This is a genomic window from Flavobacterium sp. UBA6195 (genome assembly GCF_002422095.1).
Lineage (GTDB): Bacteria > Bacteroidota > Bacteroidia > Flavobacteriales > Flavobacteriaceae > Flavobacterium.
Genome location: NZ_DITB01000081.1, coordinates 1 through 44,970, shown reverse-complemented (window position 1 = coordinate 44,970; position 44,970 = coordinate 1). Strand labels below are relative to the sequence as shown.

Here is a 44,970-nt window from a genome sequence, read left to right as displayed (position 1 = left end):
ATGCACCAGATACTGTAAATTCAGTGGTAACCGTAGCACAAATGCAAACTATTTCTCCTACAATTACAGGATTGGTAGCAGCAAATGAGTCTGCTTACCAAGATTATATCGATGCTAACCCTAACTTGTTCTCATCTCCAGCTACGGTTGCAGAGGTTCAAGCAATGGTAAATGCGGTGAATGCATCTCAAAGTGTATTAGCACAAATCGGAAATGAAGGTGATGCACCAGATACTGTAAATTCAGTTGTTACAGTGGCACAATTGCAAACTATTTCTCCTACAATTACAGGATTAGTAGCAGGTAACCAAACAGCATATCAAGATTACATTGATGCCAACCCAGGATTGTTCTCATCTCCAGCTACGGTTGCAGAAGTTCAAGCTATGGTAAATGCAGTGAATGCTTCACAAAGTGTATTAGCACAAATCGGAAACGAAGGTGATGCACCAGATACTGTAAATTCAGTTGTTACAGTGGCACAATTGCAAACTATTTCTCCTGCAATTACAGGATTAGTAGCAGGTAATGAATCTGCTTACCAAGATTATATTGACGCTAACCCTAACTTGTTCTCATCGCCAGCAACAGCTGCAGAGGTTCAAGCAATGGTAAATGCGGTGAATGCTTCACAAAGTGTATTAGCACAAATCGGTAATGAAGGTGATGCACCAGATACAGTAAACTCTGTAGTAACGGTTGCACAAATGCAAACCATTTCACCAGCTATCACTGGCTTAGTAGCAGGTAATGAGTCAGCATACCAAGATTATATTGATGCTAATCCTAACTTGTTCTCATCGCCAGCAACANNTGCAGAGGTTCAAGCGATGGTAAATGCTGTAAATGGAGCTTCGAGTGTGTTAGTACAAATTGGAAACGAAGGAGATTCTCCAAACGTAGTTACTTCAGTAGTTACTGTTGCACAAATTAATACAATTGTTCCAGCTATTACAGGAGCTATTTTAGCAAATGAATCAGCATATCAAGCGTATATTGATGCTAACCCTAACTTGTTCTCATCACCAGCAACAGCTGCAGAGGTACAAGCGATGGTAAATGCGGTGAATGCTTCACAAAGTGTATTAGTACAAATCGGAAATGAAGGAGATGCACCAGATACTGTAAATTCAGTTGTTACAGTGGCACAAATGCAAACTATTTCACCAGCTATCACTGGATTAGTAGCAGGTAACCAAACTGCATACCAAGATTATATTGATGCGAATCCAAACTTGTTCTCATCACCAGCAACACAAGCGGAAGTACAAGCGATGGTAAATGCGGTAAATGCATCACAAAGTGTATTAGTACAAATCGGAAATGAAGGAGATGCACCAGATACAGTAAACTCTGTAGTAACGGTTGCACAAATGCAAACCATTTCACCAGCTATCACTGGCTTAGTAGCAGGTAATGAGTCAGCATACCAAGATTATATTGATGCGAATCCAAACTTGTTCTCATCACCAGCAACACAAGCGGAAGTACAAGCGATGGTAAATGCGGTAAATGCATCACAAAGTGTATTAGTACAAATCGGAAATGAAGGAGATGCACCAGATACTGTAAATTCAGTGGTAACCGTAGCACAAATGCAAACTATTTCTCCTGCAATCACAGGATTAGTAGCAGGTAACCAAACAGCATATCAAGATTACATTGATGCCAACCCAGGATTGTTCTCATCTCCAGCTACGGTTGCAGAAGTTCAAGCTATGGTAAATGCGGTAAATGCATCACAAAGTGTATTAGCACAAATCGGAAATGAAGGTGATGCACCAGATTCTGTAAATTCAGTTGTTACAGTAGCACAAATGCAAACCATTTCACCAGCTATCACTGGATTAGTAGCGGGTAACCAAACTGTATACCAAGATTATATCGATGCTAACCCTAACTTGTTCTCATCTCCAGCTACGGTTGCAGAGGTTCAAGCGATGGTAAATGCGGTGAATGCTTCACAAAGTGTATTAGCACAAATAGGAACGGAAGCAGATGTAGCGAATATTTTATCAATAGTAACAGTTGCACAAATGCAAACTATTTCTCCTGCAATTACAGGATTAGTAGCTGCAAATCAATCGGCTTACCAAGCGTATATTGACGCTAACCCTAACTTGTTCTCATCGCCAGCAACACAAGCGGAAGTACAAGCGATGGTAAATGCGGTGAATGCATCACAAAGTGTATTAGCACAAATCGGAAACGAGGGAGATGCACCAGATACTGTAAATTCAGTTGTCACAGTGGCACAAATGCAAACTATTTCTCCTGCAATCACAGGATTAGTAGCAGGTAACCAAACAGCATATCAAGATTACATTGATGCCAACCCAGGATTGTTCTCATCTCCAGCTACGGTTGCAGAGGTTCAAGCGATGGTAAATGCGGTGAATGCTTCACAAAGTGTATTAGCACAAATAGGAAATGAAGGAGATGCACCAGATACAGTAAACTCTGTAGTAACGGTAGCACAAATGCAAACCATTTCACCAGCTATCACAGGATTAGTAGCAGGTAACCAAACTGCATACCAAGATTATATTGATGCTAATCCTAACTTGTTCTCATCACCAGCAACAGTTGCAGAGGTTCAAGCGATGGTAAATGCGGTAAATGCTTCACAAAGTGTATTAGCACAAATAGGAACGGAAGCAGATGCAGCGAATATTTTATCAATAGTAACAGTTGCTCAAATCAATACGATTTCTCCAGCGATTACAGGAGCAATTTTAGCAAATCAATCAGCTTACCAAGCGTATATTGATGCCAATCCAAATTTGTTCTCATCGCCAGCAACACAAGCGGAAGTACAAGTGATGGTAAATGCGGTAAATGCATCACAAAGTGTATTAGCACAAATTGGAAACGAGGGAGATGCACCAGATACTGTAAATTCAGTTGTTACTGTAGCACAAATGCAAACTATCTCTCCTGCAATTACAGGATTAGTAGCTGCAAATGAATCAGCTTACCAAGATTATATAGATGCGAATCCAAACTTGTTCTCATCGCCAGCAACAGCTGCAGAGGTTCAAGCGATGGTAAATGCGGTGAATGCATCACAAAGTGTATTAGCACAAATTGGAAACGAGGGTGATGCACCAAACGTAGTTACTTCAGTAGTAACAGTTGCGCAAATCAACACGATTTCTCCAGCTATTACAGGAGCAATTGTAGCAAATCAATCGGCTTATCAAGCGTATATTGACGCTAACCCTAACTTGTTCTCATCACCAGCAACAGCTGCAGAGGTTCAAGCGATGGTAAATGCGGTGAATGCTTCACAAAGTGTTTTAGCACAAATAGGTATTGAGGCAGATGCATCTAATATTAGTTCTGTAGTAACAGTTGCACAGATTAATACAATTTCACCAGTTATTATTGGAGCTATAGTAACAAATGAATCAGCTTATCAAGCTTATATTGATGCCAATCCAAACTTGTTCTCATCACCAGCAACAGCTGCAGAGGTTCAAGCGATGATAAATATTGTTAATGCATTATCAAATGATAGTTTTGATTATGAAAATAATATTATGGTATATCCTAATCCTGCATCAAATTATTTTATTGTGAAGTTGAATTTTGATGTTGAAAATAGCGAAATAAATGTTTTTGATATTAATGGTAGAATAGTTCACAAACAAAGTATTGGTTCAGGAGAAACACAAATTTCAATTGATAATTTACAGGATGGAATTTATTTATTAAACATAATTATTGATAACAAAGTGTTTTATAAAAAGATAGTTAAAAAGTAGTTAAGTTGATTGAATTCAAGCTACTTAATTTATTTGAGTAGCTTGTTTTTTTATTTGAATTTAAATTTATCATATGTTTTTTTTTAAGTTATTTTTCAAAGAAAAAAGTTTTGTTATTAAAGATGATTTTCTTGAAATGAAAAATTTTTATGATAATCTAATTAAAATAAAAAAAAACAGACCTTATTTTAATATTGAACTTGTGATGATAAAAGTTTATGGAATTGAAAAATATAAGCAATTTAAAAGTCAAATAGAGTAGGGAGAACTCTTTTGTATTTCTTCAAATACAAAAAGAATAAAATTACTGGGGGGTAGTTTTATATAAATTAGATTTGGGCAATATTTATTTCTCCCCTCTATTTGATATTTTAAATATTAATTAATTGTCTGTAAAAAATAAGTCAAATAGAAGTAGGAGAATTTTAAATTGAGTTATAATATTATTATTGTAAAATCTGGGGAGTGTCTTACAAAAATATTATGCCAATTTTTATTCTCCTTACTATTTGATTATCAAAAGTAGTTGATTTAAAATGATTCTGCTAAAATTATAACTAAAGTTTAAATATTTTGTTTATGTTGTGTTTATTTATTAATAGTCAAAAAAAAATATTTTTAATATTTTTAAATTTATCTTTTTTTTATTTGAGTTCACAAATTTATGTTGAATCAAATTCATATATCTATTCTAATAATTCTTTTATTTATACAAAGCAGAATTTAAACTTGAATGGTAATATCTTTCTTAGAAATCAATCTCAATTGCTGCAAGGAACTACAGGTACCGGTTCAAATGTTGGTTTAGGGAGTGTTTCCATTTTTCAAGAAGGAACAGTAAATAATTACCAATACAATTATTGGTGTTCACCAGTTGGTATACCTTCGTTATCATCAGGTAATAAGAATTTTGGTATTTCAAGGTTGTTTCAACCTACAGGATTAATTTCGAGTTCTAATAGTATAATAACAAATAATTTAGATGGAATTTCAAATCCCCTGACAATTTCACAGTACTGGATTTATACTTTTACTACATCCAATACTTATTCCCAGTGGAATTATATAGGTTCAAATAATTTAATTTTACCTGGTTTTGGTTTTACAATGAAAGGTACTTCTGGGACAGATAGCTTAATTGTGGATATAAACGATGGTATTCAAAATAATTCAGGGAGTAATCAAAGATATGATTTTAGGGGCGTTCCTAATGATGGCACAATAACACTTCCTGTAACATCTGGTAATTTTACCTTAATTGGTAATCCTTATCCTAGTTCAATTGATTTGAATTCTTTTTTATTAGATCCATTAAATTCTAGTTTGATAAATGGTCAAGTATACTTTTGGGAACAAGTTCCAGTTAATTCTCACTATTTAAATGCGTATAGTGGAGGGTATGGTATTTATACTCCAGGAGCTGGATATACACCAGCAGCGTTTTGGAATTTTGATTCCTCAGGTAATTATGAAACAAATTTAAGTACTTCTGGAGCATTTTATGAAAGAAGATTTTCCCCTGTTGGTCAAGGCTTTATGGTGAAAGGAACTGCAAATGGTAATTTAACTATGAAAAATTCCTACAGAGTTTATAGAAGAGAAGGAGCTATTACTAATTCAGAATTTGCTCGCGAAAGTAATTCAGAATATTTTGAATCAATTCCCAATTTAGCAGGAATTGATTATACCCAAGTAAAAAAGGGATTTGTATCTCTTTCTTCAAGCCTATATTTTAAAAGTTTTTTCAAGTATTCAAATCTTGGGTCTCGATTTTTAACCTCAAAAAATCATTCGTTTTTCTGACAAATCTTATGGTACAAATATAGTAAAATATTTTATTTAAGTAGTTTAAAAAATAAATAAGTTGATGTTGTTAATCAATGATTGGTAAAACATGCTCGATATTTAAGCCAGTATGTAAACAAAACTCTTCTATACTTACAAGACTATTTTTAGGCTTTCTAAGCGACTTTCTTATTTCATTTAATATTCTTGTGCTTTGACGATAGCTTTTACCTGTAATGCGTTGTATGTCCTTTGGATAGATACAAACTCGTTTTGGTACTTGATTCATACTTTAACCTTGCTTTTGAGTTGGCTTTGAGATAGGTTAAAGGTATTTAATTAATCTTTTCATTTAACGTCGATTGATAGAGTTGATTTGAGGTGTTTTAGGACGTTTAAGGACAAATGTGTTGATTTAGGACATTTGGCATAGGCTTAAGTTATTTGATTGGTTTTGTGGAGGAAATTTGCCTTATAATTATTTCAAAAAGTGTTGCAACCGAGTTTTGAATGATTTGTGAAAGTGAAAAAATGTTGAACTAAAATTTTGAAGTTATGGCTAGACAGAAAGGCATAATTAAGTTAAAAGGTACTATCGGGGATATTACTTTTTACAAAACGCAGGATGGGCATTTGGCTCGTGAAAAAGGTGGTATTGAGGCAAGTAGAATTGCTAGTGACCCTGCGTTTCAAAGAACGCGTGAGAACGGTTCTGAATTTGGTAGAGCTGGAAAAGCAGGTAAGCTTTTGAGAACCGCTTTACGCCCATTGTTGTTGAACTCTGCGGATGGTAGAATGGTGAGTCGTTTGACGCAACAAATGGTTAAGGTAATCCAGATGGATGCAGTGAGTGACAGAGGATTACGTAATGTAATTGATGGAGAAATTGAATTGGTGCTTGGTTTTGAATTTAATATTCGTGGGAAATTAGGAACTTCTTTGTTTGCTCCTTTTACTACGGATATTGACCGTGTGGCTGGAACTTTGGATGTTAGTATTCCTGCTTTTATTCCTGCGAACATGATTGCTGCTCCTAGTGGAACTACTCACTTTAAAGTGATTTCTGGAGGTGCTGAAATTGACTTTACAGGTGAAAGTTATGTGGTGGCTACTTCTGAAACTGCGATTTTACCTTGGGATGCTACGGCTACGGCTGTGATTAACTTGAGTAATGCGGTGACTGCGAACTCTACTCACCCACTTGTTTTGGCTCTTGGTGTGGAGTTTTACCAACAAATTAACGGGCAAATGTATCCGTTGAAAAATGGCGCTTTTAACCCGTTATCGATTGTGGCGGTTGATGGAGGGGTTTAATAGTGGTCAGTGATCAGTTTTAAGTGGTCAGTATGATACTGTTTTTGACAAGAACTTATTTCCCTGAAGGAACAAATGGAAAATTGGAATGTGAAGGCAAATTGATTAGTCATACAATTGAATTGCCGTGGAAACGAAATGAACGTGGGATTTCCTGTATTCCGGAAGGGAAATATTTTATAAGAAAGCGATATAGTGCGAAATACAAATGGCATTTGGAATTGGTAGATGTACCGAACAGAACTTATATTTTGATACATCCTGCCAATAATGCACAAAAGGAATTGCGTGGCTGTATTGCTCCTGTTACGAAACTTTCTGGACCTGGATTAGGTTTGCTATCTAGAAAAGCTTTTACGAAGTTGAAAGACTTGGTTTATAAAGCTTTGGATAACAAAGAAAGTGTGGAATTGATTGTACAATAGATCCTTTACAGGATGACATAAAAAGAAAAATTATGAATGTAGTAGAACGTGCTAAGGCACCCACTCCGAAATTTTTTAAGGTGTTGCGCACCATTGGATTAGCCTTATTAGCAGTAAGTGGAAGCATTGTAGCTGCTCCAGTAGCTTTACCTGCTGTTGTTGTAACCGTTGCAGGTTATGCTGCCGTTGCAGGTGGTGTTTTATCAGCAGTAAGCCAAATTACTGTTGATACTTCGACAAGCTCAGCAACCGTAGAGGATAATACTATCCTGGGCAACAAAAAAGATGAGGCAAAGCCCGAAACTGACGTTGGAGGGAATGGATAATTCTTTAACTTTGAAGGCAGGAACTTTTGGAGGATTTGCACTGAGTGTTATACCTAATTTAACCTCAGCAGATGTATTGAAAACAATAGTTTTAGCCTTTATTGGAGCAGTAGTGAGTTTTGGTGTTACGGTGCTTTTAAAACGCCTAACCTCGAAAAAGAAATAAGCTCAGTTTTGATTGGTAACCTTTACTGAGTATGAGAAAGCCTGAATTTTGTTCAGGCTTTTTTTATTATTTATTGATTCTTTTCGGAGGCTCACATTTTATTAACTTATCGAATAAATTTGTTTTAGATATGTAGGTTACCCTATTGAATCCCAAACCTATGGTTTCGATATTTATTACTCCAAAATAATCAAAGAATCTATCAAAAGTTCTAATAGAATAGCAGTCACTTATAAATCTTTCAACCGTTTCGTATTCTGAAACTTTCAATTCTAGAAATTGTGGGAACGCATTAAAATACTTAGTTGCATAAAATGTAGCTAATTGCTTTTCGTTACCATATTTGGAAAGTAAAATCATTGAAAACCCAAAACCAAGCTGACCGATTTGATTTTCACCATAACCATCAAAATACGCCCAATTGAACTTTTTTGAAAAAGTTTCTAAAATCAGTAGCAATAATTTGTGATTATCCTCCTGGAACTCTTTAGCTTTTTGTGTTAAACTAAGTTTACCATTTCTTTTTTTTACTAAGCCTGAAATTTCTAAAAGGAATCTTGACAACCTAATTGTCATTGAATTAAGTTCTTTATTTAATTTTACAATACCTTTTTCAATATGATCCTCTTTCAAAAAACCCTGGTTGTAAATTTCAAAAACGAATTTTGTAGGCAAAAAACCTTTTTCCGTGAGTTTAATTTCTTTATTTTTTTCAATGAGTTGTAATAGAAACTTTACCAGATTAAGCAATGGTATTTTTTCATAATCTTCAGCATTCAATTTTTGAATTTTTAAAGGACTTTGAGCTTCAAATGTAAAATGCAATATTTGATGCATTTCGGTAGGAGAATATCCTTCAAATTCTGGAATTGACCTGCTATTTCTCTCTTGCATAAATTGCTCTGCATATTTTTGAATATCCATGAAGTCCATATAATATTTGATAGAAAGTTATTATTTGCTATCAAATGTACTATTATTTTGTACATTCAAGATAGATTTTTTTACATCAATAGATTATAAATTTAGTAATAGGGTTTAAAAAAAGCCTAGACTAATTAGTCTAGGCTTGTAATTACTTCCTTCTGTACCTCATCATAATTGCGTTTTTGAGTTCATTGATGAGGTGTAAGTTTTTGTTAAAATGGTTTTCTTGTTCCTGCAGCAGCTTTAGTGCTTGAATGTTTTTTTTGTGCAGCTCGTGTTCTCGCATTAAACGCGTTGCTCTTGGATTGAATTCTTTTTTGAATTCATAGAGGGATAAGAACGGAATAACCGAACCGCGAAGAAAAGGCATCCAGAATTTGGATTTCCAAAGGCTCATGGCTATCCAAAAAATGTCCTCTTTTTGAGCTTCGGTTTGAAATACAAGTACAAAGCTGTTTGTAAAAGGTTCATTGCTAGGTTTTCCGCTATTTAGTCCTTTTGATAATACGAAAAAATGCGGTTTGGCATAGTGCGCCCCAGGTTGGTGGGTTTTGATAAAAATTGTGTCCATAATACAAGGATTTAACAGGTTAACTTCCTTCGTCTTTCCTTCGTGATTGCCCGAAATGTGAATGGAAACCGAGATGCCCCACACACATTTTTGCAAAAGAAAAAAGGAAAAAAAAGAAAGCCGTCTTGCCTTGTGGAGGGTTTCAAAAAAGCAAGTTTTACGGGTAAAATACTACCCATATGCGTCTGTGGAAACGCTAAGTGGATGTGGTGGTATTGGAAATGTAAGGGTGGAGATTTTATCCGGAACCGAAGGCTTGAACTTGCTTTTTTGAATACCCGGAACAAACCTTTGGCTTCTTTTTTATCCTTTTTTTTGTAAAAATGTTTACCCCAAATGTTCTTATGAACTGGGGTTTTAGAGGTGTTCAATCGGGAGATGTAAACAAGGGTGTGGTTTTCTTTTTTTAGGTGGACGACCTCGACTGCGCTCGGTTTGACAATGTTTCTTTGTGAATATGAGAAAAAAGAAAAACACACTCTTGTGATAGTTTGATTTTTGAGGATGCTTGATGGTTCAGTTAGCAGTCGCAGTTTTCAGTTAGCAGTTTTGGTCTACTGAAAATGGGAAGCATCTTCAAAAAACAATGCAAATTACGTTAGCGGTAGCGTACCTATTCTTTTTCGGGTGGGTGCGGCTGGGAGCGGATATTTTACATAATAACCCTTATAACTTTCAGGGGGACTGCGAGGGGTGCTGGGAATGAATTATAAGGTTTATTATGTAATAATAGCTTGGGAGTGGTTTTTATGTGTTTTTAGCGTTTGTTTTTTGGATTGGGTGTAAGTGGATAAAAAAAGGCGGACTGTGCGCGAGGGGTTGGGAAAACAGGGAGCCTTTTTTTATTGACTTACTATGGGTAAAACAAGTGCTAAAAACACACAAAATACCACTAGTGCGGTGGGGAGCACTTCGGCAAGCTCAGGATAAACTAAGACTGGTTGGGAGCAAATAAATTAGCGAGGCGTTCCTATTTTTTATTAAATTTAATGATAGCTTCGGTTCGGTTTTGCACGTGTAATTTTTTGTAGATGTTTTGCACGTGTTTTTTCACTGTTTCTAAACTTACAGAAAGTTGATGTGCCACTTCTTTATATTGAAATCCTTGTGCTAAATTAGCAAGTATTTCATATTCTCTCTTGGTCAATTGATCTTTTAGTGAATCATATTGGTTACCTGTTTTCATATAGTTAATGACTTTTCTAGCAATAAATGGACTCATGGGCGAACCACCTTGAAAAAGTTCGTCAATAGAGTTCATCATCACTTCAAACGAACTATTTTTTAACAAATATCCATCTGCCCCTGATTTTATTGCTGTAAAAACCTTATCGTCGTCGTTATGCATCGAACAAATTAAGCACAATGAGTTAGGAAACATTTCCTTTAATTTGGCAATATAATTAATACTCAAGCCATCTGGAAGACTAATATCCAACCAAAACAAATCAGGAAATAAGTTTGGAACAGCCTGCATCAATTCTTGTATTTTTGAAAAAGCCCCAATACATTCAAAGGTTTCCACTTTGTTGATTTCCGACGTAATTAACTTTCTAAAAGTAGCATCGTCTTCTAGCACTACAATTTTTTTCGATTGCATTTTATTTATTTTTAGGGTAAGGGAATTTCTATTGTAATTCGGGTTCCATTAGAGTTGGAAACAAGGTCTAATTTTCCGTTTAAACCTGCCAATCGGTTTTTCATGTTCGTTAAACCCTCTCCGGTTGTTTGATTTAATTTTTCGTTAACATCAAAACCTTGACCATTATCAGCAATTTCAATTTTGATGGTGCCGTTTATTTTTACTTTTCCACTTACTTGCGTAGCATGAGCATGTTTTAGGATGTTATGAAAAGCCTCTTTAACCACAAAATACAACTGTTTTCTTTCGTAGCTCGATAGAAAAATATGGGGAAGTTCTAAAGGGATTAACATAGAAAAGTCAATCCCAGCCTCTTTAAATACTTGTTTTCCTTGTTTCTGAATGAAAAGTAAAAGATGCTCTAAGTTGTTGTGTTCTGTATTTAATTCCCAAATAACCTCAGTAAGTTTTTCATTTACCCTTTTAGTGTTTTCAATAATATTTTCTGCATCTGATTTAATCATTGTTATGTCTTCTTGCGATTTAATTCGACTACCAAGCAGACTAATCGTTGAAATACCCACACCTAAGTCATCATGTAAATCAGCAGAAATTCTACGACGTTCGGCCTCAGCTACTTCTATTGCAATCGCTTTATTTTCAATTTCTTTTTCTAATGCTTTTTTCTTTTTATAAAAATAAAACCACGCTAAAACCAATAGCAACAATAAAATCAAAATGCTAACGATTACAATAAAGATTAGTTTTTGTCTAGCTTTGTCAGCCTCTGTTTGTTTTTGAATAAGTGCTTTTTTTGTTTCATATTCGTATTCATAATGTTTTTCCAGTAATTCTATTTTTGCTTTTTCATTTATAATAGTGTCACGTGCCGCAATATATAGTCTGTAGCTTTTGAGTGCTTTTTCATGATCTTTTAAGTCTTCTTCATAAATGTAGTTCAACATATCAGAAGAACTTTCTAATACATGAAAAAAACCGTTTTTTTGAGCTAATTGATTGGCTTCATTTAAATATTTAATTGCCAAAGGAATATCATTCATCCAACGATAACAAATCCCAATAGCATTTAAACTTTCTGCAATTCCTCGGGTATCGTCTATTTCTTTTCTCATTTCTAAAGATTCCATCAAATAAGGCATCGCCTTTTGTGGATTACCCGCATCGTTATATTTTTGAGCAAGATTATACAAGCAATATGAAATCCCTTGTTTATCATTGATTTTTTTAAAGACATTCAGCGCTTTATATACATAAGCCGAAGATTCTTCTTTTTGATTTTGTTCATACAAGTTTACACTGTAATTGTTATAGACTTTACCAAGTGTTTGCCAATCTTTTATTGCTATACATAGCTCTGTAGCTTGATCGTAGTACTTTTTAGATTTTTTATAATCTTTCAGATTATTAAATGCCAAACCAATATTCATATAGGTTTTAGCAATCCCATTTTTATTTTCTACTATTTCGAAATACTTCAAGGCTTCAAAGAGATAGGGAATGGCTAATTTTACCTGACTTAATTCAATAAATTTTTTTCCTATTTCAGAGTTGGTATTAGCCAATTGAAGTTTCAACTTTTGTTGAACCGGAATAGGATATTTTTTAGCCAAAGCCTTATTAATAACTGATAGCGTATTTTTAAGAAGTTCTATTCCTTTATCCGTTTTTTTCTCTTGCGTTTTAGCTTTATTGATTAAATTAGAAATAGTGGTAGTATCATGAGATTTTTGATTCCACTCTTGGGTAGAATTACTCGCCCAGTTTTCACTTTTTGCTTGTAGAGCAAAGAGAAAAAAGGCAATAAATGGTATTAGTTTATTCATAATGCTATTTTGTGATTATTTCTTTTTCAATTTCTCAATCAGTTTTAATAAAGCCGCTCTGTTTTTGGCCACGTGGTAAATCTAGGATAGTTTTTAATTATATAAAAGAATTTATCTTTTTAATTCAACTGTTTGTATTTATGGAATTTTCCTCCTGCTTTTTTGACGATGTCTAACATTTTTAGGGCTAATTTTTCTGCGTTAGCTCCAGGGGAATTTTTCGTCCAAAACTCTTTTTCCTCATACACATAATCCATGGCGTTCATCCCATCGATTTCATCTACCACATCTAACGGATAACGATACACAGTAACCGCTCGCTCAAAAAAATCTAAATTTCCTGTTGCCACTGCTATTTTAAGTAATGAGATTTCTTTTTTAGCAGTTCGAATGGTATCACAAACCAAACAGCACGAACATCGGGTAACGTATAAATGGATTTTTTCTATAAAGAAAATATCACTGTCGTTTTCATAATCCGCTTGGGCTAAACGGGCTAACTCTTCTTCATATTCATAAGCGTAAGGCGATTCTTCATCATCTACTAATCTATTGCTTTCTAAAGCTCTACATAAAATAGCATATCCTGTTTTTTTTGTTTCGCACTTAAATTCCGAATATTCAGCTTTAGGGTTAGCTTTGGAAATCGGTGTTGCACTAGCCGTTGTTTTGGCGGTAGTTACCAAGCGAAAGCCAGCACAGTAAATCGCACGGTTAGTTGCTCTATAATTGCGTTGGATGTTGGTGCTGTTGGTTTCAAAACTCATGCTGCTGCCTCCTTTAAGTACATGGTGTGTACCTTCCGCAATTTTACCTGCAATTGTTGTGCCCACATACCAATCGCTGCACCATTCCCAGGCATTGCCCGTCATGTCAAAAAGCCCGAGTTCGTTGGGTTTCTTTTGTCCTACGGTTTGCATTTGGTAATTGGCATTTTTGTAATACCACGCCACTTGGTTGATGTCGTTGCCACCAGCATAGGTGTAGCCTTTGGATTGTGTGCCACCATTGGCCGCATATTCCCATTCGGCTTCGGTGGGCAAGCGGTAAGTAACGCCCAAAGCTTTACTCAACCATTGGCAATAGGCAACGGCATCATTGTAAGAAACATTTACTATGGGGTGTTGGTCGTTCCAACCCCAATAAGGTGCTTCGGGCATGGCTCTGTTGGTTGCGGTGCAAAAAGCTTTGTATTCGCCAACGGTTACTTCGTATCGGCTCATGCTAAAATCAGCTACTGTTTCGGCATGTGCCCATTTTTTATTTTCGGCACCATTGCCCATCATAAATGAACCTCCTTTTACAAAAACCATCGCAGGACTTTGTGGTGGTGTAGCGAATGCCATTTGCGCAAGGCAAGCTAGGATTAAAAATAGAAAGTGGTGTTTTTTCATTGTTGATTATTTACAAACATGTAGTTTACTTTTTAATTACTTTAAAGCTTTCCGTTTTTCCATCTGAAACCACACTGACAACATAAACACCTGACGGCAATTGTGCTACTTGTACCTCAATGCTATTATTATTTCCTTCGAGCGTTAGTAACTTTTGACCTAAAAGATTGGTCATTGTTATCGTTTTGATTTGATGTTGTGATTCGATATAAAATGTGTTTTCAATTGGATTTGGATAATACTTTAGGGTTGTCATTTTGGGATCATCAGTACTTAAAGGACTGGAATTTGCTGCTATTCTTGCTATTCGTTTTCTATCACTACCATTGTATGTAGTAAAATTACCTGATACAATAGCTTTTTCATCAGACGGAATGAGTATGGAAAATACAGGTGCGTTAGGTCCGCTACCCGGTGTAAAACTACTATCTAAACTACCGTTTTGATTAATTCTAGCTAATTGGGTTATGGGCATTCCGTTATAAACATAAAAACCTCCTCCAATTAGTATTTTATTATCCGATTGAATGGCAATACTTAAAACATAATTTGAAGTTCCTGTTCCTGTATTAAAAGAGCTATCGATACTTCCATCGGAGTTTATTCTAGTGAAATTGTTTACCGTAGCGCCATTATAATTTGAAAAATAGCCACCTACTAAAATTTTGCTATCTGGTTGTATAACTATTTTGTGTACATAGCCATTAAATCCTGTGCCTGAATTAAATGATAAATCTAAAGTACCATCACTATTAAGTTTAGCTATATTACCCGTACTAACTGAATTATAAGATGTAAAATTACCACCTATTAGGATTTTACCATCGGAAAGTGTTGCGATTGTAAATATATCGAAATTAGTTCCGATTCCTAAATTGAATGATGCGTCTAAGCTTCCGTCTGAATTTAATCGTTCAATCCTTCTGGATGTAATATTATACTGTGTAGCAATTAAAATCTTTCCATCGGATTGTAAGGCCATATCGTAAATGTAATTACTCACTATTGTGCCATTGTTAAAACTACTGTCTAAACTTCCATTAGTATTTAAACGTATTATTTTTGAAACAGGAATGTTATTATAAAATTCAAAAGCGCCACAGACTAATATTTTACCATCGGTTTGAATTATGATTGATGAAACAGAACTGTTTGCACCTATACCTCCAGCATTGAAACTTGTGTCAAGACTTCCATCCGAATTTAGTCGAGCAATTCTATTTTGGGTAATACCATTATAAGTAGAAAAAGCACCACCAATTAGTATTTTTCCATCAGATTGTATTGCTGTTGTTTCAATATAAGCATCTGTTCCTAATCCTACATCAAAAGTAGTATCAAGGCTTCCGTCTTGTGCTAAAGCAACTTCAAGTGTTATTAGTGTAAGACAACTAAAAAGTATTTTTTTTATCATAATCAAATAAGTTTATTATTTATTTTTTAATTTATCAATCAATTTTAAAAGTGGTTCTCGGTTTTTTGCCTCGTGGTAAAACTTGGGAAGTTTTTCCAAAAGCGTAAAATGAGAACGGTCTTTGTGTTCGCGTAGTTTGGCACCGATGTATTGTTCTAAATACAACAAATGGGCTTCGTTATAGGCAAAGAAAATATCGTTTTTAAAAGGGGCACAATACCAAGTTTCCACATCAAAATAAGTACTGGCATCAGCCTTGTAGTTAGCGGTATAGCCCAAATGGGTTAACAAAGTGTCTTTTACATCATGAAAACCACAGTGCGTGCAGGTTAACTTGGCTTTCTTTTCTTCATAGTTTACGGTTGTGAGTGCTTTTTTATTACATTTTGGGCAGGCCACAGCTACTTCCTCTTGGAAGTCTTTGAGACGGAAATTTTGGTCTTGGAAACGATCTTGCATTTAATGTATTTTTTTCAAGCGTTCTTCTTCGGCTAATTTACAATAATAGTAAATAGTATCAACGAGTTTTGGAATGCTGCTGTTTAAAAACTTCAAATCATCCAAATTATTAGGAAGTTGATTTGGCTTGGCTTTTAAATCGGAATTGTATAACGCAAGGGTTTGTAAAATAAGTGTGAATTGCCGTTTCATTTCTGTGTAGTGCCAACTGTCTTCATGGAGGACAGCATTGAGCCAAATGGGAAATTGCTTTTCATAAACCTTACCTTTTTCCATGAGTTGAGCTACTTTTACGAGTTGCTCATTTGTGTTCCCATCATTTTTGATTACAGTACTTCTAAGGTCTAACAAGTAGTTTTTTACTTGGTATAAGCTGTCGATGTGGCTTTTGTTTTGGGCAAACATGATACTCGTAAAAAGTAATACAAAAACAAAGCTAACTTTCATTTTCTTAATCATACCAATATCCTTTTTCTATTTTATAGCCTGCTTTTTTGAAGGCTTTTATTAATTCATCTGCCAAATATTCATTTTGTCGTAACGATACAAAGTGGGTGCGAAACAAATCCTTGGTTGTACTTGATTTCGTGTAATTACCATCGTCAAAATATTCTTTTCGGATGAGGGTCACTTTATCGGGTGACGTTTCAAAAAAGATTCCTATATCTTTGGTTACGGCTCTAATGTCTTGTAAAGCGACCATTTGTTGTTCTAAGTAATAGCCTTTTTCATAGAGCATTTTTTGCTTTGTGGTATAAAACAAGGTATCATTTTTAATAGTAAGTTCTGCTACTTCCAGACTGTCGATGTCTTGTTGAATGTAACCTATTTCATTACCTAAACTGTCCACTTCTGTATGAACCATTTGCCGGGCTTCATTTTCTTGTTTTAAGTTTTTTTGGAGCAGATGGATTATGGTGGTGGTTTGGGAGGAAGCATAATTGGTTTGAAGTATTATCAATAGTAACAAGGTGTATCCAGATTTTCTCATTGGCAAAGGTTCTTTAATTTCCAAACGGGTCATCGTCTTCCGCTTTCTTTTTTTCTTCTTTTATTAACTTTTCTAGGTGCATAAATGCCTTTTTCACCTTTTCGACATTTTCAGAAGACACAAGGAACTGCAAAGAACTTGTGTTCCATATTTTAATATTCATCAAATCTACACTCGACAAGTTTTCAGCTGAACTGGAATTAGATTGAAAGTTTAATTTTAATACCTTGGTAGCATCATTGGTGCCATTAAAGACTTCAAAGTTGATTAATTTTAGCAGATCAAAAGAAATCTTTAATTTAACACTATTGCTTATCGAACTACCTCTAACCAAATCATCTCTATGATTAAAATAAGGCATTTCTTCACAGTCTTGCCTATCGGCTCTGCCATATACTTCATAGGTGTTTGTACTCACCAAATCATGGCTTTCAATATAATAGTTTGAGGTACCGTTTTTTTTACTTCTATGACCATAACCATCATTGTAGGTTTCCAATATATAGCATTGGCATTCTCCCAACCCTAAACCTGTCATTATGTGTTTATTGATGTAGCTTAGTGTTTCTTCTTTGCTTAGCGTCTTTTTCTCTTCTATTACGGGTTGGCTGAAAAGATCGTTTTCTGGCTTTTCGCATACGGTTCTCAGATGCCGGAAAGCACGTGCCACTTTAAGTGCATCGTTTTGGGTGGCATATACAATTCCATAACCACTTGTAACATTCAAACCATTAAAGTGTACAAGAAAATCTTTAGCAATTACACCTTCTGGATATTCAGTACTAGCCACAAGGTCAAACACATTGAAAATAATAGTAAAATCATTGTAATCGTTTCTTTGCTCAGTAATAAATTTAATTCTTCCATTCTTTTCAATCACGATATCTTTCAATTTATAACCGTTCACTCTTGAATAAGCATCCAAAGGACCTGGATACATAACTCTTCCTTTTGTATTGGTTACAATATAATTTACGGTTTGTTCAAAAGTGGGAACAGTTTGTGCACTTAATTTATTGAAATCAATTATTGTAATTAATAATAATAAAAAGACTAAAAAATGGTTTTGTTTATTCATAATCATAAATTTAAAAAAATTATTGAGCACTCACACTTGAGGGTTTTCGGGTTGGGTTTTTAGGTGTTGGCATTTTGATCCATTTTAAGGTATATCTTTTTTTGAATGCCTCTATTTTGTTGTTTCTGCTTTCAACATCGGATGCGTACCATTTTTCGTTGTTGGTTTTCATCCAATTAAAAGAAATCACATACGAATCTGGCGAACGCTCTTGCCATCCCATTTGTTCTACAAACCCGCTGCGCCATGCATCTGGATTATTCAAATTATCAGGTACGGTAACTTGTTCCAATTCGGTGATGTAGACAATTTTATTGATGTTATCAATAGCATAAAACCAAGCTTCTCCTTTGGCTTGAGCGAGAGAGAAATGGGCAAAGAGGAAAGCTGATAATAAAAATAAGGTTCTCATTGGTGTTATTTATAAATGTTCCAACTCTAATTTGTGAATTTCCATATTTGGCTTTTTGCTAAGATTATTTAGCACTAAAAAACCTAAGAAATATTTATCTGGAAAGTAATTAATTTCGGTGCTCATTTCAACAGGTAAATCATTAAACGTACAGGTGAAAATAGTACCTTTTTTGGTAATGGTTAACTTTAAAATTCCTTCGAAATTAATTTCAGGTAGCTTTTTTTCACTCATGCCCAGGCTCATTCCATTTAGCCAATCTTTAGAAAGTGCAAATCTTTTTTGCTCATCCGCCTTTAAAACTTCACTTTTAATTTTTCCGTTATCGGGCTCAAGAATGCCGTATTTATCCGTTACTTTATATTGAATAGGAGTGCTTATGCTCATATATTTCTCTTGTCGACTTAAATAAACGGTATAACTTTTTCCAATTTGAATGGCAGCTTTTTGCATACTCCTTTTTTCAATTTTGAAATAAAGATTCATTTTAAAGTCTTTTGAAAAATCAAATTTCTCAGGGTTTTTATAAAACTTTGTCATTTCAAATTTGGTGTCTTTATCCCAATTAAAAACGGCTGCTTTGTAATTTTCAGCACTAATTTTTAATCCGCCATCCACAAATGCAGACGCATTACTAGTGTATCGAAATTGATTGTCTTCGACAACAGCAGGATTAGAATTGACTACCCAATTTTTCTCACTGTCCACTTCATCAACAATCTTCAATTTATTATATGCTTTAGGGTTGCTATTCAATTTTGTTAGGGTAGGCGTAATAGCTTCTAATTTTTTTGCTATGGCTTCTTTTTTCTGACGCTCTATTTTGGCATCTTTAGAACCTTGAATAATGTTAGCGGTGAGTTCTAGAGTATTGCTTCCAATTTTTCCCGAAGTAATTTCACTTAATGAATTGTTAATGAGCATTTGTGCCTCCATGTGCTGCATAAAAGCTTTTTGCTTTTCAGCCGGAATAAACGAAATTAAGCTGCTATTCAGTTGGGAAATCAGGTTGTCTGTCGATGCTTTACCAAATCCGCTTTGCTTCAGAGAACCAAATTGCTTTACAAAGTCGGACGTTTGCAAATACTTACTAACTTCTTCATCATATCCAAAAACCGTTTCTAAATAGGTTTTCGCATTGGTCTCATCTATTTTTCCATCTTTCAAAAAGGTTTCCAGTAATGTTCCAAATTGTTCGTTTAGTACTTTATCTAATGTGATTTTGTCTTGTGCCCAGCCTGTAAGAGATAATAAAATCGTGAAAATTAAAATTATATTTTTTCTCATCTTTATAAATGTTTAAGTTCTAATCTATGGATTTCGGTAGTGGCTTTATTGGTTTTGGATTCCGTTTTGAAACCTAAATAATATTTGTCGGGAAAGTAGTTGACCTCTGTTTTTACTTCAACAGGATAATCAAGGAATTTTAAAGTAAAAACAGTACCTATTTTAGTTATATTCACATTTAATACTTCATCAAATTTTGTTTTATCATAAAACCAAATAGAATTTCCGATTGTATAGTCAGCAATATATCCATAATTACGAGATAGTTTTTTCTTTTCTTTATCTAATTTTTCACTGCTTTTAAGTATACCATATTTTTCCGTTACCCTATATTCATCTTGAACCCCCACTTGTATATTTCCTTTTGAACCTACATTCCTTGTAATAAAAATTTTATAGCCTTTGCCTATATTTATTACCAATAAAGTGCCTAACCCATCACTTATTTTAAATTGTAGATTCATTGAGAAATCTTTAGAAAAGTCAAATTTTTCTATATTTTTATAACATCTTAGCTCATCAAAAATTAAATGCTGAGGTGTATTTGACGGTCCATAATTGTCATGTAGTGTTACATATCCATTTTCTAATTTAACACTATTTGTTGTTTTACGTTCCATTTTATTTACATCTCTTGTCATAACTAATTCTGGTGGATTATAGGAAGAAATCCAATTGTTGCCAGAATCTACTTCATCAATAACATGTAACTTCTTGTAGGAAGAGTTGGTAGCATTTAATTTTTTTAGCGTTGGGGTTATGACCTCCAGTTTTTTTGCAATTTCATCATTCATCATTCGTTCTTTTTTCCATTCCCTATTACTTTGAATTATGTCATTGATTAGATTAATAGAATGCATGCCTACTTGCCCACTTTTAATTTCACCTACCACATTGTTCAACATCAATTGATTTTGAATGTTGTTCATCATATCTTCTTTTTGTGACTCAGGGATTAAGGTAAGTAACAGCTTGTTTAATTGATCTACTACTTGATCTGTCGATAGGTTTCCTGGTTGAAAAGCGTTTATTTTTTTTGATAAATTAGTACTTTGAAGTTGCTGTCCAATCGTTTCATCAAATCCAAAAACCGTTTCTAAATAGGTTTTCGCATTGGTCTCATCTATTTTACCATCTGTAAGTAATGATTCTAGTAAAGTGCCAAATTGTTCATTTACTACGTTTTCAATTTTTATTGAGTTGTCTTGTCCAAACACAACTGTAGAAAAAAGTATGGATAAATAGAAACTAATTTTTTTCATATTTTAATCTTAAAGATGTTCTAATTTAACACTTTCAATTATTGTTTTTCTATCAATATTTGCTTTTATATCAAAACTATATTTATTTGGCAGGTAAGTAATTTGCTTTTTTAATCCGCTATCAATTCCGTTTATTATATAAGTTAAATATCCATCTTTATTTTGTATAACTATTTCAAAACCATTGTTGAAATTTAGATTTTTATTCTCTGTTGCGCCTGCTTTTTCATATCCTTTGTTAAGATGGGTAGTTACCGTTTTTATTCTTTCTCCCTTTGAAAAAAAAAGTAAATTCTCATAATTAAAAACTCCAAAAGATGTTGTAAAGTTAGCATCTGGACTTTTCACAGAAAACATAGACCAATCCACTAAATTTTCATATTTTTTTGCATACATAAAATAATTATCAAACAAATAATATTGACCAATTAAAATAGAAAAATTACTTGCTTGATACTCTACTTTTTGATAGTCATAGGAGTCTAATTTTCCAACTATTGTAATCTTAAAATCCTTTGAAAAATCAAATTTTTCCTTATTCTTATATATATTTAGAAATTTATCTGCATAACCATCTGTTGGGTCAAGAATTAAATTCCCCGACTCGATTGTAACTTTGTTAAAAGTGGATTCATTAGAAAAAAATCCTTTTTTAATTTTCTGTGGATTTTGTTTCCAATTTTTTGTATTCAAATTATCATTAATGACAACTTTTTTATTTGTTGATATAGTAATAGTTTTTAATTTTTCAATTTTAGGTGTAATCTTTTTTAATTTTTCAACTATTAGTTTATTCTCTTTATTTTTCTTAATATCTTCTGAGATAAAATTTAATGTATTCTGTAAAGTCTCTGCGCTCAAAACTCCTCCTCTTAATTCTTGTCCTAATTGCCAACCTATATAGTTAGGATTTTTGAGAAGTTCTTGTTTATAATTTTCTGGAATTAAATTAAACAAATTAGAACCAAGTGTCTCTATATAACTTTCAAATGATAAATTTCCTTGTTCAATACCATTTATTTTTTGCGACAGATTTACTGTTTGCAAATAATTACTAACTTCGTCATTATAACCAAAAACCGCTTCTAAATAATTTTTTGCATTTGCTTCGTCAATTTTACCATCTGTAAGTAATGATTCTAGTAAAGTGCCAAATTGCTCGTTTACTACATTTTCAATTTTTATGGAGTTATCTTGTCCAAACACAACTGTAGAAAAAAGTATGGATAAATAGAAACTAATTTTTTTCATTTTACTTTTTTATATATGATTAAATTTTAATTTTATAAATGTTCTAACTCTAACTTATGAATATTTAGAAGTCCTTTTTTTTCTTTTAAAGGCTCTCCATTAACAAGAAAACCTAAAAAATATTTGTCAGGAAAATAACTTATTTCATTACTAAATTGTAAATCTTCAGAATCATTTAACTTACAAGTAAAAACATTATCAACTTTAGAAATAGTAATTTTGACCACCGATGTCCTAAAATCTATGTTGGTATTATTCTTGTTCTTAAAGCCTATATACTTACCATAATATTTTGACTCTCCTACTCCTATTTTGCTTTCTTTGTTATTGTAAGAAATTTTATCTACAGCCTTTTCATCTACTCTATAAAATCCATCTGCACCAATACCAGAATAATTCAAACTCCCATACATATCGGTAGTAAAATATTTAATTGGAGAAGATATATTTGTAAAACCATTTAAATCAGGTCTTAAATTTAAATAATACCCTTTTCCTATGACAATATTAACTAAACTTGATTTTTCACCAATTGACAAATATAAGTTCATGGTAAAATCTTTTGAAAAATCAAACTTTTCAATATTCTTATAAAATCTTGATAGTTCAAATTTGGTTTCTTTATCCCAATTAAAAACAGCTGGAACATAATTTTCGGTAGCTATTTTCAAAACGCCACCTTCTATTCTCGAAGTATTTATTGTATATCTATTTTGATTATCTTCTCTTAACACAGCAGGATTTGAATTTAAAATCCAATTGTCATATTTAGAAAAATCATCAACAACTTTTAATTTTTTATAATCTTTATTGTTCTTTAATTTATCTAAAGTGGGTGTAATAATTGCCAACTTTTGTGCAATAACTTCTTTTTTTTGTCTTTCCGCTTTAGCTTCACCTATTCCTTGAATAATACCTGAAGCTAATTCTACACTATTAGAACCAATTTTTCCACTAACTAACTCATTCATTGAACCTTGAATCATCATTTGGGCTTGCATATGTTGCATAAAAACTTGCTGTTTTTCTGCTGGAATAAAAGATAGTAAACTACTGTTTAACTGGGCCATAAAAGTATCTGTAGAAAGTTTTGACGTACCAATTTGTTTAAACGAATTAAATTGCTGAGTAAAACTATTGGTATTTAAATAATTATTTACATCGTCATCATAACCAAAAACCGCTTCTAAATAATTTTTAGCGTTTGCTTCATCAATTTTACCATCAGTAAGCAATGATTCTAGTAAAGTGCCAAATTGTTCGTTTACTACGTTTTCAATTTTTATTGAGTTGTCTTGTGCAAAAATAACTGTAGAGAAAAGTATGAGTATATAGAAACTTATTTTTTTCATATTTTAATCTTAAAGATGTTCTAATTCTATTTTTGATAATAATACTTCTGTAGAAAATAAATTACTAAAAGTTCCATTTTTATGCATTATATTACTTAAAAATCCTAAATAATATTTATCTGGAAAATAGTTAATAGTTTGTTCCAAACTAATTTCCATTTCATTAAGACGTGCTGTAAATCTATTTCCTTGTTTTTGTATCGTAAGTTTTATTTCTTCATTAAAACCTATATTACTAAATGTAATACTTTTATTTTTACTATCTACTTCGTACAAAATCTCGGAAGAATATGCCTTTTTATCTTTTTTAATAGATTTATCTTTACTTTCTTTCAATATTCCGTAATTTTCAGTTATTTCAACATTAGCCGGCACAGTAAGTTTCAATCCTTCTTTATCCTTAACTAAATACAATATGTATCCTTTCCCTATATTAATTTTAAACTCATTAAATCCCCACTTTTCATACTTACTGTCACCGTAATACTTTAAAGTAAGATAAAAATTAGCTGTAAAATCTTTTGAAAAATCAAATTTTTCAGGGTTTTTATAAATTCTTCGATCCATTTTGTCAGGGAATGAAGAATTCATTCCTTCCATTATTAAGAAGCCTCCTTTCAAATTACTAAAATCTTGTGTAAAGGATAAATTGCCATTTTTTACAAGAACAACATTTGTAAGTTTCTGTGGATTATTAAACTCGTTTACATTTGTCTTGTCATTAAAATCTTCAGTAATTTTTATTTTTTTTGCACTAGAGTTTGTTTTAACCAAAGAACTCAGTGTCGGTGTTATTAGGCTTAATTTATTAATGATTTGTTTTTTCTTTTCATTTTCTTCCATTCCTTTTGAAATCATATTTGTAATGGACTCAATTGATGAAGATGAAATATGACCATTCCTTAATTCTTCACCTAATTGCCAAGCAATATAATTTGGATTTTGCATTAACTTTGTCCGATATGTTTCGGGTATTGCGCCTAATAATTTAGAATTCAATGTTTCAAGTGAAAACGAATTTGTTCCAATTTGATTTGACAAATTCAATCCTTGTAAAAAGTTGGTTACACTTTCATCATAACCAAAAACAGCTTCTAAATAAGTTTTAGCGCTTGCTTCATCAATTTTACCATCTGTAAGTAATGATTCTAGTAAAGTGCCAAATTGATCATTTACAACATTTTCAAATTTCATTGAGCTTTCTTGTGCATGACTATTTAAACCAATAAATAAAAATGCTAATACTAAAACTTTTAATTTCATATTATAAAAAATTAATCAATTGATACTGAATTCCATTCATTTTGTGTAATTGCGTCAAGACAAGGACATTTTGATTTATCAACTACAATGGCTTTTAAAGCTAAAATAAGAGGTTTTAGATAAGGCGTTACATCTGTATAAGTGCATTTTGCCAATGCAGCTGCTCCGCAAAAAGTCCAGCTTTGTGCATCATTATGGTCTGTTTGAGAAAGGTTTAAATATTTATCATATAATGGACAGTCATCAATTCCAGATGGTAAAACTTCATCTTCATTTGTGTTTTCCCCTTGAAAAGTAAATAGTTGTCTACTGCCTCCTTGCTTGCCTGCGTAGTAATTATCATTTCCCGAAATTTGTATATAGAAGTGCGCATATTTTGATTCGGTGTGATAATATGTATTTCCTCCTGAACTTTTATAATAATTGGTACGATTAGGTTCTGTTATTGTAATTACATTACCTTCTTGTTTTACTACTACTGTATAGGTATATCCAAGATCTGAAGATGAATAAGTACCCGATTTTAGAGTTTGTGCACTCACTTCACCACTTACTAACAGCCCTACGAATAGGAATAGAATTTTGATTGTTTTCATTTAGTTGTTATTTAATTGTTTACTTAATTTCAATAGCTTTTGTCATTTTAAATCCATTTTGACTGCAATACGCATCAAATCCAGAATAGGGTTTGTCATTTCGCATGGTATCTACACATCCTCTCAGAAACTCGAGCTGCTGTCTTATTTCTCCATTGGATATCACTTTCTGCATAGGATAATTTTTGTCATGATCCCAGTAAGAGATTACTCCATTGGATTCCGTTTTATTTACAGTATAAAATTCATTTGGAATAGTGTATTCTCCTGTAAACTCTTTGGGCATTTTAAAATGTAAATCGGTTGCTTTTCCTGTTTTGGTATCTGTATCATATTCATAAATAGGCAAATAAATAACATAACCGTAGCACAATTCGTGAGTACAATAGCCAGCACCTTCTTTGTTCAATCGTAAATGAATTTTATAAAATACTTTGTTACCTACAACTTTTGTTTTTTCTAACCGAAATTGTACTGGTTTGTCTCCTCTGAGATATAACCATTCGCTGTAGTTGTTTTGTGCCATTGTTACACTGCTTACTAACATCCCTACGAATAGGAATAGGGTTTTGATTGTTTTCATAGTCTATTGTCTTGAATATTTTTTTAAAATCCCGTTATAATTTATTGAAATAGTGTTTTGATTAATCACAGTAATTGTAGTGTCTGTAGAACCTCCTGTATTTGATGTTACGTTAAACTGATAATTTCCATTACTTTCATAGGTTCCGCTATTTGGTAGATTTTGTGTGAAACATAAATTTGGTAAACAATCATTAGTTAAACAGTATTTAGCAATTTGATTTCTTGTAACAGGACAAGAGAATGTTGTTGTTGTAAACGATGCTGAACCACTAAAAGAAACGCCTCCATACCAATCTTCAGGAGTTGGGTTTGTTGGACAATTTTGTAGACTATTATAAATTATATTGTTTTGATTTGGAACTATTCCGTTATATTCTATTAAGTTCCAATTCCCCACTAAAAAAGTACTTGTATCTATATTCACCTCAATCGGAAAACTCCCCGAAAAACTGCTAAAATCATCGTTATACGTATAGTTTAGTGTGCTGCTGATACTTGTTGCAGTAGGGTTGCCTACAAATTTTACTTTTAGATTCAGTTGACCATTATTTTGTAGTGTGGCTGTCTCTAAAGAAAGATTGGAGTGACTGATATTAAAATTTATTTTTTGCATGATTTGACTAGTTACATCAGCTGTAACAGGGTTTGCAGAACTAGAAACCTGAGCCAAAGGAAGCGTATCAAAAGAAACAAAAGGAATAGCATTATTTACCCATAAAATTGCTTCATTAATGTTGCTAATCAATTCATTCAATCTGTTTTTTGTAGCAAAATAGAGTTTCATATATTCTTGCTGACTGTTGCTATCTGTTTCTTGTATTGGTCTTACATTAACATTAAAAGGAAGAGTTGTTGCTACATTTTCTGTCAATGAAAGTTGAGAATTTGTGTTTCGATTATTTGTTCCTATAAGAGCATTTATTTTCATTTCAATAATATTGATATTTCTATCGATTAATTCAAAATGATAGTCAACTGCAGCAGATATACCAGCTATTGCTACACCAATAGCTATCGGACGTATAATGTTTGATGGTTCTGCAACAGCTACAGCAGATCCAATCATACCCACTGCTAAGGCCGCTTTAAATCGAAGAACTAACGCTCGATTTTCTTGCATATCTATATTTCTACCTTGAATAGTACTGTAATTGGTATTATAAACCGCATCAATAATTGTTTCATTTACTTTGTAAAATTTAGCTACTTCTGATTTTTCTTCAATTGACAACCCATTGTAATAGCTCATCATAGTACTGTGGTTTTGTACAAATGGAATATCTTGAGATGCAGTTGATAACTGATTACCATAGTTTTCAAAATTTGTTTCTAATGGAGTAAGTGTTTCATCTACAGATTGGGTTAATACAACATCTTTAATCTCATAGTTAATTTTAGCATTATTTAAACTATTAATGTGTAATTCAGTTGCACCAAGTGGTGTTGTTTCTGGAACATAAAAAACCAATTCATGATCTGCTACTTTAGTTAACTGAACAGAAGTTCCAGCTAAAGTTCCTGTATAAACATTATTTGTTAAACTGGTTGAACCAACATTAATTGTAACAACTTGATAACGGTAAATTTGTCCACCATTTTCATTAATCGAATTAGATACTGTATCATCTTTAGAACAAGAAAATAAAAAAGTTGAAAAAATGATAATGATAATGCTTAAGAGAAGTTTTTTCATAGTTTTTATATTTTTAAAAACAAATTTAATTTTTTTTAAAAAAATTAAAAATACCTATTTGTAGGTATTTTACTTTTTTTTAAAAGTTAAAATCAAAAAAACACTCTCTTAGTTTTGAACTAAATCAGTCCACTTTTTGCTGACGATTTACAGTTCCTTTAAGGCTTGGGAAATAAAGTCATTATAATCTTCTTGGTTGATGTTTTTTAATGGGTATTTATTAAGTATTTCAATAAGTCCTATAAAATCTACTTTCATACACTTTTCTTCAATTTCTTTGATAAACAATTGGGTTTCTTGTGCTGTGAGCAATCCCTCTTTTATAACTGAATGGTCTTTAGTTCTTATCATCTTTTTTAAATTAATATGGTAAACATTCTTCTACTAACATTCTGACTCCTGTTGTAGCTTTTTCTTTAATTACCAATAGGTTAATCCCTTCTTCTACATCGGGGTTTGTATCGATGTAAACGGTTTGTGCATCAAAGGGAACGGCTAGTAACAACGAAGCGGCTGGATGTACTACCATTGATGTTCCCACGATTACAAACAAGTCGGCGGATTGTGTTATGGCTATGGCTTTTTCAATTTCAGTGACTTCTTCTCCAAACCAAACTATATGTGGGCGGAGTTGGTTCCCATCGGAAGCTAGGTCGCCTAGTTTTATGTCTTGATTACAATCAGTAATCAGATTGGGATTTTTGCTACTTCTAGACTTTCTTAATTCGCCATGCAAATGAAGTACGTTTGTGGAACCTGCTTTTTCGTGTAAGTCGTCAATATTTTGTGTGATTACGGTTACGTTGTATTTGGTTTCTAATTGCGCAATCAAATGATGTGCTTCATTTGGTACTACCTCATCGAGTTGCCTTCTTCTTGCATTATAGAAATCTAATACTAACTGCGGATTTTTCTCAAAACCTTCAGGAGAAGCTACTTCTTCAATTTTGTGATTGTTCCATAATCCATTGGCATCACGAAAAGTACTAATGCCACTTTCTTGACTGATTCCAGCTCCCGTTAAGAAAACGATATGATGTTTGTTTTTGCCCATATTTTTTAGTTTTTACGTAACCAACCTAAAATAGATGCTTTGTCTAATTCCCATTTGTTATTTACTTGCATCAAACTAATGGTTTCCCTTGAACTTCCAAAACGTCCTGGATTTTGTTGGATAATTTCGATTTCGTCATTTGTTACGTTAGAAACTATGGCTACGTGACCATAAGGGTTAAAGCTATTGGCATCAAAAATGAGAATGTCATTGATTTTTGGTTTTGTGTTACTTGGATTGGAAAACTGAAGCAAATTTCTGTCGGAATTGCGTTCGTTGTCTTTCAGATTTGGATTATAAAAATCTTTTACGTGACCGAACGTATTTGGCATTTTGTGGTTTAAGTGGTCGTAATAGTAGCGTTTTACAAACTCTACGCATTGGTATTTAAGTCCGTAATTGTAGCCTTCTGCGCTACGATTTCTTCCTAAATTGGTATCTGTACTGCCATTGTAATACACTGGAATGTTATTGAAACTGTCTATTTTATCCCCTACTTTTGGCTGGTTTAAAATGTATTTTTTTGTAATGCATTTTAACATTACTACTACAGCTAAACACATCACTGCAATGACTGCCGCTCTTAAAATTCTATTTATTTTCATCTTCTTATTTTTGATTATCAATTGCTTTTTTTAAATTATAATGGAATATGAATTCGTTTTTGTAATACACTAAATTTCCTTTGTACAAAGTGTTTAATCCGTTTGAATCGGTAATAGCAACAACAGATTGGTCATATTCTTCCACTCCTTTTCTTTTATGTATTTCAAATTTAACATTAGCCACTCCTTTTACTTCATCATAACTATTGGAATACTTCCAATCAAAATAATAAATCGTATGGAATTGGTTTACCTTATCTACTTTAATATTTGTTACACTTCCCATACTGTGTGAGTTTTGAACTAAAATTACATTAGCAAAATCAATATTCCCATTGGACTCTTCCCAAAGTAAATACCTCTCATTCTCATAAGAATAATAACTATCTTCTTTGTTGTTATGACTGCTGTAGGTTACTTGAACCGCCCCGAAAATAGAATTGTTGTCCTGTGCAAAAGTTATTACATGAATTACTAGTGCTATTAAAATGTAAATAGTTTTCATTACAAAATGTTTGTTTTATTATTTGATGAGTAGGTTTGTTTTATTATCAACGAAATATTGAATACTACCATTTTTATAAATTACTTTCCTTTTCCAATTACCATCATATTCATATTCATGTATGAAATTGATATCTTCAACTAATCTTTTTGAAGTACCGAATACCATTTGTTCTTTGATGCAGTTGTTGTATTCGTCGAAAAAATACAACCAACAATGCTCTGGTTCTTTTTTATAATTGAAACGTTGCATCTCGATACAATTGTCATTACTATCGTACTTGTGTTCCCAAAATTGTTTAATTCGGTTGGATGGTAATTCAAATTCGACCAAAGTCATTAGTTTATCATTATCATAATGATATTCATATCTCAGGTAAGGTCTTTTATCATCATTCCAATATTCGACTATTTTTTTGTCTTTTATAAACGTTGTTTTATCATAATACGAAGGTTTGTCGTATAAGAAATGTAGACAAATGGTACTGTCGTTTTCATAAAAAAAATTCATTTCTGTATGCTCCACTTCAAAATTATCACTGTAAGAAATGAAAGTCGTTTTCTTTAAAATACCTCCTTTTTCATAGTGATACATTATTTTCTTTTCCAAATAACTGAACATATGATGCATCAGCTTTGCCGTTGGCAATAAATCCATAAAGACTGTTTTCTCTTCATAACCGTTTTTAATTTCATAAAAAAGTAAACCATCTGGGTTGTATTTTTTCACAGAAGTGTATTTTGAATGATAATCAATACCATCTTCAGGTAACCAAATACCTGGAGTTACTTCTTTTGGTTTATATGCTAAATACTCGCAGTTCATACTTAAAATGTTACATGATACACATCAGATTCGTTTCTTGGCATGTTTCTGTACTCAAATGCTCCTTCTTCATCAATAATTTCTACAATATCAAAAGTGGTACAATCGGCAGGTAATCCTTCAAACAATAAGGTAAAATTATGTTGACCAGATGGTCCAATTGGTTGCCATTTGGGATACATTACGATATTAAAATGATGCAATAATTTACATTTAAGCGAAGTTCCTTTCGGAATCAAATAAATGGTTGGCCATACACGAATGGTATGATAGTTTGGTATTCCTATTGCTGTTGCATGCACAATTACTTGTTTCTCCTCTTGGGTGTTGATTTGCTCCAGAAGTTCTGGAGCGATATCAATTTTTTCTTCAGTTACTGTTGCCATATGTTGATATGCTTTTTACAGTTGGTTGTAATGCTCAGTATTTTTTGCAATAATCTTTCCTTCTACATCTAAAAGAACACCACCCGAAGGAATACTATTTAGTGTTGGTTCTTTATCTTGTTCAAAATAGTAGGCTTTGTTTGCATTAATGACTAAAGCCACTTTTACTTTTCTATTTTGTTTTTCACTTTCTTTTTGTTGTACCAAAGCGACATGTTCAACTATGATTTGTTCTATTTCCTCTGCTGACATTTCTACTTCTGCATTTATAACAATCGAAATACCTGGTAATGCATTTGAAACTGGATTGATGTGAACCGGAATTTGTGTAAAACATGGTGAATTTTCCTGTTTGATAATCACATAAGGAAATCTACCATAATGCGTACTAAAATTTTGACTTGTGAATTGGTGTTCGGCTGTCTCTTGCCATTCGAAATATGAGCAACGGAAATTGGCTAAATACTCACTTGTTTTGGTATTTAGTTCCGAATTCCATAGCAAAATGTATTTTGCTTGTGTTTGGATGATAAAACTACCTGAAGCCTCTCCGATACTGAAAGCTTTTCCTGTGAATTCCAACTTTTCATTGAAATACCAAATTTCGTATGGCTTACAATTGGTCCAATCTAAAAGTGTGGTAAGTTGGTCGTGTTGTATTTCTAAAAATACAGGATGTGTTTTATCAAACGCAATATCGCTAAGACTTACGTTTGTTTTTTGGATGATGACGTGTTGCGCACCAAAGATTTTATATTCTTTGTGTGTATTGTTATGAACTGGATTGTGATGTAAGCTAATAAAGTGGATACTAGTTGTTTTCATTTTGATGCGATTTTAAGATAACGGTTTGATTTACTAACTGAATTGGATTTTGTAATGACACGGATTTTACTGTGCCGTTTTGATGGAATTCAACGCATGAATTGAGGTTCCATTTCCGTTCCAACATTTCCGAAATACAGGATTTCAGGAAATAAGTTCTAGCTGTTGTCCAGCCTTTTTTTTGGGTTTCCTGATTGAATGCTTCGATGAGTTTTTCATCATGAAGGGAATGGAAATGTGTTTTCCATTGGCTTTGTACTACTGCATAATTTAGCATAACATAACAAATTAAAAATTAAACAAAAGTTGTTATGTCGCATCAAAACGGTAAAAGAATTGTGGTTTCTCAACACATTTGAACGACTGTTCCGCATACTAGGCCACCGTGTCGTGAGTTGATCGGTTGGCTAGCCCGAAGGCTATCTGGATGCTGGGTACATAATTAAAGAAAATTTTTGAGATATGCAAATTTAATTAAGTACGTGAGTTAACACTCCGAAAGCTGGAGGATACATGGGTACTTTAGCTTCATCGTTAGTTGTAATGTAAATTTCTAATCTTTCGGCTAGGATTTTACATCCCTCATTGAAAATTTTAATATTTTCCTCTGTTGGTTCAAAAACTTTTACATAGTCACCAATGTATTTACCATCGACATGCCATGTTAGTAGATACTTGTAATATCCTTGTTCCTTTATTAACTGAGCAAAACAAGTTGCTTCATCATTGGCAATCATACGTTCTTTTAAAAGTTTAAAACTTACGTAATCGTTGACATCGTAAAGAAATGATTTTATTAGATTGAAGTTTGACATAATGAATAGTAATTAATTATTTTTATTTGATAATCAAAGCAACCTAATTATATCGAGGTTGCATTGAATGTCAATTTTATAATATTTAATACACGTTTATAGATTAAACTGGTAGTGCATACCCACACCAATTGCTATTGTTTTGAATTTGTAGTATTCAAAATCTACTTTGTTGTAGCCAACTTCTAGATTAAATTTAAGGTTATTAAAATACTCTTTCATGTGCCATTCTATTCCTCCACCAAAACCGAAACCAAAATTAGTTTCTTTATCTATATCAACATTATACGTACTGCCTAAATCGTAAACATAATAACCTGCTTGACTATATAAATAAGGACGATAAGATAAACCCCAATTAGACTCATTATTATCAAAATTATATAAATAACGTCCAAAATAAGAACTTACTGGTCCAAAAATACCGACAACTGCTTGTGCTGAATGTGTTTCTGTAATATTTGCTTTTGCGCTCAAACCACCTATAGGGAATGAGGTTTGGATACCAACTTGATAATTAGGAAACGTTTCTTGAGCAAAAGAAGATGTTAAATTTCCCACCACTAAAGTAAAGACCATTAAAATAAAAGCATTGTTTTTCATATGTAAATAATTATTAGTTACTATAATCCATATGAAATTGCGTTTATAGCAGTTGTTTGTTTGCAACACTAAATTATTGAAAAGCAATTTCATAAAAATTTGATTTAAAAATTATAAGTCAAATTTCCTGAAAATTTTAAAGCCCTTTCAATTGTTGCAACGTTGCAAACTTTAAACTAATTGATTTTCAATGTACTTTTTTTCTAAAACTATTTCTCTAGGTTCATTTTTTCCACCCGATATGTAATAGAAAGGAGCTATTCTCTTGACAAAAGATTTATTAATAGCCGATTTAATTCTTGAAAAATGGACGTAAACTCCTTCAGCATTTCCTTTGATCAACTCTGTGATTGAATTTTCCAGGCTATCTACATCATTTCTATAAGATATCTTTTTGTAGATTTCAATTAATTCCTTTTTATAGTCTTCTAAATTGGTAATTGCCACTGGTTCTTGCTGAAGTAAGTAAAAAATGTAAATTGTTTTAGTCAAATGACTTAATTTTAAAATTACATCTTTATATTCTGGAAATAAAATATTACCATCACTAGAGATGATTAATTTTGTTATTTGGTTGATTTTTTGCTGTTCTAAATTTTCTTCTAGGGTTTCAAAAATATAATTACTCAACAGATGTAGAACACCATGCCCTTTCATGTCTTGTATTAAGTCGTCCATCTTACGGATGAACTCTTCTTTTTTTAGTTCCTCTTCTTCTTTTTCAACAGGGACATATTTTATACTAAAACTAATATTTGGTCTTTCTACAACGCTAACCTCATCAGCCATGTTCAATAAAAAATCTAAAACTGATTCCTCATCAGGTTTTGGTATGGCCGCAAAGTTTCCAATATGATTCAATGTACCGTTTTTGATTTCTGGAAGAATGCCAAAACTTGTTTTAAAATACTCGTAAAAACGATTATAATCAAAATCTTCTATTGTTTTCTTAATTATTCCTTTTTCCCTTTCATCCCAGTAAGCATTGGAATTGGATGCTTGTAGTACTTTTAATTTAAATTGTTCCAGAAAATCTGGTAAATAACAAAAAGTTCTATTCTTTACACCAAAAGCTTTTTCTAATTGCTCACGGTTTTCATTTATAATTTTATCCGTTGTTTCATTTCTCTTATTTTCAAAATATAAAACAAAGTATGAACGATTACTGTCTAAAAAACTAAAGCTTCCAAATGGGAATGCTATGTTGTCTTTGCTAATTGTTTGAAATTCCATTATAAAAATAATAATTGATTTGTATTCTTTTTTTCACCATAAACTATGGCCAATTGGTTGAATTTCTTTCCTAATTCCTTTGCCGTTTCTTTGTTGCAATTGATTAGGAAAAAAGATTCTTCTGACCAATTTCCATCAGCAGAAACCCCAAGCCCTAGATTGTATTGCAATCCGTTATTTTTTAATTCATTTTCAAGTTCTTCATTGCGTTTTCTGTTTTCTTCTAAACTTAAAACCAACGGTAATGGATTCCAAGCTGTAATGAATGCCCATGTTTCAATTCCTGGAAAAAACGTTTGCAAATCATCTGAAGTTTCATCAATTTTCAAAACAATTGATGTATCCTTTGTTTGTTTTACAATAAAATTTGTTTCTGCAAACGCTTTGTAGGTTTCTTCTTTTGTCATGATATATTAATAAATGAATGGAATATATTTTATAGTATAGTTTATCAAATAAACTACTTACAACTTATAATATAAATTATTCCCCTAAAACTGATTTTTGCAATAACATCTGACTATTTCCATAAAATGGAACATCAGTTTTACCTAAAATAGAGGTTGGTAATGTTCCTATTTCTGATAAGTTATCCATTGGTACTATTACTGTTTTTGCTCCGTTTTCGGAAAGTAATGTTACTTTATCTGCGAAGTTTAAAGCTCTTTCTATTGCTCCACCAATGGAAACATTTCCTAAAACGGCTAAACCAGCTTTAAGGTTCTTCTTATAAATTGCTGAAATTATTGCCACATATACAGCACTACCAATACCACCGTGAATATTAGCTCCCATAATATTACTTACTTGAATGTTTAAGTCATAGTTTGCTAATGAATGTTGTTCGTTTAGAATTGTTTTTTCGTTGGCTCTGATATAGTTAAAGGTGTTCTTTATGTTTTCTTTTACTTCGGTTGAATTGGTTCCAGTAATATTTAATTTTCCTGAGCCTTTTAATGCAACTACTTCAATTTTTATTAAGGAATTGTTTTCACCATCACTTGTTGCTGTGTAACATACACCAGGAGCTAAAGGGTTTGCCTCAATTAAAGATGAACCTTTTTCTTCTGGAAGTCCAACAAAATGTTCTTCTTGTGTTTCTTTATCAATATATGAAAAGTTAGTATCCCAAAATTCCATACCACCAATTCGTTTTAATTGCTCTTTTACTCTGCGACGCATTTCCATTGCAATTACTAGGTATTCTCTGATGTCTTCTTTTGTATATTCGCCGTCAGGATGTAATAGTTTTATAAAACCTGATATGATTCTCCTTACAGATTTACTATCACGTTGTTTTAAGTGTGAGCCCAAAGAGAAATATTTATCTAACGCATCGTAATAGGTTTTTTTTCTTTGCGATTTTAATACTTCTGAAAAGAAATCTGTACTGTAACCAAAATGCTTTGTAAAGTTTTGAGGACTAAATTTAGTAATTTCCCATCCTGGTAAAAATAAATTGATACGGTCTAAAAATGCGGTATCGTGGTTTACTTCATCTGATAATGGACTGAACAAGTGCGATGTTTGTAAGACCGTTTCTACTGGTTGATTAATGTTACCGTTTAAGATTATTGAAGCTGAACCAGAAATTTCACCTCCCTTTGCTCTTGAAAAAGAACCACTTTCCATATAATCTTTCATTAATGGAATTGCATCTCTATCTTTGAAAAGCTTGTCTGTACTTTCATCAAAGCAAATGGCATCCCATAAACCTACTGCACCTACACGACCGGAAGTATTGTTTACAAATAATTGTGCAACAGAACCTTGTCCACCTGAAATTAGAATTGCATAAGGTGTAATTTCTTTATAGATATATGATTTACCAGAAGAACGTGGACCCAATTCTACCATATTGAAATTGGCTTCTACTAATGGAATTAAACGGCAAAGTAATAGGTTTAGCTTTCTTTCATCTAATCCTTCGCTATAGGGTTCATATCCAGCACTACGTAGTAATAATTTTTTCCATTCCTCTGTTGTGAATTCTTTTCTTTTATCGGAAATTTTACTGTTGTCAAACGATGATAGTTGAATTGGTCTAATCTCTTTTACCACAAATGGGAAAACAGTTGAACCTACTGTTATCATTGGGTCGTATTCCATATCTATAATTGCCCAAATACCTCCTAAAAGCAACTTTTCATGACTTGTTACTAACTCATCACTGATGTTTGCTTTTCTAATATTACTATTGCTAATATTTGCCCAATATTTATCTTTTTGAGGATCTAATTCAACGGATATTTTATCGATAATTTTATAACTCCCTTTTTCTTTTAATTTTGATTGAATTAATGTACTTTCTTCGGGATTGATGTAATGGTCACGTAAAATTGTTTTTACATTTTCCATTCCCTCTTTTAGTTTTTCTTCATCTTCTGTGCTACAGGTATTTGCCAATAAATATTCCAATACAAAAGCCGGAACGTTAGCCCCACCTTTGATGATACCTACTAAATCTTTTTTTACTACATAACCACGAAAATGGTCTAATGCTTTTTTATCTAAATCGTCAAGGACTATCATAATTGTTCTATTTTAAAGTAAACCTCCTAAATCTCTTGCTTTATTTTGTTTAACTACAACTTTATCTAATTGTTCTTTAGTAATTGCATCTACAATTTTGACTTCTAATACTGAATTTGTACCGAAGCGAAACTCTTTTTTTAATTCTGATTCTTTGCTTATTGTAATGATATCACTTTCATTTACTTTACTGTTTTTTGCAAAAAATAATAGCAATACTTTTCTTTCTGTTGAAAATAAACTTGCTTCCGTAGTAGTTGCTTTTAATGCTATTGAGAACAAATCACCTGTTACATCATTTAGTTCATTTTTGTTGCTAACTACCACTTGTAATTGTTCACTTGTATTATTTTCATTAGACCATTTTAAAAAAGGTATAATGGTTTCTTGTGGTGCTATACCCCCATGACTATATCCGTAAACACCAGGTGTTTTGAATGGCCCTAGTCTTTTAGCGAAATAGCAATACTTAAAGTTTGCATATTGGATTTCTTTTTCAACAAGTAGGTTAGTATCTATGTTTTGTTTTTCTTCTGTTCTAATAAAGCGCTCACTTTTGTTTACGTTACCTTTAAAATCAACTTCTATTTTATCTGAATTTTCTAATACACCTGTTAAAACAAAACCATGGTCTGTGACTAAGTATACGTTTTTATACCCATTTCTAAGCAGTTGTTCAATTTTTGTTGCAAATAGCGCCGCTACTTGGTCAAAATATTTTAATGCTTTTTGTTGATAGGTTTCTCCGAGTTTATCAGGGTCTTTGTAACTACAAATTAAATAGTGTTGTTTATCTGTGGTTTCGTTTACCATTTCTAAATCTATAAAACCTATTGATTTATCTGTATTTTGGTTTAAAATGTATGCTTCACGGTCTTGTTTTTTTGCTACTACTACACCAGTGTCTACATACAACTGACTCATGTTGTGTTCCGTTTCTGATGGAAGACCCGCAAACATAAATTGTTGCTGGTTGCATAACGTATATTCTTTTGATACTCTTTCGATGATGTCTTTAGCAAACTCAAAAGAAACGCCGTCTCCGACTACAATTGCTGTTCTTAATGCATTATTGTTTATTATTTCTTGAATTTTCCCTGTTTGATTGGATTGATAGTCATCGAAATATTTGAACCACTTATCAAGATATATTACTGCATAATTTTTATAGTAGGATTGAATAGGTTCTATTATATTTTTACGGTCTAAAAACTCCGTATATAACTCCCTAATTGCTTTATCTAATTTGTAAAAATGGTTGGTATAAAATGACACACATTCTTGATGAGAAGCAATTTGGTTGATGTTCTTCTCGTCAAATTCCAGTAAGGTTTTTATGTTTTTCCAAAATGTAATCCCTAAATGAATGGTGGCTTTATTTACAATACGTTGGTTAATTTTAGGTAAGAAATTAATACAATACTCTTTGTTATTTATGTTTTTACCCAGTTCTACTAACCAAAGCTCATCTAACTCTTTGAAAGGATGTGCAGGATGACAATTGAAAATTTCTGTTTTGGGTTCTAGTTTATATTTTTTTAGGTATTGATCAAATGATTCTTGGTATGTTTTACTGTCTAACCAATTGTTATACGCTTCCAAGAGCATTTTGTTTGGATTGTTATTTGCTAATCCATCCAATAAATAAAAAACAACTTCTTGTGCTAAAACGGCTGCTGGTTTCTCTATGTAAGGCTGCCCAATTAATTCATTTACTTTTTTGAAGAATAATTCTTGAACGTTTTTATCGTACTTATTTAAATAGTTTTTAGGGCTATCTAAAAAAGGTACGATTTCTTTTTCCAAATTGAAGATTTCTTTAGCTCCATTGTGGCTTAAGTTCATCCAATAGGTTTGGTCTTTGCCAATACTTACTTTTGCAGCTGCAATTAATTCTTCTTTTTCTAAATGCAGGTTTATATTTAAATGGTTGATTAACTTTTCTTTAATGTATCTGTCGAAATGTTTTATTTCTACCGCTCCATTGGTTTCAACGTATTCTCTAATGAATTTTAGCTGTTCTTTTGGCGTATTGGTATAAATCAAATATTTCTTGTTTTTATCCAAGCTTTTCTCAATTTCATACTTCACTTTAAGTTCATCAATTTCGTTATTCGTACAAAATGTAACATACTCATTTTTTACCCCTTCTTGTAAAAAAGTAGCTTCTTTTGACTCATCTATAAATACAGCTATAGGATGGGTATTGAATATTTTTTCTATTTCTTTTTTAAACCAAGTATCTATCATAAGTTAGTGATTGGTGACTAGTAATTAGTGATTCGTTTTGTTAATAGGAAATTCAAGTTCAAATTGCCAATTGACTTCTTGTAATTGCCCTCTCAGTTTTTCCAAGTTGCGTAATAGGTCTTCAAAAGAAGGTTTGTTTTCTTCGTAAATCATATCTTCCTTCATTTTGGCATAATCCGATTTCCATTCTTCTAATTTTTCATTGATTGGAATTGGATTAACTGTTTTTGGATTGTGAAGGTTATAATCTACTTCGCCCACTCTTGAAAACTTGTATCGGTGCGCTACAATAGTTTCATATAATTCTTTATCATTTATAGCCTTTTCTGCAATCCCCGCATTTGTTAGATGGTATATATCATAGAGATGACGGCTTAGTCTATCTACTCGCATTTTTTCTTCCGGACGATGGAATTCTTCGTGTAGCAGGAAAACCTTCTCTAAAAAAGTTCGTTCCGGATTTACTGTTGGCACTTCAAATAAGGGTTCAACAAAATCTTTATCAGCATATACTTCATCTACTAAAGCCCCGAATTTTTTAACCGAAAAGGGTTCTCTCAATGAGCGGCAACTGACTTCAATTTGTACACGAGGCAATACATATTCTGATGAAGAATTAATTACATTTGGATAATAGATTTCTAATACTCTTGGGTCTTGGTCGCTATCTTTTGCTTCAATAATTTTAAAATCAAGATCTACAAATCCTCTTTTTATAAACGCTGCTTGCAATTCTTTAAAGAATGTTCCTGTGGTATAAAGGCCTGCTGTCTTTCTTAGTTTATCTCTTTGATTCTTTCCTAATTCTCCAGTAAATCCAAAAAAATCTTTATCTATGGCCAAATCGATATCTTCAGAAAATCGATTAATCAAATTCCAAGCTTTACTTAATGAGGTTCCGCCTTTGAACACCAAATGTTTGGCGATTTCCATTTGGAAAATAATTTCTAATGTACGGCTTACCCACCAGTCTTTTTCTACAGCAAAAGGCTTCATTCCTTTTTGGGTTGCAATGGCATTGAAAACAGCTACTTTCTCCGCCTTATCTGTTTTATAAAAAATACTATTTGCCATCTTTTACTGCTTTCATCATTATTTTTTGAACCCATACTGGTGCCAGTGCTATGTCGTGTTTTAGGTCTTTTTCTTCTTCCTTTTTTAGTAGGTCAATTATCTTGTTTTCTTCTTCTGCGGTTACTTTGCCGTTACCGATTTCTTTTAATGCCTGAATGACCAATCGGCTAATTTTGCCTTTTGCCAAAAGATTTTTAGGTGTGGTTTTTTTGAACTTTATCGTTCGTTTACCTACTTTAATTACTCTTGGTGAGCCATCCGTTAGTAATACAATATTCATGGGTACTTGTGTACTCAATCCTAATGCATTTAAAGCATAGCTACCTGTTGGCAACGTTCTTATTCGATCTCGTTTGGCAATAGCTTCAGCGACTTCTTCGGCGGATGGAACCAATTGCCCTATTAATTTACTTATTTTTGGACGAACATAAATACCTTGTGCTACTCGAACAATCACTTGTTTGTTTTCTAAACGATCCAACGCTTTTCGGATGGCAGCCGACGACCCAAAACCAATATAATCGTCTGGCAAAACCAAACTGCCTTTTGGTTTGCTTTTTATTGACTTTTCTATTTGTTTTTCAATGCTTTGCGTCATTATTTTGATTTTAAATTTGTCACAAATATAGTAAAAATTTGTGACAGTTTTTAGATGAGTTCCCTTATTGGAATACCCTAAAAAATAGCGAGCCTCCTTTGGCTTTTTTTATTTTATCAATTACTTTATCCTCAATGCTTTGCATGCTTTTTTATGACTTATTTTGTCGCAATTTTAGTATATTTTTGCGACAATTTTAGTTTTATTCTTATAACAAAAAAAGCAATTATTTGTTACAGAAAACTTTCTTGCCTGTCACAAATTTCGATAAGATTTGTGACGAGATTTTAATTTATTGTTGCAAAATTTACTTTGTAAGCTCTTCTATTTTGATTAACCAACTTTTTATTTCTCCTTTTGAATCTCTATCTCTTATTCTATCGGCAGTCATATAACCAAAAGCTTTTTCTGAAAGATACTTTTTGGCTGTATTTTCTTTCATAACACCATCAAACTTCATTTTAGTAGAATACTTTTCAGCAAATAATTTTGGAACACCTTTCTTATCTTCTTTAGGAAAGTCTGTTACTTCAATCATAACATCAAATGCATCATTTATAGCTTCAGGATGTAAGTAACTTTCCATTTCATATTTTTCAGTTAAAGTACCAAATGAGCCATCATCTCTAGCATTTACTTTATCAATAGAATCTTTGTAACTACTTACGTCATTATCATATAAATGAAATTCTTTACAACCTATGGTTTTTAGGTAATATTCATTTACCCAATGTACAAGCGTACCACCACCCATAAGACAAAAGGCCACACGAGGATCACTAGATAAGTCTATAATGTTAGGATCTTCATTATTTAAAGCTTTGCTTAAATCTTTCAGTGCTTTAACATCAGTTGGCCCTTCTACGCAAATTAGAACTTTTACTCTACTATCAGGTGTTAAACCTAAAGTTTCTGAAACTCTCTCAAATACATCAACACCAGACTCAACAGTTGGCAATCCTAAATCACTTCTTGTAATAAATCTTATACTTGAAGCAGGTAATTCTGAAGCTAAACCTGGACTATGTGTTGTTAAAAAAACCTGGCAACCATCATTTTCTGCAAGTGACTTAAAAGATTCTATTAAGATTTTTTGATTATTTGGATGTTGTGCAGTTTCTGGTTCTTCAAGAGCATAAATAATACTCCTTTTATTACCAGACTTTAAGCGTCTTTCAGCTTCAGCTTTAAAGAAACTTACTAAAATCATTCTTCTAACACCACTTCCTCTTTTATTTAATGAAATGCCATCGTCGGTATCCATATTTATGCTAAATAAACCAGACCATTTCGAAGCTGTTGGCATAACAAATTGTGGTTCTAGTTTACTTGCTAAATTACTATCAATTTCTTTGAGAGCCTCATGTGTGTTTTTTGCAATTTCTTCTGCTTTTTCTTGAACTTTTCTCTGTATTCTTTCTATGTCGTCTTTAACTTCTAATATTGCAGCAGAAATAGCTGCTTTCATAGGGTTTTGAACTTCTTTGTCTTTATCTTGACTATTTCTATCACTTTGAAAAAGTGCATAAATAGGTAAATATGAATCTATTTGTTCCCAAATTCTTTTACTATCCTCTTTTGGTTTACTAATTGGAATCAAGATTTCATTTAGTTGTAAGTCATCAAAAGAGTTCCAAATTGCTGTTCTCATTTCAGGATTACCCTTTAATGAAGCATCTAACCCTTTCTCTTTGATAATATTTTGCAATTCTTTTTCTTTTAGTTCTAATAAATTTTCAGCGCCAGAAATAGTTGGATGCTTTGCTAAAATAAAAATCTCAACAGAAGGTGATGCTTTACTACAATCAAATTGTTTCGTAATAACAAAAGTGTCATTATTACTCAATAAATATTCATTTTTTAAACTTGTTTTTGATGAAGCGTCAAGTATTATTTCTGCTGGCAAATCTGTAAACTCACATGTAATTGTAACATACTTAGTACCACTATATACATTTGCATCATTACTTTCAATTTTAATAAGCTCATTATTGAAAAAAATTTCAAGAGCTTCTAAAATTGTAGACTTACCTATATCATTTCTACCTATTAATGTAGTTATATCATCAAAAGTGATAATAACTTTTTCTTTGTAACATCTAAAATTCTCAATAGAAACAGAAACTAACTTCATAATTTATTTTTTTGTATTACCAATCCGCGTTTAAATATTTCTTTAACTGTCCTGCATTTAAAACCTCGTATGCTAGCATGCCTTTCTTTTGTAATGGGGCAATGTTTTTACCTACACCATCATCTAGGATAGGATTGTAGCCTTCTTGTAGTAGCTCGTCTATTTTGGCTTTGAAGCTTTCAATTTCTTTGAGTTGTTTGTATATTTTATCCTTTTCGTTTTGGGCAGAAGCTGATGTATCATTTAACAAATCCGATTGGCGGTTGACTAAAGCTCGTTCACGGTGTTCGATGTACACAGAACGCACTCGCATTAATTTATCTCTGTCCCATTTGTAGATGATGCTATAGCAATCAAAACCTTGTTCTGGACCAGAAGTAAGGTGCCAAATAAATGGTGTTTTAGGCAAGTACATAAACAAGTTTAAATGATCTGATAAGGCTTTGAAGAAATGTCCATTGAGGTATTCTTTGATGTTACGACCCAGTACGCCATCAAAAGCGGAATACTGTGCCATAGAGAAGCCTTTTTCTAAGAATTTTTCTTCTATACGGTCTAATAATATTTTTTCTCCTGCATTGGGTACTAATGGAATGATGCCGTCTTCGTCTTCTAATAAGATTTCACGAATCATATCCGCTAAAAACTCCATAGCCAAAGTGTTCATTCTTTGTTTTGGAATGATGTTACTTTCTTTGAACCAATACCATACGTTGATGGGATTGACCTGATGGCGAATGCAAAACTCTTCTAAATCATTGTTGCTTTGGTACAAATTAGGAAACTCTGCTACTATTTTGTCTTTTTCTTCTGTAGAAAAGGCTGTTTCTGGTAAATTTTGGATAAAATATCTGATGTTGTCTAAAGGAAACTCTGCCACTTCATTTTCTAAATACGCTTTTTTTGCAGCAGCGGTTACCGGCAACCCCCCAATGCTTTCGCCTTCTTTTGCCAAAACCATTGCTTTATCTGCATCAGTTAACTCATAGACTTCAAAGATCTTTTCGTTAATGATGGCTTCGTTAATTAATATTTGAGATTTGTAATTATTTTCAAGATTAAAAAAATCTCTTATTCTAAACTTTACTTCATTTTCATTTCTAAACCTTGAAATAGGAGAACTTTTAAAGCTATCTTCAAAAATGAAATACTCATTTAGTTTAAATATCAATGAATAATTTGTTTTAGATAAAGTATCTATAATTTTTTCAATATTTTTTTCTGGAATTAAAAAAGGAACTCTTTTCAAATCACCAGGTTGTATATTAACAGTTGGATTAAGGCAATTTATAATATAAAATACGAGTTTGGAATTTAAAAACCCCATAGAATAAAATACATTCTGATAATCTTTCATAAAAAACACAGAAGAGCCGCCAATATCAAAAAGATGATTTTTAGGTAAATAACGTAATGAAATACCTTTTGAGCCAGAGGCTGAATAAGTCAATCCTTCAATAAAATAATATTCTTGTGCATGTAAATCTTGTCCTCGGTCGATTAAATAATTTTGTAATTTTTTACCCTCTTTTTCCCAATCTATTACTAACCATAAATTACCAAACCATTTTTGATAAGGTCCTCCTTTAGAATATTTAACCCACTTTTTATCATAAATAGTTGCTTCTTTGTCTAATATTTCTACTTTATCAATCTCCCACCAAAATCTTAAAAAACGATTATTATTTGATGTTTGAATTGTACGTCTTCAAACTAAATTGGACGTTTTCTAAGAGAGTATTTAGTTAATAATTCAAAGATAAATGATTTTTTGTATTTGTTGATAA

44 protein-coding genes are annotated in these 44,970 nt (G+C 32.5%); 6 read left to right on the top strand and 38 right to left on the bottom strand.

What is annotated here, in order from left to right; all coding sequences use genetic code 11:
* The first annotated feature begins 41 nt into the window (after positions 1–41).
* Positions 42–3,767 carry a T9SS type A sorting domain-containing protein gene (locus B4I81_RS07385; protein ID WP_422653572.1) on the top strand — a complete coding sequence of 1,242 codons (3,726 nt, stop codon included), beginning with the start codon at positions 42–44 and terminating at the stop codon, positions 3,765–3,767.
* A 729-nt stretch (positions 3,768–4,496) separates the two neighbouring features.
* Positions 4,497–5,570: a hypothetical protein gene (locus B4I81_RS07380; protein WP_291109241.1), complete on the top strand. Its 1,074-nt coding sequence runs from the start codon at positions 4,497–4,499 to the stop codon at positions 5,568–5,570.
* Between the two features lie 70 nt (positions 5,571–5,640).
* Here the strand turns inward: B4I81_RS07380 and B4I81_RS07375 are convergent, their stop codons facing one another.
* The gene (locus tag B4I81_RS07375; protein ID WP_291109240.1) at positions 5,641–5,841 is read right to left on the bottom strand and encodes a hypothetical protein; all 201 of its coding nucleotides are present in this window, start codon (positions 5,839–5,841) and stop codon (positions 5,641–5,643) included.
* A gap of 266 nt (positions 5,842–6,107) precedes the next feature.
* Between B4I81_RS07375 and B4I81_RS07370 the strand changes: the two genes are divergently transcribed.
* Genes B4I81_RS07370 through B4I81_RS07355 form a run of 4 tightly spaced genes read left to right on the top strand, consistent with a single transcriptional unit; the run spans position 6,108 to position 7,783 of the window.
* Positions 6,108–6,866: a hypothetical protein gene (locus B4I81_RS07370; RefSeq protein WP_291109238.1), complete on the top strand. Its 759-nt coding sequence runs from the start codon at positions 6,108–6,110 to the stop codon at positions 6,864–6,866.
* Between the two features lie 32 nt (positions 6,867–6,898).
* Positions 6,899–7,291 carry a DUF5675 family protein gene (locus tag B4I81_RS07365; protein WP_291109236.1) on the top strand — a complete coding sequence of 131 codons (393 nt, stop codon included), beginning with the start codon at positions 6,899–6,901 and terminating at the stop codon, positions 7,289–7,291.
* Positions 7,292–7,323: 32 nt separating this feature from the next.
* On the top strand, positions 7,324–7,617 hold the full coding sequence (locus B4I81_RS07360; protein ID WP_291109235.1) for a hypothetical protein: 294 nt from the start codon (positions 7,324–7,326) through the stop codon (positions 7,615–7,617).
* A complete protein-coding gene (locus B4I81_RS07355) occupies positions 7,610–7,783 on the top strand; it encodes a hypothetical protein (RefSeq protein WP_291109233.1) in 174 nt (57 codons plus the stop codon). Before B4I81_RS07360 ends, B4I81_RS07355 begins: the two co-directional genes overlap by 8 nt.
* 66 nt (positions 7,784–7,849) lie before the next feature.
* On the opposite strand, the gene B4I81_RS07350 is transcribed toward B4I81_RS07355, so the two are convergent.
* The 37 genes from B4I81_RS07350 to B4I81_RS07170 all read right to left on the bottom strand — a co-directional run bounded on the left by B4I81_RS07350 (position 7,850) and on the right by B4I81_RS07170 (position 44,633).
* A complete protein-coding gene (locus tag B4I81_RS07350; protein ID WP_291109231.1) occupies positions 7,850–8,707 on the bottom strand; it encodes a hypothetical protein in 858 nt (285 codons plus the stop codon).
* Positions 8,708–8,858: 151 nt separating this feature from the next.
* Positions 8,859–9,281 (bottom strand): DUF6943 family protein, encoded by a 423-nt coding sequence (locus B4I81_RS07345; protein WP_291109229.1) that lies wholly within the window; start codon positions 9,279–9,281, stop codon positions 8,859–8,861.
* A 970-nt stretch (positions 9,282–10,251) separates the two neighbouring features.
* Positions 10,252–10,881, bottom strand: coding sequence for a response regulator transcription factor (locus B4I81_RS07340; protein ID WP_291109227.1), 630 nt, complete (start codon positions 10,879–10,881; stop codon positions 10,252–10,254).
* An 11-nt stretch (positions 10,882–10,892) separates the two neighbouring features.
* A complete protein-coding gene (locus B4I81_RS07335; protein ID WP_291109225.1) occupies positions 10,893–12,707 on the bottom strand; it encodes a tetratricopeptide repeat-containing sensor histidine kinase in 1,815 nt (604 codons plus the stop codon).
* A 119-nt stretch (positions 12,708–12,826) separates the two neighbouring features.
* Entirely contained in the window at positions 12,827–14,101 is a 1,275-nt protein-coding gene (locus tag B4I81_RS07330) for a formylglycine-generating enzyme family protein (protein WP_291109223.1), read from the bottom strand.
* A 25-nt stretch (positions 14,102–14,126) separates the two neighbouring features.
* Positions 14,127–15,515, bottom strand: a complete 1,389-nt coding sequence (locus tag B4I81_RS07325) for a T9SS type A sorting domain-containing protein (RefSeq protein WP_291109221.1) — start codon at positions 15,513–15,515, stop codon at positions 14,127–14,129.
* Positions 15,516–15,530: 15 nt separating this feature from the next.
* Complete coding sequence (locus B4I81_RS07320) at positions 15,531–15,974, bottom strand: hypothetical protein (protein WP_291109219.1); 444 nt, start codon at positions 15,972–15,974, stop codon at positions 15,531–15,533.
* The gene (locus tag B4I81_RS07315) at positions 15,975–16,421 is read right to left on the bottom strand and encodes a hypothetical protein (RefSeq protein ID WP_291109217.1); all 447 of its coding nucleotides are present in this window, start codon (positions 16,419–16,421) and stop codon (positions 15,975–15,977) included.
* Positions 16,422–16,425: 4 nt separating this feature from the next.
* Positions 16,426–16,965, bottom strand: coding sequence for a hypothetical protein (locus B4I81_RS07310; RefSeq protein WP_291109215.1), 540 nt, complete (start codon positions 16,963–16,965; stop codon positions 16,426–16,428).
* Positions 16,966–16,978: 13 nt separating this feature from the next.
* Positions 16,979–18,043, bottom strand: coding sequence for a hypothetical protein (locus B4I81_RS07305; RefSeq protein ID WP_291109213.1), 1,065 nt, complete (start codon positions 18,041–18,043; stop codon positions 16,979–16,981).
* A gap of 19 nt (positions 18,044–18,062) precedes the next feature.
* Positions 18,063–18,455, bottom strand: a complete 393-nt coding sequence (locus B4I81_RS07300; protein WP_291109211.1) for a hypothetical protein — start codon at positions 18,453–18,455, stop codon at positions 18,063–18,065.
* A gap of 9 nt (positions 18,456–18,464) precedes the next feature.
* A complete protein-coding gene (locus tag B4I81_RS07295; RefSeq protein WP_291109209.1) occupies positions 18,465–19,742 on the bottom strand; it encodes a hypothetical protein in 1,278 nt (425 codons plus the stop codon).
* 2 nt (positions 19,743–19,744) lie between these two features.
* Positions 19,745–21,004 carry a hypothetical protein gene (locus B4I81_RS07290; RefSeq protein ID WP_291109207.1) on the bottom strand — a complete coding sequence of 420 codons (1,260 nt, stop codon included), beginning with the start codon at positions 21,002–21,004 and terminating at the stop codon, positions 19,745–19,747.
* A gap of 9 nt (positions 21,005–21,013) precedes the next feature.
* On the bottom strand, positions 21,014–22,255 hold the full coding sequence (locus tag B4I81_RS07285) for a hypothetical protein (protein WP_291109205.1): 1,242 nt from the start codon (positions 22,253–22,255) through the stop codon (positions 21,014–21,016).
* 32 nt (positions 22,256–22,287) lie between these two features.
* On the bottom strand, positions 22,288–23,607 hold the full coding sequence (locus B4I81_RS07280) for a hypothetical protein (protein ID WP_291109203.1): 1,320 nt from the start codon (positions 23,605–23,607) through the stop codon (positions 22,288–22,290).
* Positions 23,608–23,616: 9 nt separating this feature from the next.
* Positions 23,617–24,870 (bottom strand): hypothetical protein, encoded by a 1,254-nt coding sequence (locus B4I81_RS07275; RefSeq protein ID WP_291109201.1) that lies wholly within the window; start codon positions 24,868–24,870, stop codon positions 23,617–23,619.
* A gap of 11 nt (positions 24,871–24,881) precedes the next feature.
* Entirely contained in the window at positions 24,882–25,466 is a 585-nt protein-coding gene (locus tag B4I81_RS07270) for a hypothetical protein (RefSeq protein ID WP_291109199.1), read from the bottom strand.
* A gap of 19 nt (positions 25,467–25,485) precedes the next feature.
* Positions 25,486–26,049, bottom strand: a complete 564-nt coding sequence (locus B4I81_RS07265; protein ID WP_291109197.1) for a hypothetical protein — start codon at positions 26,047–26,049, stop codon at positions 25,486–25,488.
* Between the two features lie 3 nt (positions 26,050–26,052).
* Positions 26,053–27,744, bottom strand: a complete 1,692-nt coding sequence (locus tag B4I81_RS07260) for a hypothetical protein (protein ID WP_291109195.1) — start codon at positions 27,742–27,744, stop codon at positions 26,053–26,055.
* Between the two features lie 147 nt (positions 27,745–27,891).
* Complete coding sequence (locus B4I81_RS07255; protein ID WP_291109193.1) at positions 27,892–28,095, bottom strand: hypothetical protein; 204 nt, start codon at positions 28,093–28,095, stop codon at positions 27,892–27,894.
* A 10-nt stretch (positions 28,096–28,105) separates the two neighbouring features.
* The gene (locus B4I81_RS07250; RefSeq protein WP_291109191.1) at positions 28,106–28,798 is read right to left on the bottom strand and encodes an SIR2 family NAD-dependent protein deacylase; all 693 of its coding nucleotides are present in this window, start codon (positions 28,796–28,798) and stop codon (positions 28,106–28,108) included.
* A 5-nt stretch (positions 28,799–28,803) separates the two neighbouring features.
* A complete protein-coding gene (locus B4I81_RS07245) occupies positions 28,804–29,403 on the bottom strand; it encodes a CHAP domain-containing protein (RefSeq protein WP_291109189.1) in 600 nt (199 codons plus the stop codon).
* Positions 29,404–29,407: 4 nt separating this feature from the next.
* Positions 29,408–29,908: a hypothetical protein gene (locus B4I81_RS07240; RefSeq protein WP_291109187.1), complete on the bottom strand. Its 501-nt coding sequence runs from the start codon at positions 29,906–29,908 to the stop codon at positions 29,408–29,410.
* Between the two features lie 18 nt (positions 29,909–29,926).
* Entirely contained in the window at positions 29,927–30,733 is an 807-nt protein-coding gene (locus B4I81_RS07235) for a hypothetical protein (RefSeq protein WP_291109185.1), read from the bottom strand.
* A 2-nt stretch (positions 30,734–30,735) separates the two neighbouring features.
* Positions 30,736–31,119 (bottom strand): hypothetical protein, encoded by a 384-nt coding sequence (locus B4I81_RS07230; RefSeq protein WP_291109183.1) that lies wholly within the window; start codon positions 31,117–31,119, stop codon positions 30,736–30,738.
* Between the two features lie 15 nt (positions 31,120–31,134).
* Complete coding sequence (locus tag B4I81_RS07225) at positions 31,135–31,944, bottom strand: hypothetical protein (RefSeq protein ID WP_291109181.1); 810 nt, start codon at positions 31,942–31,944, stop codon at positions 31,135–31,137.
* Positions 31,931–32,221, bottom strand: a complete 291-nt coding sequence (locus B4I81_RS07220) for a hypothetical protein (RefSeq protein ID WP_291109179.1) — start codon at positions 32,219–32,221, stop codon at positions 31,931–31,933. The genes B4I81_RS07225 and B4I81_RS07220 overlap by 14 nt, the downstream gene beginning before the upstream one ends.
* A 193-nt stretch (positions 32,222–32,414) precedes the next feature.
* Positions 32,415–32,759, bottom strand: a complete 345-nt coding sequence (locus B4I81_RS07215; RefSeq protein ID WP_291109177.1) for a hypothetical protein — start codon at positions 32,757–32,759, stop codon at positions 32,415–32,417.
* Between the two features lie 96 nt (positions 32,760–32,855).
* Positions 32,856–33,362, bottom strand: coding sequence for a hypothetical protein (locus B4I81_RS07210; RefSeq protein ID WP_291109175.1), 507 nt, complete (start codon positions 33,360–33,362; stop codon positions 32,856–32,858).
* Positions 33,363–33,533: 171 nt separating this feature from the next.
* A complete protein-coding gene (locus tag B4I81_RS07205) occupies positions 33,534–34,595 on the bottom strand; it encodes a hypothetical protein (RefSeq protein ID WP_291109173.1) in 1,062 nt (353 codons plus the stop codon).
* A complete protein-coding gene (locus B4I81_RS07200) occupies positions 34,595–35,002 on the bottom strand; it encodes a DUF3293 domain-containing protein (RefSeq protein WP_291109172.1) in 408 nt (135 codons plus the stop codon). Before B4I81_RS07200 ends, B4I81_RS07205 begins: the two co-directional genes overlap by 1 nt.
* A gap of 76 nt (positions 35,003–35,078) precedes the next feature.
* A complete protein-coding gene (gene brxL / locus B4I81_RS07195) occupies positions 35,079–37,127 on the bottom strand; it encodes a protease Lon-related BREX system protein BrxL (protein WP_291109170.1) in 2,049 nt (682 codons plus the stop codon).
* Between the two features lie 12 nt (positions 37,128–37,139).
* Positions 37,140–39,377 carry a hypothetical protein gene (locus B4I81_RS07190; protein WP_291109169.1) on the bottom strand — a complete coding sequence of 746 codons (2,238 nt, stop codon included), beginning with the start codon at positions 39,375–39,377 and terminating at the stop codon, positions 37,140–37,142.
* Positions 39,378–39,401: 24 nt separating this feature from the next.
* Complete coding sequence (locus B4I81_RS07185; protein WP_291109167.1) at positions 39,402–40,451, bottom strand: nucleotidyl transferase AbiEii/AbiGii toxin family protein; 1,050 nt, start codon at positions 40,449–40,451, stop codon at positions 39,402–39,404.
* Positions 40,441–41,049: a DUF6088 family protein gene (locus tag B4I81_RS07180; RefSeq protein WP_014083574.1), complete on the bottom strand. Its 609-nt coding sequence runs from the start codon at positions 41,047–41,049 to the stop codon at positions 40,441–40,443. The genes B4I81_RS07185 and B4I81_RS07180 overlap by 11 nt, the downstream gene beginning before the upstream one ends.
* 307 nt (positions 41,050–41,356) lie before the next feature.
* Complete coding sequence (locus B4I81_RS07175) at positions 41,357–43,183, bottom strand: ATP-binding protein (protein ID WP_291109163.1); 1,827 nt, start codon at positions 43,181–43,183, stop codon at positions 41,357–41,359.
* 16 nt (positions 43,184–43,199) lie between these two features.
* Positions 43,200–44,633 carry a hypothetical protein gene (locus B4I81_RS07170; protein WP_291109161.1) on the bottom strand — a complete coding sequence of 478 codons (1,434 nt, stop codon included), beginning with the start codon at positions 44,631–44,633 and terminating at the stop codon, positions 43,200–43,202.
* Between the last annotated feature and the right edge of the window lie 337 nt (positions 44,634–44,970).

What these genes read in the sequence shown, in the direction of transcription:
- B4I81_RS07375 (WP_291109240.1), bottom strand. Translation starts at nt 5,841, where the DNA reads ATGAATCAAGTACCAAAACGAGTTTGTATCTATCCAAAGGACATACAA.
- B4I81_RS07370 (WP_291109238.1), top strand. Translation starts at nt 6,108, where the DNA reads ATGGCTAGACAGAAAGGCATAATTAAGTTAAAAGGTACTATCGGGGAT.
- B4I81_RS07365 (WP_291109236.1), top strand. Translation starts at nt 6,899, where the DNA reads ATGATACTGTTTTTGACAAGAACTTATTTCCCTGAAGGAACAAATGGA.
- B4I81_RS07360 (WP_291109235.1), top strand. Translation starts at nt 7,324, where the DNA reads ATGAATGTAGTAGAACGTGCTAAGGCACCCACTCCGAAATTTTTTAAG.
- B4I81_RS07355 (WP_291109233.1), top strand. Translation starts at nt 7,610, where the DNA reads ATGGATAATTCTTTAACTTTGAAGGCAGGAACTTTTGGAGGATTTGCA.
- B4I81_RS07350 (WP_291109231.1), bottom strand. Translation starts at nt 8,707, where the DNA reads ATGGATATTCAAAAATATGCAGAGCAATTTATGCAAGAGAGAAATAGC.
- B4I81_RS07345 (WP_291109229.1), bottom strand. Translation starts at nt 9,281, where the DNA reads ATGGACACAATTTTTATCAAAACCCACCAACCTGGGGCGCACTATGCC.
- B4I81_RS07340 (WP_291109227.1), bottom strand. Translation starts at nt 10,881, where the DNA reads ATGCAATCGAAAAAAATTGTAGTGCTAGAAGACGATGCTACTTTTAGA.
- B4I81_RS07335 (WP_291109225.1), bottom strand. Translation starts at nt 12,707, where the DNA reads ATGAATAAACTAATACCATTTATTGCCTTTTTTCTCTTTGCTCTACAA.
- B4I81_RS07330 (WP_291109223.1), bottom strand. Translation starts at nt 14,101, where the DNA reads ATGAAAAAACACCACTTTCTATTTTTAATCCTAGCTTGCCTTGCGCAA.
- B4I81_RS07325 (WP_291109221.1), bottom strand. Translation starts at nt 15,515, where the DNA reads ATGATAAAAAAAATACTTTTTAGTTGTCTTACACTAATAACACTTGAA.
- B4I81_RS07320 (WP_291109219.1), bottom strand. Translation starts at nt 15,974, where the DNA reads ATGCAAGATCGTTTCCAAGACCAAAATTTCCGTCTCAAAGACTTCCAA.
- B4I81_RS07315 (WP_291109217.1), bottom strand. Translation starts at nt 16,421, where the DNA reads ATGAAAGTTAGCTTTGTTTTTGTATTACTTTTTACGAGTATCATGTTT.
- B4I81_RS07310 (WP_291109215.1), bottom strand. Translation starts at nt 16,965, where the DNA reads ATGAGAAAATCTGGATACACCTTGTTACTATTGATAATACTTCAAACC.
- B4I81_RS07305 (WP_291109213.1), bottom strand. Translation starts at nt 18,043, where the DNA reads ATGAATAAACAAAACCATTTTTTAGTCTTTTTATTATTATTAATTACA.
- B4I81_RS07300 (WP_291109211.1), bottom strand. Translation starts at nt 18,455, where the DNA reads ATGAGAACCTTATTTTTATTATCAGCTTTCCTCTTTGCCCATTTCTCT.
- B4I81_RS07295 (WP_291109209.1), bottom strand. Translation starts at nt 19,742, where the DNA reads ATGAGAAAAAATATAATTTTAATTTTCACGATTTTATTATCTCTTACA.
- B4I81_RS07290 (WP_291109207.1), bottom strand. Translation starts at nt 21,004, where the DNA reads ATGAAAAAAATTAGTTTCTATTTATCCATACTTTTTTCTACAGTTGTG.
- B4I81_RS07285 (WP_291109205.1), bottom strand. Translation starts at nt 22,255, where the DNA reads ATGAAAAAAATTAGTTTCTATTTATCCATACTTTTTTCTACAGTTGTG.
- B4I81_RS07280 (WP_291109203.1), bottom strand. Translation starts at nt 23,607, where the DNA reads ATGAAAAAAATAAGTTTCTATATACTCATACTTTTCTCTACAGTTATT.
- B4I81_RS07275 (WP_291109201.1), bottom strand. Translation starts at nt 24,870, where the DNA reads ATGAAATTAAAAGTTTTAGTATTAGCATTTTTATTTATTGGTTTAAAT.
- B4I81_RS07270 (WP_291109199.1), bottom strand. Translation starts at nt 25,466, where the DNA reads ATGAAAACAATCAAAATTCTATTCCTATTCGTAGGGCTGTTAGTAAGT.
- B4I81_RS07265 (WP_291109197.1), bottom strand. Translation starts at nt 26,049, where the DNA reads ATGAAAACAATCAAAACCCTATTCCTATTCGTAGGGATGTTAGTAAGC.
- B4I81_RS07260 (WP_291109195.1), bottom strand. Translation starts at nt 27,744, where the DNA reads ATGAAAAAACTTCTCTTAAGCATTATCATTATCATTTTTTCAACTTTT.
- B4I81_RS07255 (WP_291109193.1), bottom strand. Translation starts at nt 28,095, where the DNA reads ATGATAAGAACTAAAGACCATTCAGTTATAAAAGAGGGATTGCTCACA.
- B4I81_RS07250 (WP_291109191.1), bottom strand. Translation starts at nt 28,798, where the DNA reads ATGGGCAAAAACAAACATCATATCGTTTTCTTAACGGGAGCTGGAATC.
- B4I81_RS07245 (WP_291109189.1), bottom strand. Translation starts at nt 29,403, where the DNA reads ATGAAAATAAATAGAATTTTAAGAGCGGCAGTCATTGCAGTGATGTGT.
- B4I81_RS07240 (WP_291109187.1), bottom strand. Translation starts at nt 29,908, where the DNA reads ATGAAAACTATTTACATTTTAATAGCACTAGTAATTCATGTAATAACT.
- B4I81_RS07235 (WP_291109185.1), bottom strand. Translation starts at nt 30,733, where the DNA reads ATGAACTGCGAGTATTTAGCATATAAACCAAAAGAAGTAACTCCAGGT.
- B4I81_RS07230 (WP_291109183.1), bottom strand. Translation starts at nt 31,119, where the DNA reads ATGGCAACAGTAACTGAAGAAAAAATTGATATCGCTCCAGAACTTCTG.
- B4I81_RS07225 (WP_291109181.1), bottom strand. Translation starts at nt 31,944, where the DNA reads ATGAAAACAACTAGTATCCACTTTATTAGCTTACATCACAATCCAGTT.
- B4I81_RS07220 (WP_291109179.1), bottom strand. Translation starts at nt 32,221, where the DNA reads ATGCTAAATTATGCAGTAGTACAAAGCCAATGGAAAACACATTTCCAT.
- B4I81_RS07215 (WP_291109177.1), bottom strand. Translation starts at nt 32,759, where the DNA reads ATGTCAAACTTCAATCTAATAAAATCATTTCTTTACGATGTCAACGAT.
- B4I81_RS07210 (WP_291109175.1), bottom strand. Translation starts at nt 33,362, where the DNA reads ATGAAAAACAATGCTTTTATTTTAATGGTCTTTACTTTAGTGGTGGGA.
- B4I81_RS07205 (WP_291109173.1), bottom strand. Translation starts at nt 34,595, where the DNA reads ATGGAATTTCAAACAATTAGCAAAGACAACATAGCATTCCCATTTGGA.
- B4I81_RS07200 (WP_291109172.1), bottom strand. Translation starts at nt 35,002, where the DNA reads ATGACAAAAGAAGAAACCTACAAAGCGTTTGCAGAAACAAATTTTATT.
- brxL (WP_291109170.1), bottom strand. Translation starts at nt 37,127, where the DNA reads ATGATAGTCCTTGACGATTTAGATAAAAAAGCATTAGACCATTTTCGT.
- B4I81_RS07190 (WP_291109169.1), bottom strand. Translation starts at nt 39,377, where the DNA reads ATGATAGATACTTGGTTTAAAAAAGAAATAGAAAAAATATTCAATACC.
- B4I81_RS07185 (WP_291109167.1), bottom strand. Translation starts at nt 40,451, where the DNA reads ATGGCAAATAGTATTTTTTATAAAACAGATAAGGCGGAGAAAGTAGCT.
- B4I81_RS07180 (WP_014083574.1), bottom strand. Translation starts at nt 41,049, where the DNA reads ATGACGCAAAGCATTGAAAAACAAATAGAAAAGTCAATAAAAAGCAAA.
- B4I81_RS07175 (WP_291109163.1), bottom strand. Translation starts at nt 43,183, where the DNA reads ATGAAGTTAGTTTCTGTTTCTATTGAGAATTTTAGATGTTACAAAGAA.